Source organism: Paenibacillus lupini (assembly GCF_011761355.1).
GTDB classification, from domain to species: domain Bacteria; phylum Bacillota; class Bacilli; order Paenibacillales; family Paenibacillaceae; genus Pristimantibacillus; species Pristimantibacillus lupini.
Window position 1 is genome coordinate 1 of record NZ_JAASRW010000002.1, and the last position, 57,671, is coordinate 57,671.

Consider the following 57,671-nt stretch of genomic DNA (forward strand, 5'->3'; position numbering starts at 1 on the left):
AAGACCCCTTGAAGACGACGAGGTTGATAGGTTCGGGGTGGAAGCACAGCAATGTGTGGAGCTGACGAATACTAATCGGTCGAGGGCTTATCCTAAAAAATCTTGCGTGTTAATCGCAAGTGATATAAATTGCTTAAGTTTCATTCATTCGCATCCAGTTTTCAAGGCGCAAGCCAAGAAAAGTCTGTCGCATTAGCGGCAGGCCTTTTTGTTGTTTTAAGAGGCTTGAAGGAAAGTTAAAAGATATTAATAATCATTTCAACCCTCCGATAACTTAATAATAATACGAATTATATATTAAATAACGAGTATATTCATGGAAGAACATCATAGAATGAGAATTATATTAGAACAGATTAGAATATTCTAGTTAATTATGATGTTCAGGATAGTTATGGTATACTCGTGAGCCCAAGAACAACTTAGGCTATTTACATTCTGGAGGGATTTGCTTGATGAAACGAAAGTTAGGATTACTTGCTTTAACGATGCTGATGGCATCGATCTTCTGTCTGCCATTTCAGGCTTCAGCCGCATCATTAACCGTAGGCAGCAAAGGTAGTGAGGTTGGAGATTTACAGGAAAGACTCTACATGCTGGACTATTATAAAGGTTCAATTACAAAATACTTTAGCGCTTCGACGAAATCGGCTGTTGCAGCCTTTCAAAAGGGAGCAGGCCTGAAAGCTGATGGTGTTGCGGGTTCCGTTACGCTGCATGCACTGCATAAAGTTACGGTTGACCGCTCCGACTTATCTCGAATGGCGAGAGTCGTGAATGCAGAGGCGAAAGGCGAAAGCTATAAAGGGAAAATCGCCGTAGCTGCTGTTATTTTGAATCGGACCAAGGCTAATGGTTTCCCAGGTACAATTCGCGGCGTTATTTTTGCACCTAGCGCTTTCAGCGTAGTGAGTAACGGACAGTTCTGGGATATGCCAACAGTCAGTGCACTAGATGCATCAAAGGATGCTGCGAAGCGCATAGATCCAACGCGTGGAGCATTGTATTTTTACAACCCTAAACTTACAGATTCCAAGTGGATGAAGTCTCGTCCAGTAACAGTGAAGATCGGGAATCATGTCTTTACGAAGTAAATAGAAAGGGCCTGTCGTTACGATTATCGTAATGACAGGCCCTTTGTTTTATCCGAAGAAGGTTTTGTACAGCAGGTAGATATTCAGTCCAATAATGATAATTGCTACGAACCAGGCTAGCAGCTTAACCCAGAGTGGATTAACGAACTTGCCCATCTTCTTCTTATCGCTGGTGAATTGAATGAGCGGAATAACGGCAAAAGAGAGCTGGAATGACAAGATAATCTGGCTTAAGATCAGTAGATCCGTTGTACCACTTTCTCCGTATATGGCTGTTACAATAACGGCTGGAATAACGGCGATGAGCCGTGTAATCAAGCGGCGGAGCCAGGCGGCAATCCGAATGTTCAGGAATCCCTCCATGACGATCTGGCCGGCTAGAGTGCCCGTTAAGGTCGAGTTTTGACCGGATGCAAGTAGAGCAACTCCAAACAAGACCGAGCCAACAGCTGTTCCAAGCAAAGGTGTCAACAAATCATAAGCCTCGCTAATGTCAGCTACCTCAGTCATGCCCGCTTTGTTAAAGGTTGCAGCAGAGATGATCAGAATGGCAGCATTGATAAACAGGGCAAAGAACAAAGCAATTGTAGAATCCCATGTTGCATATTTTATCGCTTCACGTTTACCAAGCTCTGTTTGCTCGATGCGCCTAGTTTGAACGATAGAGGAATGCAGATACAGGTTATGCGGCATCACCGTTGCACCGAGAATACCGATCGCAATGTAAAGCATAGTTGGATCCATTATGATGTGATGACTAGGAATAAATCCGGCAAATAAGGCGGATGTGTCTGGCTTAGCGAAGAAAATCTCCGTAATAAAACACGCACCAATCGTGAAAATAAGAACGATAACCAAGGTCTCAATATAACGGAAGCCTTTGTTCTGAAGCAGCAGTACGATAAAGACATCAAGTACGGTTATAATAACGCCATATATGATCGGGATTCCGAATAATAAATTTAACGCAATGGCTGAGCCAATAACCTCGGCTAAGTCACAAGCTGCAATCGCAAGCTCACACAAGATCCAGAGTCCGAAAACGACTGGTTTACTGTAATGATCGCGGCAAGCCTGCGCCAAGTCCCGGCCTGTTACAATCCCAAGTCTGCCTGCCAATGCCTGTAGAAGGACCGCCATCAGATTGGAAATAAGGATAACAGACAGTAAGGTGTAGCCAAACATGGCGCCTCCTGCAATATCTGTGGCCCAGTTCCCTGGATCCATGTAGCCTACCGCAACCAAGTAACCCGGTCCTGCGAAGGCGAGAAATTTTTTGAGCCATGAGCCTTTCATTGGAATGCGAAGCGAGCCATGTACCTCGGGGAGAGAAGGTTGAGAGCCTTTTGTTCTCCAAGCATCATCTTGCGAGCCTGTAGCGGATGGTCCTACCATCGTGAATCACCTCTTGTCTTTTCCTTAGACTAATAATGTTGCCTTAGTGCAACTTATTTTGTAAAAAAAACCACATACATAGGTGTATGTAGGAATGTTCTGAATGTTGCTTTAAATTTATTGTACCAGTGCAACTTTTTTTGTCAATGACAACTTTTTCGTGAAGATCATAAAGATCATATATAGTGATGGATTAATGGGACTTGTGTGGTTGCAGTTATACTGCCCCATTATGTTAATCAATACTCTATGTAAGTGATGTATAAGCAAAAGACTGCTCCGCTTGGGAACAGCCTTAACTTGATTAGTCGTGTTTATGAGTAGGAAGCTCCTCATAGTGGCTATCAAATGATTCTTGAACATGATCGACGATTTCTTCAACAGCATCGCTGACCATATCCAGAGGTCCTGAGCTTTCGTGGTTCTTTGGCGTATTAATACCTGCAACGGTATTGGATGTTTCATTATACATCTCGTTATATTCATCATCGTGCTTCTTTTTACTCATTTTAGACAGCCTCCTTTTGCACGTCACTCTGCTACTGGTCTTGAGGTAGTTTACCCGATTTGAGGAAAAGCCAAACAGATGTCATTCGACGAATTTCTACGTACATGCACTTCTAGGCCGTGGCCTACATACAATGTAGAACCGACTTCATCGTGAACCAGTGGTATGTCATGCCCCTGGTAATCCAGCTTATGGGGGTGCAGGAATATGGGACTGTTTGCTGCAATTGCTTTGTTCATTAAGCAGCTTTCGCTGCTCGTATCGTACGTGAAAAATAATGCTTTTCCGCAGCCGCTTCATGAAGAGGAAGAGATGAAGCATCTGCAGTTGATGGCAGAGGGCAATGCGCATTCGCGCAATCTGTTGATTGAACATAATTTGAGGTTAGTCGCGCACATTGTAAAAAAATTCGACAACACCGGGGAAGACCTTGAGGATCTGATCTCGATTGGCACGATTGGGCTTATCAAAGCAATCGAGAGTTTTCAGACAGGTAAGGGGACGAAGCTCGCGACATTCGCCGCTCGTTGTATTGAGAATGAAATACTTATGCATTTGCGCTCTTTGAAGAAGACTAGGAAAGACGTTTCTTTGCATGACCCTATTGGTACGGACAAAGAAGGCAATGAAATTACATTGATCGACATCCTCGGCACAGAAGCCGACGACGTTGTTGACCGGGTGCAGCTGAAGATCGAGAAGAGCAAGATCTACCGCAACCTCGATATACTCGATGAGCGGGAGCAGGAAGTGATCCGCGGCAGGTTTGGCCTGGATCATGGTGGGGATGAGCGGACGCAGAGGGAGATTGCGAAGGAGCTTGGTATCAGCCGGAGTTATGTTTCGCGGATTGAGAAAAGGGCGTTGATGAAGCTTTATCATGAGTTTTATAAGGCGAAGAAGTGACCTTATGATACTGAAGCAAAAGGACGCCATCGAGATGATCTCACTCGATCCGTCCTTTTTTTGCTTGTTTTTGAGCTTCAGATGCCGACTAGGCTGGATGCGTATAAAAGTCCCCGCTAGGAAACGATCGATTTACAAAGCAGAGCTACTTATATCTATGGAAGAAATGGATCCGGAATTTTCACTAACAGTTGAGGGGTTGGTGGCCATTTTAATTATTGATATGGTGAATGAATCGAGGAAAGGCTACAACAATAAATATGTTCAGCGGCTAATTGGACAGCTTAGAGAAGCGAGGTAAGGATTAAAGCGTGCGTGTCATTGTTTCGTCCATGGGTAACTTTAGTTACCCATTAATTTATCGAAGAGATAAATAATTACGTGACCTAAAGGACTATATACGACTAAAGGAACTTCCTGACCAAGAGTATCAATACATGATTAAGCGTATGGAAGGCATTAACTCTTTTTGATATTAATTACTACGAGAAAATTACTTTACAGAACATTTTACACCTTCAGCATCACTTCGGAGTTAGTTATATTCAAACTGTACGGATGTTGAATAAATTTCATATCTTATCCGACATTCAGATGACCAAATTTAAATCGTATAGCACAAAAGAAGATCCACAGCATCTAATTTTATTAACTCAAGAGTCCATCCAACTCTTCACGTATACCGTCCTAATTCATGGAAAGTATAGTTGATAACATTCATAATAATCGATTGACTTCAAGAAAAGTTATGCATCTTGAAAATCTATTAAGTATCCCCCTCATAGATATAATACCTGAAAAGAAACAGGGGAAAGAGGATGAATAGTAAGTCTGTTGTTATTTCTGGTACAGATATTTTAGGGCATATTATTATTGGTGGTATCTTCAATGTGCTTGTGCCGAATGTTATAGAAGAGATTTACATAACTCCTCAGATTGAAAAAGAGTTTCCATCAATTGAATTTTTTATAACTCGTTTCTGTACCTCTGTCAATAAATTAGACACATAAAACCGAGAGAATTAGGCCGCAGTACGGTGCATACGTTCGTATTGATTAGGTGTGTGATACCCTATGGAAGAATGGATTCCTTCACGGCCATAATTGGGATTCGTACACGCTCGGCAAGCATTGGTACCAGCATCTGCCCTACGGTCAAGTCTGTACGGCGGAGACGCAGGCGTACTTAAACTTCGCGCAAGTAACGAGCCATATGAGCAGTTATAAACCGGACGATTGGCAAACCAAAAACGAGTGGGTGCGCACGTACCTCAATCCGTACCGTGAGTGGATCGGCGCGCAAATTAGAGCGGACGCCTGAGGTTGCGGGCCAGCCGGAGCTTGCGTTCATCGCGGCCATGATTGGGGCGGCTTTCACCGAAACCGATAACGAGCGGATCATTGCCATCGGCCTTGGCCAAATTCCGTCTACCTGCAGGCTTGCCGCCGACATTCAGCAGGCGGTAGACATTGCCCGCAGCGTCAAGGACCGGCTGAAGCTGGTAGATGAAATATGGCGCACATTCAACCATTACCCATCCCGTCCATACGAATAACAATGTCGCCTTAGTTGCCGTATCGCTCATCGGTTCCTTCCGGTAAAAACAAGCACACACGAGCGAATCATCGTTCATGTGTGCTTGTTTGGTTATATCGCGGCTATTCGGCCGCCACTTCCTCCCGGCTCTCCAGCCGGACATGAAAACCAACCTCGAACATCCGTTTCCAAGGCATTCGAAGGTCGCAGAGCTGAATCCGCTCCGGCTGCAAGTCCTTCAAATATTTGCTGGTAAATACGGTAAGCATGGATCTTACAAGCTCAACGACCTGATCGTACTGGCCGGAGATGTCGAAATAGGTACCTCCGATTGCCGGAAGATGGGCGGTATGAATCTGAGATCGAGCGATCGATTGATATCCCCAGTCTTCAACCAGGCGCTGAATGTAGAACTCCCGGCTGTACCGTCCTCGCGCCTCGCTGTCCGCCTGCGGCTGCCGCATATAATAACTTTCAATAATTCCATGGGCAATGACCGTTCCAAGGGTATTGCCGGATGTATTCCAGCCGGCATAGGCATGGATGGAACCGAGTAGCCCGAGGGTTGATAGGGATTGCATGAGCGAATGATCGCTCCCGTTCAATGTGGCTACGTCCGCCAGTGCAACGGCCTTGCCTTTGCCCAGATATCGCCGGAGTGCCGTCGTAAACTCACGGGGATTGATCTCGGAGAAATACGAACGATGCCGTTCACAAACCGGAGTCGAGCCGCCGGCGATGGCATTCTGTCCGTTTGCAGGCGAATGAACCATAAGAATGAGGTCGGCTTCGCTTGCGGAATCACCGATGAACCCGCCGGCTGCGGTGACGTGCGCTTTGACGCTTTCGCCGAGCGTACGGTCCTCGAGACTTGGAATGATGGAAGGGCCAAGCGTGGAGGAGTATCGGACATACAGCTCCGGCTCGAAATGATGGAGATCGCAGAAAACCCGGCTCATCAAGGTACAGCCTGCTTCGTCCGCTCCCGGATAGATATGGATGCGGTCATTCAAATTCAGGCTGTCGGCTAGCGCGATCAGGTTGTTTCGTTCGGAGGCGGTGAAGCCGAATTCGGCGTTGTCGTCGAGCGGGATAATGAGCATGTCAAGCACGTTCTCTTGAACGAGCATGATGGAGGCTTCATTGACTGCCGCATTCACGCTTCGGCGGTTCAAATGCTCTTCAAGCACAAGAGTTGGAATGGCTTTCTGTACATGATCCCAATCGGCTTGCTCGGAAGTCTGGAGTGGATGATGGGTTCTTTTGTCCTGTAACCAAGAATACTGATAGATTAGCTTTCCGTACTGCGCATAGTAGGAAGGCTCCTCGTCGTCGCTGTCGTAGGAAGGCGTGCGCATGATCAAGTTCGTGCCGAAGATTTTAAGGGAAGGACAGGCGGCTTTCAGTTCGCGGAGCAACTGCAGCTTGGCTAATGCCTCTTCTTGCGTAAAATGATGCAGCCGCGAGGGCACGATGCCGCCATAGACGAGCATGTCGATCGAGACGATCAGCGCCTCCGCGTCCTCCGCAGCGCCGAGCAGCCACTGCTCGATTGCGGTATGCTCAGCTGGTTGTTTCTTCTGACCGAGTATGCGGATGGAAGGGGAGTTAACGGTCATACCGGCAAGTCGTGCCAGCTCAAGCGGGTATTGTACATTGCAAGGTCTCTCATCTAAAGGTAAATAAGCAACCTGGAACATATGAATTTCCTCCAATACCGAATTGTGGAAGCCTATTTATTATAGCATCCAAATAAAAGAGAATATATCCAAAAACAATTAAATAAAAAAACAATTCTTCCATTAGCGGCGGGACGGTGTTATGATGGTTACAAATACCAGTAACTGTTACTTCCATAGCCAAAGGAGCGGATAGGATGAAACGATCGCTCATTAAGAAGCTGCAAAACGGATGTATCGTCTCGTGCCAGGCGTTAGAGCATGAGCCTCTGTTTGGATCCGACATTATGAGCGCTATGGCAGTTGCAGCCGAAAAAGGCGGTGCGGCGGCGATTCGGGCCAATACGCCGAAGGATGTAGCGTCGATTAAACAACGCTGCTCGCTGCCGGTCATCGGTTTATATAAGAAGAACTATCCGGACAGCCAAATCTACATTACGCCGACGATGAGAGAAGTCGAGGAGCTGGCCGCCGCCGGAGCCGATCTAATCGCACTGGATGCAACCGATCAGCATAGACCGGGCGGGCAAGACTTTTCTGCGCTTCTTGAGCAGATTCGGAGCACGTTTCCAGATATTCCGATTGTAGCCGATGTCTCGACCTATGAAGAAGGCGTTCGGGCGATGGAGCTTAAGGTCGACGTCGTGTCAACGACGATGTCCGGCTACACGCCTTACAGCACCCAGATGGAAGGGCCGGACATTGAGCTGGTAGAACGGCTGGCGGGATTGAGCGATGTGCCGGTTCTGGCTGAAGGCCGGATTTGGACCGTAGATGATATGATTCGGTGCTTCGAAGCCGGGGCTTACGGAGTTGTCGTCGGCACTGCGATTACGAGGCCGCAGGAGATTACGAGAAGATTCGTCAGAGCAATCCACAAACGTGTTAACAATTAAACTCATCCCCCCGCTTATTCCTTACTATGCTCTTAAATAGAGGAGTTTTCTTCCGAGATTATCCGGCTAGAGTGGAATATCCCTTGCGAGTACAGCGCCTATCATCTATTCTTTCATTAATAAACGGAAATGAACAAGGGAGAGAAATAATGAAAAAAGTGCGCAAATTTAATAATTCCACCAATACGCTGCTCTTGATATCAAGCGTGTATTCCTCGATGACCAAAGCGGAGAAAAAGGTCGCCGACGCGGTGCAGAACAATCCGGAAGAGGCCGTTCTTGCCACGGTTACGGATTTGGCGGAGACGGCCGGGGTTGGCGAAACGTCGGTCATTCGGTTCTGCCGAACGCTTGGCTTTCGCGGCTATCATGACTTCAAGCTATCCATCGCACAGGATCTGGTCAATATGCCGAGCTATACCAGCGGCGAAATCGATGATGAAGACGAACCGATGGAAATTGCCCGCAAAGTGACGCTCAACAATGAGAATGTTCTGAAGGGCACGCTTGATCTGCTGGACCTGGAACAGATTGATCAGGCGGTATCATCGATATTAGGCGCGAAGCAGATTTATATTTACGGCGTCGGATCTTCGGGCATTACCGCGCTGGATGCCCATTATCGGCTCATGCGTCTGGGCTTCAAGGTGGAAGCGCAGCGCGATGCCCACATCATTGCGATGTCAGCCGCGCTAGTAGATAAGGAAGACGTGGTCATTGGCATTTCGACCTCTGGCAGCACGAAGGATCTTGTCGATCCGATCAAGCAGGCGAAGAGTAATGGCGCTACCGTCATTTGTCTGACCAGTCATGCGAGGTCGCCGATTACGAACTATGCGGATACCGTGCTGCTCATTCCATCACGGGAAATGCCCTTTCAGGGAGGCGCACTGTCGACCAAAATGGCACAAATTCACATGCTGGACATCTTGTCGACCATTATCACATCGAAGAAGAAAAGCGAAACAAGCGATTCGATCACGAGAACAGCGAATGCGGTAGCGGATAAGCTCTACTAGAGCGGGACCGCTGCCTTGCCGCGAGGGGGATAAGGATGCTGGAGCTGTCGGTAGGCGTGGATATCGGCGGGACGAAAATTCATGCTGCCTTGGTAGACGGACAGGGACGTATCTATGTGGAGGAGAAATTGCCGACAGATTCCGCGAAGGGGGCGGACAGCGTGATGGAGCGGGTGCTGCAGAGTATTGAGCGCATGCTGGATTCGGCCCCTCGCGCGGCGCAATCCGCTGCGATCCAAGGAATCGGCATCGGCAGCGCAGGGCAGATTGATTTTTCCACCGGTACCGTTGCATTTGCGGTCGATACGTTGCCCGGGTGGACGGGAACCCGGATTAAGGCAAGAACAGCGGAGCGGTTTCCCGATTTACCTGTTATCGTGGATAACGACGTCAATTGTGCAGCTGTCGCCGAGCAGCGGATTGGAGCGGCAAGCGGGCTGCGCAATTTTATTTGCCTGGCGCTTGGAACCGGAATCGGCGGCGCTATTATCGCGGACGGCAAGCTGGTACGCGGCACATATGGCGGGGCAGGCGAATTGGGTCATGTGTCCGTCGATTTTAACGGCCCCCGATGCTCCTGCGGTAACCGCGGCTGTCTGGAGCTTTATGCTTCCGGCCCTGGAATTGCGAGAATCGCCAGAGAGGGCTCCTTCTCGTTCGCGGATTCGCGGCAAGTCATAGAAGCTTGGCTGGCGGGAGATTCTCAGGCGAACCAAGTCATGGATATCGTGATCAGGGCGTTAGCTTCGGGCATAAGCGGCTTTATCCATACGTTCAATCCGGAAGCGGTCATTATCGGCGGCGGCGTAGCGGAGGCAGGCGAGCGATTCCTTCATTCCATCCGGCAAGAAACGGAGCGGCGAACCTCTGCGGCGATGTGGAAGGCCGTGCAGCTGGAGCCGGCCGCCGCGGGCAACCATGCCGGTGTGATCGGTGCCGCCCTGCAGATGTGGCACTACTCTGTATTAGAATTACGGGGCGAGGGGGGAGCGGGATGATTCGTTTTGCCGTCATGTCCGACATCCATGTTCAAGATTGGGATCTGGAGTCCCAGGATCGTCTCATCTCGGCGCTTCTTGATTATGGAAGTCTGCCGCAGCCGCCGTCCGTGATTGTCATCAATGGGGATCTTACCGAGGGACATGATGAGGATTATTCGACCTTGCTCCGATTACTGGCAGCTCATGCGCCTTGTCCTGTCTATGTGACCATTGGCAACCACGAGTACTATCGCATGTGGTATCAACAATTGCCTTCGCGCAAGTGGTCGATGGATACGTTCCCGAATGGCTGGTCCTCAAGGCAAGCGCTGAAGCTGTTTCTGGACCGTTTCCAGCTGCATGCCCCCTATTATGATAAATGGCTTCACGGTTATCACTTTATTTTTCTCGGAGGGGAATGCTATCGGGATGACGCCGAAGGGATGACCGAGCATGCATGGCTGAGCGATGACCAGCTGGCGTTTCTGGGGCAGAAGCTTCTGGAGAACAGCGGTGAATCCGAAGCAGGGTCTCGCAAGCCAGTGTTCGTGTTCCTGCACCAGCCGCTTGAAGAGGTCATGCAGCGGGAGCGCCTGGAACGGCTGCTGTCCGCCCATCCGGAAGTCATTTTGTTTGCGGGGCACACGCATCATCAGCTGTTAAACCGCGGAACCTATCTGGCAGGACAAGGCGGCTTCGCAAGGTTGAACAGCTCCTCCATTCGCCGGCCTTGGAGCGAGCTGGATGTTCCTCTTTCAGGTTCGATCAGCGAAAGCCTATTGGTGGAAGTTAGAGATGGCGAGGTCCGAATGAAAGGCCGGCGTCATGATAAACGGGCGTGGCTGGCGCAAGCAAGCTTCATACAAAGTGCAGCGCCATAAGGTGGATAAGGCTGCCGTCCGTCTGAGAAAAGAGAATTATACCGTTAATTATTGTTCCGGTGAAGAAATTTACTTTATTAAGGAGGTGATCGGTCTCCATTGCCCGCTGTATCTTTCAACCTCAACTAGATCCCCATATGACTCCAGAAAATGACCGCACATATCTTCGCTTCCGCATTTATCGCCTGCCTGAAGATCGGAACCATTGTACAAATAAGGAGGTAGTACGGATTTGAACAAAAAACCGCTGCTCTCATGTTTGTTATCGATTATTTTTCTTTTCACTTCGCTTGGGACGGCTGCCGCGGCCGATCCATCTGCAGAAACCCCGCAATTACAGGTCGAAGGCAAGGATCCGCTTGCGGTTCAGCTGGTCGATCAGGATCGGACAACGGACTCGCTTGCGATTTTTACCCGGAACTATGGTAATGCAACGAAGCCTTTTGACACCGCTACTACGGAATATCTCGTTATTGGTGATATTGTAGCATCCGTCAATACGGTTGGGGCCAAAGGCACCTACATTCCGCCGAACGGTTATGTCATCTCCGCATCCGGTACGATGCAGGCCGCTTTGTCAGAGGTGACGGTCGGGCAAATTGTAACGACAACCTCGATCAATATCCCGGTGCTGCCGAATCAATATTTCTCCGTAGGTGGCGTAACGACCGCGATTACGGAGACGAACACGGTACGCGGAGCCGGCGCTGCCATCTTGTATACACCGGAATACGGCGCCTCGACCCAAACCAATCCGTGGGGTATGGAGCTCACCGTTGTGGACGGCATCGTCACACATGTGGCCGAGAATACCTACCCGAACGACAATGATTCGCCGATTCCAGCGGGCGGCGCGGTTCTTTCCATTCAGAGCGGGAATGCATCCTATGACTTGTTAGTCGGTAAGGTAAAAGCCGGCGATACGATCGAAATGGTGATCGGCAGCCCTCAATATCTGGCTTCCGCTGCGACCTTCGATGTCGTAAACCCGAAAACGTGTACGGATAATCCGGCCGGCTGCGACGTGGACGGCACACCCTTCCCTGGCTACAGGGGCGCCGACCAGTTAATTATCTATGACAGCACCTACGGCGATCGAACCGGCACGAACGGCTGGGGGAACGAGATCGCGATCAATGCCGGCGGCTTCGTCATCTCGAACGGCAGCAATGATACCGTGATTCCGCAGGGCGGTTATGTACTGTCCGGTCACGGGATTCAGCGCGAATGGCTGAATAACAATGCGCCGGTCGGGGCCAAAGTGGCGATTAACTGGGCGACGAAACGAGTGACTGTTATTTTTACGCCGGAGTCTTATCTGGATAAAGCGGCGATCAACATTGCGGTGGCCGAAGCGCAGATCACGCAGTCCAAACGGGAATTCCGTGATGTGCCGTATGCCCAGATCGAAGCGAAGCTGTCCGAAGATAAAGCGCTGTTCGAGGAAGCCAAGCAGGTGTTGGCGGAGAATGGGATCGATGCTGCGCTTGATCTGCTCCAATCCCTGAATGTCGAGTTGACGAACACGATGTATCTGAACTTTGAATCGAACAAAGTGGAAACGCGCGGCATTTGGCTCCGTCCGAAGGAAACGAGCGTCGAACAGGTGCGCAGCAATGTGGCGAAGCTCAAGGCGATCAACATTAACGCCATCTATCTCGAAACATGGTGGGACGGTTATACGACCTGGCCGATCCAAATGAGTGATGATAAAGGGAAGTTGACCGAGCTCAATCCGATGTATAACGGTTTTGACGTCCTTCAGGCTTATATCGACGAAGGGAAGAAAGCAGGCATTGAAATTCATGCCTGGGTCGAAAACTTCTTCGCGGGCGGACCATCGGTGGTCAACCATCCGGAATGGCGGCTGACGACGCGGGACGGAACGGATTATGAAGTAGGCGGAGGCGGCGTGCCATGGTATTGGCTGAATCCGGCGCTCCCGCAGACACGGGATTTTGTATCGAATGTCTATAAGGATCTGCTGACGAAATATGATGTGGCATCCCTGCATCTGGACTATGCCCGTTATCCGGGGTCAGGCGATTATTCGAATGACTTTGGCTACGACGACTATACACGCGGGGAATTCAAAAAGATATACGGTGAGGCAAATGATCCGATCAATCTTCATCCTGGCGATGGCCAGATGTGGAGTAATTGGCTTCAGTTCCGTGCGAACATCATTAACACATGGGTCGAGCGCGTCGTGCAGGAAGCGCATCATATCAAGCCGGACCTGCAAATTACGGCATCCGTATGGCCGAATTACGAGGATGCGCCGGACTCTCATGCGCAGCAGACCAAATACTGGCTCGATCATAATCTGATCGACGAATTGTTCCATATGTCGTATGCGTCAGGAACCTCCGTCGTCATCGATGATCTGAACAAGACGCTGGATATTGCCAAAGACCATGCGCTCGTTTCTTCCGGGATCGACAGCTTCCAGGGGAATCCGGTCTCGGCGGTGCTGGACCAAGCGAAAGAAACGGTGCAGAACGGCGCTGTCGGCAACGCCTTGTTCGAATTCGAAGGCCTCTTCAACTATGGCTATGACGAGCCGCTTAAGCTCGGCGTGTTCCGCAATGAAGCGGTGAAGCCGGATTACCGGTATACGCTGCCGTTCTCGACGCTGTTTACGGAGATGATCCGCAAGATCAACGAGATTTATGTGCCGTTCGGCGGGATTAGTAAGTCTGATGCGGACAAAATCGTGAAGGAGCTTGAATCATCGGCGCGCAAGCTCGAGAAGGATTCTGCGATGAGCAGAAGCGCAGCGAATACCGTGACTAACGCGATCAAGAAAATTGAGAAAGAGCTGGACAAGAGCGCTTTCGTCAATCCGGATGCTGCGGCACGCATGAAACGTGACCTTCATGTTGCCCAGACGATGGTGAACGTCTATCTTGCCAAGCAGCAGAAGGGGAATGGCAGCGAAGGAAACGGAATGGAAGGGCTGACGAGTGATGAAAATTAGCCTCAGTATGTGGAGCGTGCACAAATATTGGTACGCCGGGCAATGGAGCGTCATCGACTTTCTGGAATATGCGGCGACGACGAAAGCGCAAGGGGTCGAGCTGCTCAGCGTTTTCTGGCGCGACCGCGATCAGGAGCTTCCTCAGATTCTAGCCGCAGCAGAGCGGCTTGGCCTGGAGATTGCCTGCTTCTGCGCGTGCAACAATTTTGCCGTCGAAGGAACTATGGAACGCGCCAAGCAGCTGAAGGAAGTGACGGATGCGATCGACAGCGCCGTGGCACTCGGAACCCGTATCGTTCGGGTGTTCTCCGGCGACCTGCCATACGACGGCTCCATGGATGTCGCGACCGGGATGAAGTATGTCAAGGAAGGCCTCCGCGCCTCCGCAGCTTACGCTAAGACGAAAGGCGTCATCCTTTGTCTGGAGAACCATGGCGTATTCGCCGGCCGAAGCGACCAGGTGATGTCGGTCATTACGGAGATCGGTTCGCCCCATCTGAGAAGCACGTTTGACTGCGGGAATTTTCTACTCGTCGATCAGCCTCCGAATGAAGCGGTTCATGAGCTGATTGATGTGATCGGCCATGTTCACGTGAAGGATTTCAAGTATATCGAAGGGGAAACGACGGCTGTCGTCTACCAGTCGCTCGGCGGCAAACGCTATGTCGGTACGGTTGCAGGCGAAGGCGACGTTCAGCTGCCATATCTTCTCGCACAGATCGCCGATCACGGTTATCCGGGCTGGTTATCGGTCGAATTTGAGGGCAGCGAGGAACCGACCGAAGGGTCGATGCGTTCGGTGGACTATGTGAGCGGACTGCTGGATAGACTTTGAGAACCTGATAGAACCTGATAGAAACCGTCTCGTTCAGCAAGAAAAGAGCCGGACCGAGGCGATCGCCTCGGTCCGGCTCTTTACGATTGCTGCTATAACGGAGACATTACGGGCCATGCCCGCTCGATCCCTTCTTGATCGAGCAAGGACTGGAAGTCTGCCAGATGGACTGCGCTCGCGCGCACGTCGTGCGGCGTCGTTCCGGTTCGTTTGCAGTAGGCGGCCAGATACCCGGCCGCCTCGCCGATATTCCATTCGACGGGATGGAGCCGGTAGCAGCCGTTCGTAATATGGGTCGTGCCAATGTTCTTACAGGCGGGCAGCAGGTTTCTCACCCGGATGGGAATGAGGCTGCCCAGCGGAATTTGAAACGGAAGGCTCGATATGTCCAGAAACGTATTTCCGCCCGTGGTCGGGTGGAGGTCAATCCGGTAAGCGCCAATGCCGACCGAGTCGGCGAACAGCTCGGCAGCAGCGCCCTGCCTTGCTTCCGCACCGATATGCTGCTCCAGTACCGTGAACTCGGAGCGGATCCGACGCGACTCCCGTATATAGGGAGCCATGGCCAGTCCATCTTGTGTGCCAACGACATCACGCCGGAGCCGTAGGCCTGGATAACCGGCTTTGCCATCCGTCCTGGGCGCTTCCGTCTGCATCCAATAGAGAAGGGAAAGGCTGAGCTGCTTCGCCGCTTCCAAATGCCGCTCACGCTCCTCCTCGCTCACATCGATGATAGAGCCGAGCCAATAATCGTTCTGCGGCCAGTTAATGAGCGACGTGTCGCCGGAGAACGTGCCCGGGACAAAGTTATTGCGGTCCGTAATGCGGCGGTAATGAAAAAAGGGAAACCGGCCCGAGCCGTCCGGCAGCAGAGTGACTTGAACGGGCTGAAGCGAAATCGGCTGCGGATAGGTCCAGCTAAGCATCTTTTCCGGCCAAAACTCGGCTTGATAGGAACGCCAGAACGCATAATCTCGCGGCCGGTCAATGATGTGAGATTCGCCTTCTATGTGTTCGACCGTATAGCAATAGGTGAAAGCCTGCATATTCTGCGGCTCTGCGGGGCCGGCAAGCGCATGGGGCTCTTCCGTTTCTTCTCTCGATTCGGCTCCCGTCACGTATTCAACCCCGGCAAGCGGAAGGACGTCTCCGCATTCGGTTGCATCAATGAAGGTTGGCGCGGAGAGGTGAAGCTTATCGCCGGTTAACGTGTGGTTGACGGTGACGCCTCGAATCGAGTCGCCGTCTGTTTCCGCACCAGTGATGCGATAGTGGTTGAGAACGGTGATCCGCCCGCTATGGATATAGGGTGCCAGCATCTCTTCCAGCACGGCAAGACCGACGCGCGGATCAAAGCAAAGCCGGCTAACGTTGCCGTTGCCGGGATTCAGCCGGTCGTTTGCGGCAGCTTCCCGAGAGAGCGGAAAGTTGCGCCGGTAATAATCGCGTACGCGATTGCGGAACTGCCGGTAGCTTCGGGTGCAGCCGAACGATTCGATCCATCTGTGCTCATCGGGAGGGACAGCTTGGCTCGTCAGCTGACCGCCGATCCAGGCGGTTTCTTCCGTCATGAGTACCTGAAGTCCCATCTTGGCTGCGGCAAGGGCGGCCGTGCAGCCGCCGATACCGCCCCCGATGATGACGAGATCGCTTGTTAATTCTCGATTCATACGTATACCTCCAAGCGGATGGGTTAATCGAAGCGAACTTCACGGCCGGAAGAAGCGGACTCATAGATGCCGCACAGCATTTTCATCATCTCCACGCCATCCTGGACAGGGCTTAACGTTTCCTTGCGCCCAAGGCAGCTGTCGACGAAGTGGTCGATTTCGCTTTGGAAGCCGGCGTTAAAATCAAAGGATAAATTGTCCACTTGCGGCTGCAGGTTCACGATGGTGTTGTATTTCTCGCCGACGATCGCAAGCTTAGGCTCGATTTCGGCGCCGCCTTTGTCGCCGTAAATTTTGACCGTCAGCTCGTCTTCCTTGGCGTGAAGCGTGAAACTGACGTCTACGAGCAGGGATGCGCCGCCTTCGAAGCGAATTAGAGCATTGGCAGAATCTTCCACGTTATTATTCCTGGCATCGTAATCCGCCGCTTTATAGAAAGATAAATGTTGAATATGGCTTCTGTTGCCAAGCTGGTGATAGGTATTGCCGCTGATGGAAACCACCTTGGGCCTGCCCATCAAATACCAGCACAAGTCGATAATATGCACACCAAGATCGATGAGCGGACCGCCGCCGGAGCGCTCCTTGTCCGAGAACCAGCCGCCGGGATTGCCTAGACGGCGTAGACAGGTTGCTTTGGCAAAGTAGATGCTGCCGAGCTCGCCGTGATCGATAAATTGCTTCAAGATGGCAGTATTGGAGGCGTAACGGCGCACGAAGCCAACCTGGAGCAGCTTGCCGCTTCGCTCCACGGCCTCTTGAACGAGCAGTGCTTCAGCCAGCGTCTTGCATAGCGGTTTCTCGACAAGAACATGCTTGCCCGCATCAAGTGCGGCGATACTGATCGGAGCGTGGCTGTTATTCCAGGTGCAAATACTGATCGCATCGAGCTCGGCCTTGGCGAGCATTTGCTGGTAATCGGTGAAGATGTACTTCGCGCCGAACTGCTGCGCTTTATCCTGCGCACGGTTCTCGTTTAAATCACAAACAGCAGTGATGTCGACGTCTTTATTCCTGGCATACGACTGCAAGTGCATGTTTGAAATTGAGCCGGCCCCGACAATTCCGACCTTCAGCTTTCCCATTCTTTAGCCTCCTCCATAATTTGCGCAATTACCCATCCTTTACTAGCTATTCTTTGCACGCGTGGAATATTCCTTCAGATTTTTTCAAAAAAAAGAAATAAATTTCCTAAAATGTATTGACTCTCTCATTCGCTCCATTTAACATTAAGATAGGAAAAAGGTGGAAACTCAAATCTGCGAACCGCTTCTTACACACCGTGAATTCAGGCAGCCGGAGGTTCGTAAACGGCAGGAATGCCCGCATTCCTGCTCCTGATGCGATCATCGTAAAGGGGGCGAGTCCAGCGCATTTGGAAGCTTTTTGCACACTTCATGGAGGTTAGAGGTTACAAGGCCGGTTCATAATCTAGCGTAAAGAAGGGGAGCTCATAGATGGAGCGTACAATCCGTAAGTCTGCCACGATCCTTGCCGTTACGATGATGATGTCTTCGCTGCTTGCAGCTTGCAGCGGTTCGAACAATACCCCCGATAACACCAAACAGAATGCTGAGGCAACGCCGAGTGCCGCGTCGAATAACACGAAGGAAGAGGGCGAGGGCAGCAAGCAGGAGCCCGAGAAGAAAGAGCCGGTTGAGCTTAGCTTCTGGACGATCTCGCTCAGCCCGAACTTCGACGACTATATCAATGGACGCATTAAAGTGTTTGAAGATCAGAACCCCGGCATTACCGTCAAATGGACCGACCTGCCATACGGCGCCATGGAGAACAAGCTTCTTACCTCCATCGCAGGCGGGAAATCTCCGGACGTCGTCAATCTGAATACCGGCATGACGATGACGCTTGCCGGCAAGAACGCCCTCGTCGACCTTAACGCAGAAGCGACCGAAGAACAACGCTCCATCTACTTCGAAGACCTCTACAACTCGACCAAGCTTGGCAATAGCGCCTATGCTTTCCCATGGTATTATGGACTCTCCGTCTTTGCGTATAACAAGAAAATCTATGAGGATGCCGGACTTGATCCGAACAAGCCGCCAACTACGATGGAAGAGCTGAAGCAGCAAGCCATCACCATCAAAGAAAAGACCGGCAAATACGGCTTTGTCCCAAGCTATAATCCGCCTGCGGATTTCTACTTCCAGGGCGTGCCGATCATCAGCGAGGACAAAACCAAAATTATCGTCAATACGCCGGAAGCGCTCGCTTGGGCGAAATGGAGCAAGGAGCTCTACGATAAGGGCATCGTTCCGAAGGAAAGCATCAGTGCGGATGCCAACTACGCGACGGATAAATACCAGTCCGGCCAAATCGCGACGCTGATCACCGGCGCACAGTTCCTCAACCGTGTGAAGACGAATGCGAAGAATATCTATGACCAAACGCTCGTCGCCAAGATGCCTTCCCTCAAGCCAGGCGGCAAGTATCAAGCGGGCCTCATGAACGTCGTTGTTCCTACCATGAGCAAGAATCATCCGGAGGCCATCGCATTCGCGAACTTTATTACGAATGACGAGTCTCAGTTAGCGTTTGCGAAGATCGTCAACATCCTGCCTTCGACCAAGAAAGCGGCTGCGGATCCTTTCTTCACGGAAGCAGGGACCGATTCGGAGTCGATGGCCAAGGTCATCACCGCCCAAATGGCCTCGCAGGCACAAGACTTCTCGCTTGGCATCCGTAATGAGGGCGAAGTGCTGGACTTCCTGTGGAAGGGCTGGCAGGCGATGCTGACTGGGAAGGAAACGCCGGAGGAAATGCTGAAGAACGCAGAGGAGAACATGCAGAAGAAGCTCGATGAGATTAATGCGGAGAACTGATTTGCTAAGTTTCTTAAGGGAGCGGGCGCTAAGCCCGCTCTTACCTGACAGCTGAAGCGAAAGGAGGGTGGGGATGGCGGCATCCAAGGAACGGAAGCGGCGGTACCGGTTCGCGTATATGATGCTGACACCAGGCGTGATTCTGCTCATCGTATTTACCTTTTATCCGGTTATTTACGGCCTGCCCCTGGCATTCACGAACTATTCCGCCGTTGATACGACGGACTGGGTCGGATTCAAAAACTTCGATAAAGCATTCCACGACCCAGATTTCTGGATCTCTCTTAAAAATTCGCTCCTCTATGTCATCGTCGTCCCGGTCATTCAGATTCTATCGATTCTTATGGCCGTACTGGTGAATAACAAGCTTCGTTTCGTGCAGTTCTTCCGGGTCGCCTATTTCATTCCTGTCGTCACCTCGATGGTTGCGGCGGCGATCGCCTGGAAGTGGGTGTTCGAAGAGCAGGGAATCTTGAACTACTTTCTTGAAACCTTAGGCGTAATCGATGAGCCGATCTCCTTCATGGCCGAACCGAAGCTGGCGCTTTATGGCGTCATGTGCGTCACGATCTGGAAGGGCCTTGGCTACTACATGATGATTTATTTGGCGGGCTTGCAGTCGATCCCGTCCGAGCTTCAGGAGGCAGCCCGTATTGACGGTGCCGGCTGGCTGCAGGTAATCTGGCGCATTACGATCCCGCTGCTGATGCCTTTTGTCTTGTTATGTTCCTTAATGTCCGTCATGGGCGCCATTCGCGTATTTGACGAGATATTCGTCATGCATGGGCCGAAAGGGGACCCCGTATCGTCAACACTCGTCACCAGCGTTTATACCTACAAGCTGGCTTTCCAGGACTTTAACTTCGGTTATTCGGCTGCAGTCGGTCTAGTCGTATCACTGCTCATTATGGTCCTGACGATCCTGCTGTTCCGTTATACGCGAAAAGGAGGGCTGACCTATTATGAGTGAAGCCGCCTCCCTGGCATCGCCGGAGCGTGACCGCAGTCGAACGAGGAAGAGAAGGTTTGCGAAGAAGCTCATCGCGCCCCTCATCCTTTACCCGCTGCTTATCCTGACCGCGCTGATTTGTCTGGGGCCGTTCCTTTGGCTGCTCTCGACCGCGCTCAAAACAGGCGATAACGTATACGCTTTCCCGCCGCAGTTTATTCCGAACCCGATCACGTTCGATAATTTCATCGATGTCTTCAATATTATGCCGTTGTGGCATTATATCTGGAATACGGTCTATATGACCGTGCTGGGAGTCGGTCTTAACCTGCTCTTGTGTACGATTACGGCTTATCCGCTTGCGCGCATTTCGTTCCCGGGCCGCAGTTTTATCTTCTATGCGATTGTCAGCACGATGATTCTGCCGAATGCGGCTGGGATGATCGTCAACTTTATCATTATCAACAAGTTCGGCTTATACAACTCGATGCTCGGCGTCGTGCTTCCTTCTGCGATCAGTGTGTTTAATATTTTTCTGCTCCGGCAGGCGTTTATTACGATTCCGAACGATATGGAGCATTCCGCGCGTGTGGATGGCGCCGGTGAATTCCGGATTTTTCTCATCATCATGCTGCCGATGATCCGCCCGGCCGTGGCAACCGTTCTCATCTTCGACTTTATGGCCTTCTGGAACAGTCTGATCTGGCCGGTAATTGTATTCGACGATCAAAGCAAGTATCCGCTTGGCCCGGCCCTTCAATATCTTAATGGCACGCTGGCGTATAACTTCCCTTATATCGCGGCCGGTACGATTATATCGATTCTGCCGATTGTCATCATCTTCCTGTTCCTCCAAAAGCAATTTATTAACGGCATGGTCGGCGCGGTGAAGGGTTAGCGCACACAAAGAAACTGCCTGTTATCATTCGAATAATGACGACAGGCAGTTCTTGTATTTAAACGACTAGTCCAGCTTGATCCCAAAGTGCTGGCGTAACGCTTCCTTGTATGCTTCGTCCGATTGGGGCGTGAACACGTTGACCCCATCTTGGGCAAACAGACGGAATTCCTTCCCGGCCACCGTGTTCCGGCCCTCCCGGGTGCGGATGGCTACCATCTCTGCCTTCGTAAAGATTGAGTCCGGCGCATGCTCGCACCAATAGCTGGCCATGATGTAATCCTTCGACAGCTGCGGCTCCTCCGTGAATGAATAGAGCCGGCACCAATCTCCATGCTTCAGTTCGCACAGCATCCAGCCGTAGTAAGGGTCTTTGTCCAATCGGTAAGTTTCATCGCCCTGCCGGTGCGGAAGCCCCTCGACCATGGCGACTGGCCGACGGGGAACGATGCCGCCGACGCCAACGTCACATAAATAGGTTTGGTCCCCGGCTTCAACCTTCAGCACTTGATGGCGGCGTTTCGGAGGAGGGGACGGCTCGTCGCGCCAAAAGCGGGCGAACAGATCGGTTACAGGGTATCCCAGCTCGCGCAGCAGCCATCCGAACAGCGCGTTCAACTCGAAGCAATAACCTCCGCGCCGCCTGACGACAATTTTATCGAATAGGTGATCGATCTCAAGCGAGATCGGCACGCCGCGCACAATGTCCAAATTCTCATAAGGCACGGCGTGAAGATGACAGTCCTGCAGATCTGCGAGCGCTTGAGCGCTTCTGTCCAGCGGTCTGTCATAGCCGATTCGATCTAAATAGAGCTGAACCTTGCTTTTCACGTCCATATTTCCGTTCTCCTCCCTTAAGACTAGTTTAGATCTAGTTTAACTCAAGCTTGTCATGAGGGGTGACAGTTGTTGTCGAACGAGCCGGTGGAATTAAAAAAGATGACCTTGATGTAGAAGGTCATCTCTTGGCTGCTTAATTCCGCGGTGATGTATTTAAACTGTTCGCTTGGTGACGAACAGAGATGGGAATGGGATTTTTGCTGTCGAAGGTACGGCTGTGAGGATTGTGGCAGTAGCGGATATAGAGAGCGCTGGGTGGATGGTGAACTTCGTAGATTATCCTGCGCTGGTTATGGCATGAATATGCATGAAGTGGGACAAGCAGCTTTGTTACGTTAACGGGCAGAATATTTCAGCTTCTCCTGGATTAGCAGAGTATAGCTGCTTTCGCGAGGTTGATCATAAAAGCAATGAAAGACATAATCAATTGTACTACCCCAGCACCATTTAATCGGTCCATTACATTTCTCTTAGTACGGAGTTCATCAAGTTCTCTCATAACTGGCTCGCTGATCAGATCAAAACTATTGACGAGGCGTAGTTGAACTCATTTGGGATCGACGTGAAGTCGAAGTCGTGTCGAAGCACGTACACGTAAAGCTGCAGGCCGAAACATCGTAATGGCTATTGCGGATCGGGTCAAGCTATAAAAATCATGTCAAGTCCCTGGTTAATTTCCTTGAGACGTTTGGATACGAGTTGACAATATCCGATCATCTCATTCGGTCAGAAAGGGTCGTTTACAACATTAAGTCTCCGGTGAAAAAAGTAATAGACTGACTCCAATATTATAGCAGCGTTAGCGGCCCAAGATCTTATAAATAGGTATTGGGCTGCGGCATTAAACGTGCAGGTTAGTTAAAGAAGTATACAGTGGAAGAGATTGAGAGGAAGGGATTAGCTAATTCTTATTGATGTTATGATATGGGTGAATCTCAATGGGAAATTTTACGGCGTTAGAACGAGTTATGGGCGATGCTTTATTAAAAAATAACCTTCTTTTCTATGAACAGGTCTATACAAAAACCGAAGTCAGTTATTTTATTTTTGATATTGTTGTTTATGGGGAAACCTATAAAATTGTTGTAGAATGTGATGGTCCCTTTCATAATTCAGAACACCAACAAATAAAAGACAGTCTTCGCGATCTGTGGACGATCCAAAACGGAATTCAATCCGTTCTCCGATTCGAACAATTTGAAATATATCGAGATGTACAAAAGTGCATCGAAAAGATAAAAAAAGAGCTCCACGCGCTTGATGCTGCCCTTTGCCATGACAAATCAAGAGTCGAAAAAATAGCAAAGGAAAAGCGCGAGCTTATCTTAAGAAATCGAGAAAGATATTCGGAAAGTCCATATTCCAATAAACGTGTACAAATATGGAGAGCCGAGGATGCTGAGCGTAAAAGACAACGAAATTGGATGGAAACACATGCGGTTTCACGCAGTACTGGAAACCTCATAACTCTACCACCGAAGTTTCCTGAAAATAACTATCCAAATTATGAGGCAGCATACAAAAACACATCTATTACAAATGACCAGGTTAAACCTCGAAGTATAGAGCAGCAAATCCCGAATGGTGAACAATCCGTATTACTAGAAATGAAAAAATTAGCCCAACCACAAAAAAGACTGTTGATGAAATTCATCAAAAATAGCAATAAAGACGGGATCTGTACTTATCGTGGCAACTTAATCGATATCCAAGATTTTATCAAACAAGGATTTATTGTTCCAAATCGTATGAATCAAGTAACCTTCTTCGTGCTTCCTAACACACCCTATCTATTCAAAGCATTAAAAAACGGATAATCAAAATAGAAACAAATGATTATTGCCTCCAGTAAAGAGATCCGATTTCGAATTGTCCTCAAGGCGGTAGGCGCTAGAAATTCAAGCTGGCAAAACACAACAGGATTGAACTAACTGGGAACGATAGGCGAAGAAATAGCAGGAAGAAGTTGCCGGCACTAATCGGCAGCTTTTTTACGTTAATGAACAGTATTGCGTAAGTCGATGTCAAATATATGAATTTAAAAGTTTATTGGTGTTTTGGGGGAATCGCATGCAGAAGGATTGCAAATTGATTTTGGTCGAAGGGTTGTGCGGCACGGGGAAATCTACGTTGGCGGAGCGATTGCATCAGTACTTGGTTAACAACTTCTCGAATAATACAAATTAGATATTTTAAACTCCCGATATAAGATTAGGACTGGATGGTGAGCCATAATGAATCGAGTGTATGAATAAACAGGCCAATAATCATGAATGAACCGATGGCAACTATGTTTGTGTTCGCCGGAATAACGGCAGCGGAAAAAAGTACAATCCGTAATCTTATTATCGATCGACTTGGTGTAAGTGTAAATATAGACCCTGATGCCTTAACTCGAGGTATTGATAGTGAAAATCCCGAGCGTAGTAAAGTATCAGCGGGGAAAGACGCAATTAAACTTGTAAGAGAATGCATATTACATCGGCGAGATTTTACAGTTGAGACTACACTTGTCAGGTGGCAATGTCATTCGCCAAATGCGTGGAGCGAAATGGCTTCGAAGTCATTATGTTTTATGTAGGACTAGGTGATGTTCGTCTTAACATTGAACGTGTTGCAGCTCGGGTTCGAAATGCGGTCATCATATTGAATCAGCTGATATTTTTAAGGCGTCATCATACCTCATTGAAAAATTTACTTAAACACCTGAACCTCATTGATCATTTGATTGTTATAGATAATAGCAGCACCGAAGGCGAGATTATGCTGGAAGCTGATCGGGAAACCATAAAAAATTATGAGAAATTGTTACCTGAGTGGGTACAGAATATTGATTCTCACTTAAAGACTAGAAATAATGATCTTAATTAGCCGATTACTACTGTCTGCAGACAGCTAATCGGTTAATTTTTATTTGTAATTACATCGGATCGTGGTACCACAGGTTAGGATTAAAGTTTTACTCGAAAAGAAATTTGCCATGAGATGAACCCAGTTGGGCGTCCTCGCATAGATTTAATTTATAGTTATAGACTAGAAATTACATCGGATCGTGTTCACATTGTCAAAAAATTCGATAACACAGGTGAGGATTTAGAGGATCTGATCTCCATCGGAACGATTGGTTTGATTAAAGCGATCGAAAGCTTTCAAACAGGAAAAGGAACAAAATTGGCTACTTTTGCCGCTCGCTGTATTGAGAATGAAATACTTATGCATTTGCGCTCTTTGAAGAAGACTAGGAAAGACGTTTCTTTGCATGACCCTATTGGTACGGACAAAGAAGGTAATGAAATTACCTTGATCGATATTCTCGGCACTGAAGCCGACGACGTTGTTGACCGGGTGCAGCTGAAGATCGAGAAGAGCAAGATCTACCGCAACCTCGATATACTCGATGAGCGGGAGCAGGAAGTGATCCGCGGCAGGTTTGGCCTGGATCATGGTGGGGATGAGCGGACGCAGAGGGAGATTGCGAAGGAGCTTGGTATCAGCCGGAGTTATGTTTCGCGGATTGAGAAAAGGGCGTTGATGAAGCTTTATCATGAGTTTTATAAGGCGAAGAAGTGACCTTATGATACTGAAGCAAAAGGACGCCATCGAGATGATCTCACTCGATCCGTCCTTTTTTTGCTTGTTTTTGAGCTTCAGATGCCGATTTGAACCAGTCAATGGCTCAAAAAAATAAAAGAAAATACTTTATTCCACTTTGCATAAAAGTGAAAATCTGATACCATATAGAATATAGTCTATAGATTTAGTAAGGATTAAAGGGAGGCACTTTTTCATGGACAATTTGATGCTTGATTCCATAGATGCAACAACACATCTGGATCAACTCGAGGCTGAAGCGATTTATATTATTCGAGAAGTAGCGGCGGAATGTGAAAATCCCGTGATGTTGTACTCGATCGGTAAGGATAGCTCTGTGATGCTGCATTTGGCGCTGAAAGCATTTTATCCAGAGAAGCCGCCGTTTCCTTTCCTGCATATCGATACAACGTGGAAGTTCAAAGAGATGATTGAATTCCGCGACCGCAAGGCGAAAGAATTCGGAATCAAAATGCTTGTTCACTCCAATCAGGAAGGGATCGAGCAAGGGATCAACCCATTTGATCATGGTTCCGCATATACGGATATTATGAAAACCCAAGCCCTGAAGCAAGGCTTGGACAAATATGGATTTACAGCTGCTTTTGGCGGCGGAAGACGTGATGAGGAAAAATCACGTGCGAAGGAGCGGATTTTCTCGTTCCGTAATAAGAATCATGCCTGGGATCCGAAAAATCAGCGGCCGGAAATGTGGAAGCTTTTCAACACCAGAATTAATAAGGGTGAAAGCATGCGCGTATTCCCGATTTCCAACTGGACGGAGAAAGATATCTGGCAATACATTCGCAGAGAGAACATTGATATTGTGCCCCTCTACTTTGCGAAAGAACGGCCTGTCGTCAACCGTGATGGGCAGATGATTATGATAGATGATGAGCGTATGAAGCTCGAGCCAGGTGAGAAGATTGAAATGGCAAAGATGCGGTTCCGCACATTAGGCTGCTATCCGCTGACTGGCGGTGCCCCGTCAGAGGCGGATACGCTGGATGCTATCATTGAAGAAACGCTTGGTGCGGTATCCTCCGAACGGACAACAAGGGTAATCGACCAGGAAGAAGCAGGAAGTATGGAAAGACGCAAACGGGAGGGCTATTTCTAAGATGAAGAGTCTGCTTAAGTTTATTACTTGTGGAAGTGTGGATGACGGAAAATCCACCTTGATTGGACATATGCTTTATGAGGCTAAGCTCTTGTTCGCCGACCAGGAGAGAGCGCTCGAGCTGGACAGCAGGCTGGGCAGCCGTGGCGGCAAAATTGACTACTCCTTGCTTCTTGACGGGCTGATGGCGGAACGTGAGCAGGGGATTACGATTGACGTGGCATATCGGTATTTTACGACGGATAACCGTTCGTTCATTGTAGCGGATACGCCAGGGCATGAAGAATATACACGCAACATGGCCGTAGGCGCATCCTTTGCTGATCTTGCCGTTATTCTGGTGGACGCTACCAAAGGGATTATTACTCAAACGAAGCGTCATACCCGAATTTGCGCCCTTATGGGGATTAAGCATCTGGTTTTGGCAGTAAACAAAATGGATTTGGTGGATTTTGATTCGGATAAATTTGATGAAATTAAAGAGGAATTCTCTCGCATTACCACTGAATTCCGGTTTGAGAGCATTCAGGTAATCCCTGTTTCTGCAACAGAAGGGGATAACATTACGAAGAAATCGCCTAATACGCCTTGGTACAAGGGGCTTGCTTTGCTGCCGTATTTGGAGAGTGTTGATGTTCATGCAAGCGATGAAGTGAAGCCATTCATGATGCCCATTCAGCGGGTATGCCGACCGGACCATACCTTCCGCGGATTCCAAGGCCAGATTGAAGCCGGCAGCATCGCAGTTGGCGATGAACTGATAACTCTGCCTAGCCATGAGAAGGCGAAGGTTAAACGAATCTTAGTCACAGATCAAGACAGGAATTCAGCTCATGCGGGACAACCTGTCACTATTCAATTAGATCGTGAAGTCGACGTTTCACGCGGTTGTGTGTTTACGAAGGACAATCAGCTTCAAGAAGCCGACAGCTTTAGCGCCACGATTCTATGGATGGATGATTCTGTCCTGACGCCGGGCAAAGATGTTCTGGTGAAAGTAGGTACGAAGATTCTTCCTGGTACTGTGACGGCAATTAATTACAAAATTGATGTGAATACAGGCAATACGGTTACAGCCGATCATGTGGTTAAGAATGAATTGGCTAAATGTGAAATTTCATTATCGGATGGTATTGTGTTTGATAAGTTTGAAAAAAATAAAAGCATCGGTGGATTTATTCTCATCGATCGTGTAACTAATATGACATCAGCTTGCGGCGTCATTGATGAAGCTCTTCAAAGCTCTTACAGTGTTGACCGAATGGATACGGAAATCACCAGAGATGTTCGTGCCCAGCAAAAAGGGCAGCAGCCATTAACGATTTGGCTTACTGGTTCCGTTGTGGGCAATACGGCTATTGCGAAAGAAGTCGAGAAAAAGTTGGTAGCGAGAGGCTATCATACGATGCTGATCGATAACAACTCAGGTGAATCTGTGCGGCAACTCGCGGCTTATGCCACATTGCTAAACGATGCGGGACTTATTGTACTGGTACCGGCCGGTTCTACGAACGACAACGACCAGGCCATTGCGCAAGAAATCATTGGTCAAGCCTTTTTGCCAATCGAGGCTGCTATCAACAGCTCTTCGATCGAGGAAGCGGCAAAAGATATCGTAAAGCGTGTTGTGAAGGCTCTCATTCCAGATAGTTATACCATATAAAAATAAAAGCGCCGAAAAGTCCTAAGGACTATATCGACACTCTTAGAGCACTGTTAACGCAGTGCTCTTTTTTTATTTCAAAGATATAATCCCATTCCTTACTAACTTAGCAAAGAATGGACGATGACTTTATCCAACCTCTGGATTCTCGTTTTTACATAACATCGCTACAATTGAGACCAAAGGCTTTTGCCACATTTTACAAAAGTATCTATGATAATGGTATTGCGCAAGGAATAAGTTAGTTACATGTTGTTGTAGGGTGGCAACGTTGTAAACTTCTGCTCTGACCGATCGGTGACCTACATGAATGCATTTTTTTAGTCATGGCCGGACCGTCGTTATGGGAGACGTCCTGCACGCACGAGGTCGGCCTTCAAGGGAGGCGGCCGTAGTGAATACGTTCTGGGCCATTCGAACAGGAATTCGGGATTTCTTTGAGAACATATATGGAATTTGTAGAGCTTGGATGTTGAAATATCCGTTTTTTAAAAAGGCGTATATGATTTATTCTTGGTTGTCGTTAAGCTTGTTAGTTATAAGCTTGTTCTTCGTTGAAGAAACGCGTACCATGTTGGTTCAATATTTATGGTCGTTTTATGTGCTGCTGCAATTTTGGTTTCTGTGCCGAAGCAAAACCTTGCCGTGGAAGCAAAGCGTTTGGTTCGTCCTGGCTGGCATATTTATTGTCGTACCGTTCACAACGCTTACGGTCAATACTCTCCACGCGCTTTTCGGCGGAAATACGTCAGACACTTGGTCCATGGCCTTTATCACGCCATTATTCGAAGAATTGTGGAAGCTTCTCCCGCTTTTCTTCTTCCTGTTGTTCGCGCGTCGAGCTTCCGCCTTAAGTTTAAGTGACTACACGCTCATCGGTGCCGCGACCGGCGTTGGTTTTCAACTGATGGAGGAGCTTTCTCGTAGGTGGCTGAATACCGGCGTTCTTGCTGATAAGTTTGGCTATAGCTTTACGATGTTAGGCGGCGAAACGATTCATTGGGACTTTTTCTCCCTGTTTCCCGGACGTTTCGAAGAGAGTCTGTTTCCGTCTCAAATGAGCGTCAGTCATCCCGTACATACCGCTATGATCGCACTTGCGTGCGGAATGGCCTATCGGCTGCGGTCAAAACTGACAAATTGGGTTTTTCTATTCCCGGTTATCATTTTGCTTTGGGCGATCCTGGATCACGCGGCTTATAACGGCCAATACAAGCTGCCAGATTGGGTTTTTCAGGTTAGTGACTGGACCGGCAATGGTTATAAAACGCAGTCGACATTTCTGCTGATGCTAGCCGCTTCACTCATTCTAGATTACTGGTCATTGAATAAAGTGCGTCAACACCTTCCGAGGCTGCCGAACGAGCCGTTACTCAATCCGTTCTCTGAGCTTTGGAACATGATATCCGCCCTTTTCCTGGGTCGAGGGAAATTCGGTTATTGGCTTGGCTTCTACAGGGGACGGCGGGAGCTTGGATTTCATTTGCTTTATGGTAATGAGGAAGCCGCCGGCAGACAGGAGCATGTCCGGGAGAGGATGAAGGCTTATTATCAGGTGCTTACTGGACTTGCTGTAGTTGTGCTTGTTGTATCTCTGTTCGCAGGTATGGATGCCTACTACTCGGGTGGCGATGAAACGGCTTGCTTCGCCTGTATGTTCGATTCCTTGCAAAATTGGTGGGATCGGCTGGCATGGTACGAGCAAGGTGCGATTCTATTAGGAGCACTTGCACTAGCTTTGCTGTTTGTCGAGTTTTGGCCGGCTGTTGGCATTGCGTTAACTGCGTCGGGAATCGCCGGCAGCGGCCATGAGATTGCTGGCTATATCCGCGATCCCAAAAAGCTGTTGACGCCTGAAAATGCGATCTCAGTGGCTATCGGTGTTATATTAAGCCGAATCCCATTCGGCCGAGCACTCGGATGGCTGGGGAAGAAAGGGCGACGTTACACCCGTAAGCTCCTCGACAAGCTAGGCTCACGGAAGCCGGATGTTGATGTGCCGGGTAAACCTCCCAAGCACGATGGGAATGGTCCCGACAATCATCCGGATGAGCCGCAGAAGCCGGATGAAGATACGCCAAATAAGGACCATGTCGATGAGGGGACGGGTACAACGGAACCAACACTTCCTGAAGGCGGAAGTCCTAGGGGCAGGTATGAAACCCCTGATCCTAATGAACCGATTCCAATAACTCTGCAAAATAATGCGGCAGATTTATTGGCAAACAAAGGTTACGATATTGAAATGCTGCCGGCTACAAAGGGAGGAAATGGTTACGGTATTAAACCAACATCGAATCCCGATTTTCTAATAGACGGAAAGGCCTTTGACTGCTATTCTCCAGCGACACCTAAAGTGAGAAATATATGGCAAACGGTTGTGAATAAGACTGAGCAACAGGCAAGTCGAATTGTATTGAACTTAGATTCGTACGAAGGCTCAATGGATGAGTTGTATTCACAATTTAATAATTATGAGATTCCAACGTTAGACGAGTTAATGATTATTAAAGACGGACAAATTATGAGATTGAAACCATAGTCATAGGGGTGGAAAGTATGTTTTGTTCTTTTTACTTTGGAGGCAGCTCTGAATTTAGTGAATTTAAGAAAACGATTATAAGACTGCTGCAAGGCGGCGAGATTGTTGACACGGATGATAATCTCACAGTATCTTGTGATGGATTTACGCTTTCCATAAAAGAAGGTGGGCATGGTGTGAGGTTTGCCAGTGAAGATCATCGTATTGAATTGAAATTTAATGTTTATATTGACGTTATTGTTTCCTATACGAATTGGGCACAAGAGTTAATGGCTTTTATTGGTGAATTGCTTCGCTCTAGGGATGGGGATTGTATTCTCGAGTTGAATGATAAACCGATCCTATTGCGAAAAGATCATGTTGTAACTGTAGATGAAAAGAAATTGAGTGGAGCAAAAGGGTTTCCTTTTCATGAATTAGGTATTGAATATCAAATAGGAGATATTGCTTGAGTGAACTATTAATTCACCTTGACTCCATACAAAAGTTAAAAACCCTTGGGTATCAAGGGTTTTTTTTGTTTGAACAAGATAACTTCTAGCCCCAAAAACTAATCGTGAGAATTCCTATTAAAATGACAACCGAGCACAATATCCGTAAAGTGCCCTGCTTCTCTTTAAGGACGACAATACCTAGAAACGTGGCAAATACGGTTCCAATTTCACGCATTGGGGAGATATGGGCAACGGGTGCGTACTTCATTGCGAATAGGAACAATAAATACGATCCTGGATTGAGAATTGCTCCGAGTAAAATGATCCTACTGTTTAATTTCCATTCCATACGTAGTTGTTTGGAGGCTATAACGGTTGGTGTCAATGCCGCGACGAAACCGATATTAGTCACCTCAAGTAAAGAGATCGCTGAAATATGTTCAAGGTTGAGCTTATCTACGAAGACATAGCAGGTTGTGCATAAGCCAACACAAAGCGCCATAAAGAAAGGTTTAACGGACCCTATGGAAGCTGAACGTGATCTTACTCTGGTGAAAATGCCGCTGAGTGAAACGAAACCAATGACCATACAAAGCAGTCCAATCCATCCATATACCGATAAGGATTCACGAAGGAACAGGACACCAATAATGGGAACGAATAAAGTACTGGTACCTCTCATAATGGGATAGATTTGCGACAAATCACCCATGTTGTAGGTACGTGCTAACAAGAGAGAATAAACGGCCTGCAAGCATGCAGATAACAGCAGAAGGCTGTAGGACGATAAGGATAAAGGATGAAGCCATAATTCTCTTATTAAATATGGAAGAAGAACGATGGTGGTTACCATAAGGATGGACCATAAGAAGACGCTTTTGTTATGACTGCTTTTTGTGAATAAACTCCAAATGGCATGTGCTAAGCCAGAAGCGATGACTAGCAGCGTAGCGACGATGATCAAACCATTACCTCCAAGTTAAGTACCAGGGATGTGTTCAGGCTGCTCGGTAATGACTGTGCCGTCAGCAAGTCGCAGCCACGTCTCGAAGCTACGCTCGTCTTCTCGGAGTCGGATCATTCTTGCGCCTCGTTGAAAACCCTCTTTTCCATATGTGTTATAGCCGCTGGCTCTGCCGTAACATAGACGAATCCCATGCAGGTCGCCCCAATAATCGTTAATATGATCATGGCCAACGAAGGTTCCTACGATATCGCCCATCTCAAGCATAGCTGCAAATAGTCCTGAGTTCACTTGGCTGCTGGAGACACTAGCCTCATAAAAGTGCCCATAACAGGTTTTGGTGTCCCACACCTCTTGATATTCTGGGAAGGGAATATGGAAGAAAGCGAGAGATGGCAAAGGCTGTTCAGTTGAAGTATCTCGAATCTGCAGAGATTCTTTCTTGTACCATTCAATCTGATCGCTGCGAACCCAATCATATCCTTCAATAAGGGAAACGGGTGAATAAGCACCTGAATCAAAAAAGTAAAGGTTGAATTTGCTTTGCCCTGCAGCATTTTGAATGGACAGCCGGTAATTCCCTTCTCCGCTAATCTCTACCGGGCCCCTCTGGGTAACCGTATGGGGATATTCCAGAACGGCATGGATGAGCTCTTCTCTCGTAATGAACGATTCCGTGTCATGATTGCCGAACACGATAGCCCATGGAATCCCGCGAGTCTCTACGGAGTGGACTGCTTCTCGCAATGCACCTAATGGGTCCTCGCACATGAGATCACCTGGGGCTACCTCACCGGTATAGATTACATCACCCGTGAAAACCACAAGATCCGGCTGTTCAGCATCGAGGATTTCCTCCATGAGACGGCGTGTCATCTGATCTAGCTCGCCGTTATCTTTCCAATGTAAATCCGTGAATTGCGCAATCGTAAAGGTGTGATTCTCGCGAAAGACGAGTGAATGTGGCAAGATAAGCCCTCCATGTTTGTATTTAATGATGTTGTAACTATTCTTTAATTATGTTGAATTGTGTTGTATTCATGTTGTTTTATGAAAATTGTAGCGCCGCTAAATCAGACTGTCAACCAGAAATTCTGATAATGTCCGCTGCAAGAGGAATCAGCTGATGAGTTGACATCCTGTAACCCTGCTTCTAAAATGATGAAAACAACACAAAACAACATTAATAGGATGAAATCAGTCAAGTAGGAGGCCCCTGATGTCATTAACATTTGAAGATCGCAGGATGACGATTCTGAATCATTTGGAAATGGAAGGAAAAGTGCAGGTGCATCACCTGTCTGAGCTGCTCAGCGTTTCAACGGAAACGGTGCGGCGGGATTTGGATCGACTGGAGAAGGAGGGCAAGCTTCGCAAGGTGTACGGGGGCGCGGTCAAAATGCGCATGGAGCTTGTCGAGCCGCCTTTTCTGAAGCGGACCCAGATGATGAAGACAGAGAAAATGTCCATTGGTAAGCTGGCGGCTTCCTTAATTAAAGACGGTGAAACGATTATGGTGGATACCGGAACGACGACAATTGAGATTTTGCCTTATTTAAAGGATCGAACGAACATTACCTTGATCACGCACTCGGTCCCGGTACTTAATTTAGCAATGGAAACGTTTCGTGGGAAAATTATTTTTGCAGGCGGGGAAGTAAATCAAGAGTACCAAGCGACAACAGGCTCCCTGACCGATCAGATACTGGATCAATTTAAAGTGAACAAAGCGTTTATTTCGGTGGGCGGCATTTCACTTGTAGATGGCATTACGGACTACCATTTAGCTGAAGCGACCATCTCGCGGAAAATGATGCAGCGGGCGGAAGAGTCTATTGTGGTTGCGGATCACTCCAAATTTGGGATGTCCACGTTTTCCAGAGTATCGAGGCTGGAGGAGATTTCAATGCTGATCACGGATGCAGGTTGCTCCAAGGAATGGGTAGATACGATGGAAGCGCTTGGTATCGAGGTGCGAATTAGCGAGTAGGATTTGAAGTAGTATCATGAGTTTTATAAGGCGAAGAAGTAGCTCATAAAAATGATAAGAATGGCAAAAGACAATCCTCTTCGGCAATGGGAAGAGGGTTGTCTTTTGTATTGCGCTATAAAAACCACCTGAGGTATGTACGGACAAACCTACCTACCTACAATTACTGAGGTATATTGTCAATTCTTGAGCAGGTTGTTTCTCTCCTATCTTGGATGTAAAATTTCGTTGAAATCAAAAAGTTGTAGCTTTAAATCAATTTTAAAAGGTGCTCATTGTCTGCTTGTAGATCTAGATCGGTCAATACATTAATTTCTTAAAAAGGTAAAGAAATGCTTTTGTATGTAAAAAGATGAACATTGATTTTTTGTTTGATGTTATTTTGAGTCTCGATATGGTTTGACATTAAATAAATGCGAAAAAATCTATACTTTTTAAGTAAAAAAAAACATCGATTAAAAATAACAATTACTTTAAGGTGAGCACAGGTTCAAATCAAAGTTAGATGTAACCAAAAGAGGAGGCAACAAAATGATTAGGAAGTCATTAGCAATTTTGTTAGCGGTTACATTGTTGGTGTTCATAGTACCACGCCAACAAGTATTCGCTGCGCAGCAGGATGATACGACCTTTGAAAATCCGTTAATATGGGCGGATGTTCCGGATCCTGATGTCATTCGAGTAGGTGATACCTATTACATGACGAGTACAACGATGCATATGAATCCTGGTGTTCCTATCATGAAATCTAATGATTTGGTCCATTGGGAAATCGTCAATTATGTGTATGACATCCTAGCAGATGAAGATGAGCAAACTCTTCGAAATGGAAAAAATGATTACAGTAAAGGCTCATGGGCAAGCAGCATTCGTTATCATGAAGGCAAATATTACATTGCGTTTGCTTCATACAACACAGGTAAAACTTACATCTATCAAACATCGGATTGAAGCTATTCGATACCGAAGCACTTGCGAAAATTCCCGGCTATTCGAACCCGCTCATCAGCCATAAGCTTGGAGCTGATCCGTTCGCTATGGTGTATGACGGTAGAGTCTACATCTATATGTCTAGTGATGAATTCGAGTATGACGGCAATGGAAATGTAAAGGACAATTCGTTCAGCAATTTAAATCGAGTATTCGTCATTTCCTCCGATGATATGGTTAACTGGACCGATCATGGCGCAATTCCAGTAGCTGGACCAAATGGCATTGCTAACTGGGCAACCTTCTCTTGGGCGCCTGCAGCTGCGCATAAGAAGATTAACGGAGTGGATAAGTTTTTCCTTTATTTTGCAAACGGTGCAGGGGGCATAGGAGTGCTCACGGCAGACAGCCCAATTGGTCCATGGACCGATCCGCTTGGCAAGCCGCTTGTATCGGGCAACACGCCTGGCGTACCTGGTGTCGTATGGCTGTTTGATCCGGCAGTATTGGTAGATGATGATGGAGCTGGCTACTTGTACTTCGGGGGAGGAATTCCAGGAGATCCAAATCCTTCAGCTGAACAAATCGCCCATCCGAACACGGCCAGAGTCATAAAGCTAGGTGATGATATGGTCAGCACGGTTGGCTCGGCAGAAAAGATCGACGCACCCTACATGTTCGAGGATTCCGGCATTCATAAATTTAACGGCAAATATTATTATACCTATTGCTCGAATTTTGCAGGTACACATCCGGAAGGAACGCCACCTGCAGGTGAAATCGCGTATATGGTAAGCGACAATCCAATGGGGCCATTTACTTACGTTGGACCCATTCTAAAAAATCCGGGTGTATTTTTCGGAGTAGGCGGCAATAACCATCATTCCATCTTTGAATTTAATAACGAATGGTACATCACTTACCATGCTCAAACCGTCAGCAAAGCGATGATTGGGGATGGGAAAGGATACCGTTCTACGCATATCAACAAAGTGGAGTTCTATGAGAATGGTCATATCAAAGATATTAAAGCGGATATGAAAGGGGTATCCCAGCTTGCTAATCTGAATCCTTATACAAGAACGGAAGCGGAAACGATTGCCTGGAATGCAGGCATCGCTACGGAGAAGTCAGAGGCACCAGGAAACCCTGTTGAAGAGATTAATCTGGATGTTACGAATGTGAATAAGGGAGACTGGCTAGCGGTAGCAAACGCTGACTTTGGGACAGATGGAGCAGCGACCTTCGAAGCGAATGTTGCTTCCACCAGTGGGGGCAAAATCGAAATTCGAGTAGACAGTCCAATCGGCGACGTCATTGGCACGCTGGATGTCCAGTCTACTGGTGGAGCACAGCAATGGAAGCTCTTGAAGACCGAAGTCACGAATGTGACAGGCGTTCATAATATCTTCTTTATGTTCAGTGGTGAAGAGGACAATCTATTTCAAATCGATTATTGGAAGTTTACTTCAAAGAATCCAACGTCACCAGTAATTCCAATAGAATCCATCAGCCTTGCAGATGCTCCAGCCTCAATGAAGTTGAACGGTCAAGTAACGGTAAATGCTGCACTCGCTCCGGCAAATGCAACAAGCCCTGTCTACAAATGGGAAGCAAGTGGTGCGATCAGCATCGCTGGAGCTGACAATCAAGCAGCCGTTACGATTAAGGGTGTATCTGCAGGTTCTGGCAAGCTGAAGTTGACAGTTACAGCTGGCGGTGTGCAGAAGCAGGTGGAAGGAAATATTACCGTAACGAAGGATAGTGACAGTAGCAATAATGGAAATCCAGGTACGACTACAACAGAACCGTCGAATCCTGATGAGCCATCAACAGTTTCTGTATTTTCCGATCTGAAAGGCTATTCTTGGGCGGAAGAAGCTATAAACGCTTTGGCGAAAATAGGTGTCATTAATGGAACATCTAGTACAACATTTGAACCAAGCCGCAGTGTGACGAGAGCTGAATTCGTAACGCTGCTGGTCAGAGCGATGGGGCTGAAAGCCGATGTAACAGACAATTTTGTCGATGTACCGGCTAATGCGTATTATTATGAAGCATTAGGTGTAGTCAAGCAGCTTGGTATCGCGCTGGGGTCTGGAGACAATGCATTCCACCCGAATGCTACCATTTCCAGACAAGATATGATGGTGCTTGTAGCACGGGTACTTGAAATGACGAATAATGAGCAGTTGGATGGTAATGCAGCTGACCTGAGCGGTTTCACCGATAAGGACAAGATTGCTGATTATGCAGCAGAAGCACTAGCGGCGTTAGTGAAGGAAGGTATTGTAACGGGAAGCGGGAACGGGAGGCTTAATCCGCAAGGTACGGCAACTAGAGCCGAAGCGGCCGTTATGATTTACCGTATACTGAATGTGTATGGCCTAACACAATAATTTTTCTTATATCCCCGAGCTGGAAACATTAGCTGGGGATTGTTTTTTTGTTTTTAAACCATCTAAGAATAGATCAATAATCAATGAGGATAGGTCATTGTTTTGAATAATTAGATATTCTATACTAACTTCAATAAGAACAATGAAAGCGCTACCAAATGTGAATAGAAGGAGTATTAAATCATTTTTCACAGAGGGGAGCGTCTATTATTTTGAGCCTTAAGCATTGATTTCTGAATATTAATAATTATAAATTAATTTAAATAATCAGGTGGTGTAAAACGATGCGAATTCCTTACAACAAGAGTAGAACTTCATTTATAAAATTTCTATACATACTGCCATTTATGATCTTACTTGGTATCTTTGCCTACTACCCTCTTTATGGATGGGTATATGCATTCTTTGACTATACGCCTCCCATTCCTCTATCTCAGTCGCCCTTTGTAGGTCTAAAGTGGTTTCGTTCTTTGGTCGAAAACCAAGTGAAAATAGATCAACTTCTTCAAATTATAAAAAACACGTTTGGCATGAGCGGCTTAAATCTACTTTTCTCCTGGCTTCCCATGGTCTTTGCCATATTCTTGACAGAGATTAAAGCGGTCCGATTCCGGAAGTTTATACAGACGGTAACGACCCTTCCAAACTTTATCAGCTGGGTATTGGTTTATTCTTTGGCGTTTTCCATGTTCTCTAGTGAAGGGATCATTAATGGCCTCCTGAAGATGTTTGGATTTATCGATTCTCCGATTTTATTTCTTCAAAACTCCGACCACGTTTGGATTACGATGTGGATGTGGTCGACTTGGAAAGCATTAGGCTGGTCCGCCATTTTGTATATTGCGGCAATTATGGGGATAGATGATTCTCTTTATGAAGCCGCCCATGTTGACGGTGCGACGCGAATGCAGATTATTTGGTATGTGGTATTGCCAAGCATGCTGCCAACGTATTTTGTTTTATTGATGCTGCAAATTGCGAGCTTCCTGAATAATGGTCTGGAACAATATTTCGTGTTTCAGAATGCTTTTAACAAAGATACGATACAGGCTTTGGACTTATATGTATACAACCTGGCAATGGGCGGCGGCAGCTATTCCGTTTCGGTCGCAATCAGTATGCTGAAGAGCTTGATTAGCGTGGTGCTTCTCTTTTCTGTGAACAAATTATCCAAATTGCTAAGAGGAGAGAGCATCGTATGAGTAAAGTGAAAGTACAGACTAGCACCACAGACAAAATGATTTCTGTCTTGATCTATACGGTGTTTTCCCTGTTTGCTCTTATATGTGTGTATCCCTTTTATTCCATTATCATTAACACCATTAGTGCGAACGATATTAGTGCTAGAGGCGATGTTGTATTTTTCCCTAAGCATATTCATTTCCAGAACTATCTGGATGTATTTAAAATACCTGGATTATGGGACGCTGCTGTCATATCTCTAAGCAGAACGTTAATAGGTACAACTTTGACAGTCGGCGCATCCGCTTTTCTGGGCTTTATGTTTACCCAGGAGGATATGTGGGGGAGAAGATTCTGGTATCGATTTACGGTCGTTACGATGTTCTTTAATGCCGGGGTTATTCCATGGTATTTGACGATGAGATCTTTGCATCTAACCAATAACTTTTTGGCTTATATCCTGCCTACAATCGTAGCTCCCTTTTTCATCATTCTTGTAAAGACCTTTGTAGAATCGACACCAAAGGAATTGCAGCAGGCGGCAAGCATTGACGGCGCCGGCATTATGACTCTCTTTTTCAGAATCATGCTGCCTATAAGCAAGCCTATACTAGCAACCGTTGCTATATTCTCGGCCGTAGATCAGTGGAATTCCTTTCAGGACACGCTGCTTCTGGTTACGGACAGCAAGCTTTATAGCTTGCAGTTTATTCTCTTTAACTATATCAATCAGGCAAGCTCCTTATCTACCATGGTCAACCTGCAAAATGCCGGTTCAACAGCCATGGCAAGCTTGGCCACAAAGCAGACCACGACTTCTATTCGCATGACCGTTACCATTATTGTTGTGGCGCCAATTTTACTGATTTATCCAATATTCCAAAGATTCTTCGTAAAGGGAGTTATGATCGGTGCAGTGAAAGGTTAACTTGCGCCATTATAATACATGAAATGATTCGGGGGGATGTAAATGAAGAGCAGCAATAAAAAATGGACGTTGTTATCGGCTGCAGGTATCTTCTTGTTGTCGACAACATTAGCTGGGTGTCAGAACGCTTCCAATCCATCGCCAAGTACGTCATCAGAGCCTAGTAATGGGACGGGCACATCGCAGTCCGGCAAAGGGATCGATCACAGCAAGCCGCTGACCGTTACCGTTTACGATAATGCGGCCAATTACCAAGGAGAGCAGACGGGCTGGTACGGAAAGCTTATCAAGGATAAGTTTAATATCACGCTTAACATTCTCGCTCCACAGGTTGCTGGAGATCAGCTGTATAAGACAAGAACAGCAGCAGGGAATTTGGGTGACCTCCTGATTGTTGATAACAGTCAGCTGGAAGAGTTAATTCCCGCAGGTCTAGTGATGGATATCACGGATAAGGTAAACAACACGAAATATCTGTCCAAATACGTAGATAATCATTTTAAACCTTTCAACGCGGCTTTCGATAAGGTGAACCCGGATGGGAAAATTTACGCCATGCCGACTTTTGAAGCCGATACTTCTCCAACAACATTTTCGGAAGAAATTCCTTATTCCAGCCCCATTATGCCATGGGATTATTACAAAGGAGTAGGAGCTCCCAAGCTCAATAACTTGACCGATCTTCTGAATGTATTGAAAGAAATGCAGAAGAAATACCCTGCTACGCCAGATGGCAAAAAAATCGTTCCGATTACCTTATGGAAGGATTGGGATGGCGGGAGTATGGAAAATGCAAGATGGTTAAGTAACTGGTACGGCTATGAGCAGCCAGACGGAACATCGACCATTCAATTGAATGCAAAAGGGGACATCGTTCCGCTTATAGATGATAACAGTATGTACAAGAAGATATTACAATTCTATTTTACAGCCAATCAGATGGGTCTTGTTGATCCCGACTCTGCCTCGCAGGATTGGAACAAGGTCTCAGAAAAGCTGACCAACAAGCAGGTTCTTCTCTTGTGGTACTCCTGGCAGAGAGGTTTCTATAACTCTATCGAAAGAGGCAAAAACGGTGATGGTAATGTGGCAGTTCCGATTGCCGACACTCATATTATTCAGAGCAGCGATGCTTATTATGGGAATGGTAGAGTATTCGCCATTGGTTCAAAAGCAAAGGAACCGGAGAGAATTATGGAATTGCTTGATTGGATGGCTTCGCCTGAAGGCTTGCGCTATTATACAAACGGCTTTGAAGGCTTTAATTACGAGAAGACTGCAGATGGCAAGTTGAAGCTTACCGAAATAGGGCAAACCGCCTTCCAAAAAAACACTCCGGTTCCTGATCAGTACGGAGGCGGCGGATACCAGGACGGACAAAGCAAGATTAACAGTATGATTATGAGTGATTTTGTCGTCGATCCGGATACAGGGGAATTTTATAACAGCACTTATTGGAGCTCAACTATCGAGGCAAACAAAACGGCACTCACTACAGACTGGCAGAATACCTATAACGCAGAAAATGCAACCGAGTATTACATGAAAAACAATATGATTGATATCGTGCCAAATATCAATACAAGTCTTGGAAGTGATTCGTCAGATATTAAGAACAAACGCAGCCAGATTTCGGATTATGTAAAAAATACATCCTGGAAGATGGTATTCGCTAAGAGCCAAGCTGAATTCGATCAGTTATGGACAAAGATGAAGAGCGATGTAGTAGGACTTGGTTGGAATGATGTTGTTGCTGTTGATACAGAAAAAGCTCAAAAAATCGTAAAAATGCGTGCCGATGCAACAGCTGGCAAGTAATGATTCGATTGAAGGGAGAATGAACATGCTTAGAGTTGTAAAAGTGGAAAATGGGATGGTACAAGGGCTGCCGGCGGCAGATCCCCGAATTACGAGTTTTAAAGGAATTCCTTTTGCCGCTCCGCCAATAGGAGAGAATCGCTGGCGTGCCCCTCAGCCGGCCAATGATTGGGATGGCGTACGAAAAGCCTACGAATATTCGCCTATTCCGTTACAAGTCAGACAGGAACTCGATGATAATAATATCTATACACGGGAATGGGCGGTAGAGCCGGACATTGCCATGAATGAGGATTGTCTCTACTTAAACGTATGGACTCCGGCTAAAAGTACGGATGAACAGCTGCCGGTATTCGTCTGGTATTTTGGCGGTGGCTTGCAGGTTGGCCATCCATCTGAAATGGAGTTCGATGGCGAACGTATTGCCCGAAGAGGTATCGTGGTTGTTACCATCAATTATCGGCTGAATGCATTTGGATTTCTATGCCACCCTGAAATTACGGCAGAAGCGTCGGATGCCCCCGCTAACTTCGGCCACCTCGATCAGCAGGCCGCTACAAGATGGGTCAAACGTAATATTGCTGCTTTCGGCGGAGATCCGCAAAATATGACGATTGGCGGACAATCTGCTGGAGGCGGCAGTGTGATGAGCCAGCTGACCTCACCTCAGAACAGTGAACTTTTTCAAAGAGCGATTGTTCAAAGCGGATTGTTCACCCAGCTATACCCGAACCCAGGAATGCCAAGGTTTCTCCGTACGTTGGAGGAAGCCGAAAAGGAAGGCATACAGTTCTTTTCCTTTCTTGGAGTAGCCTCACTTGAAGAAGCACGAAGCCTTGATGCCGACTATTTACGTGACAAGATCGTGGAATATAAAGCCTTTTGGGGGACAGTCGTAGATCATAAATTCAGCGTAGGGAATTCGTTTGATCTATTCCTTCAAAACAAGCGTTTGCAGGTACCGGTCATGCTTGGCCATACATCATCTGAATTTTTCAGTGTTCCGCTAGCGGTATCCTTAGTAGAGTTTCAAGAGATGGCCGTCAATCTGTTCGGTGACAACGCCAAGACGTTCTTGGAGCTATGCGATTATTCAACAGGCAACCTTGAAGAAGCTATTAAAAAAGCTTCGGTAAGCGGAATCGAATATGCCATCCGGATTGCAGGGCAGGCAAACTCTGACACCGGGGCGAATACACGTCTTTATTATTACAATTTCGATGCAGAGATTCCAGGATGGGATAATCCGGGAACGTTTCATTCGGTAGATCTTTGGTTCTTCTTTGAGACTCTTGCCAAATGCTGGCGGCCTTTTGTCGGCAAGCATTACGATCTGGCCCGTCAGATGTGCAATTATTGGGCGAACTTCATCCGTGAAGGAGATCCGAACGGCAAAGATTCTACGGGAGAGGATTTGCCGCGTTGGGAGCCTTATACGCCTGATGCACCTTACGGCATGAAGTTCGCGGATCAAGCTGAGTTTGCCAGGGAACAGCCTAATGATAGGATGAAATTCCTCGTAGGACAATTTTTTAAGGAGAATCAATTGATTTCGACGGAATGACCGGTATGTCCTGAGCCTCTTCGAAAGAGTCGATATGCATTTGGAATTTTCGCGGCGAATAACCGGTTACTTGTTTGAATTGCCGGCAGAAATGTTCTACATTTTGATAGCCGCACCGATAAGCAACTTCGGTAATGGTTTGAGAGCCATGAAATAAATATTCTTTGGCTAGACGAATTCGGCTGCTGATGACATCCTCTATGCAGGAAATACCAAAGGTCTTTTTGTAAATGGTCTGCAGATAGCCCGGGCTGATTCGGAGGGAATCCGCCATTTTCGGCACCGTCCAGTGATCGCCCGGGTTGCTCTGAATAGCCGCTCGTAGTCTTAATAAATCGTAATATTGTGTCGTAAAGCCATCATGGCAATAGGACTCTAATAGCTTATTGAACAACGTATGGAGTAGATAATCTATGGAGGATTTCTTGTAATCTTTATTAAAATTATGCTCAATAACTAGCAGCTCGAACAGCTTGTGGCAATAGTCCGGATCATCCAAAGAAAATGGAATGCCAAATGGAAGCGATGTTTTTGAAACGAACGGCTCGTCCGATTCAAAGCGGATCCAGTTGTTTACATATTTATCAGCGCAGGCTTGATAATAGATTTTTTGTTGTGCTTGGTAGAGGATTGCGCTGTGGGGCGGGTATTTTTTGAGTTCACCATTAACCCAGAATTGAGCGGGGGTCTTAGTGATGACCAGAAGCCAGCAGTGATGGCCTTGAGGAATATCAAATATAAAATTGCTTGCGTGCGTAGCATCGCATTCCACATAGTGAATATGATTCATCTCATTTTGTCTCTCCTTTTACATGCTGTATATTCCCATTATTCCGTTCATAATGACAGGGGGCTCCCTCAAATATACAAAAAAGGAATTAGTAATTTAAGTAAAAAACAGCCTATAACTTGTACGGTAATTAAACCGTTTTTAACAGGTTGTTGTCAATGAGCTGGAGATGCTACTTTATTTTATAATAGAAAGATTTAGAGAGGGGAAAGGCAAATATGTTTCTCGAATCAGCTCCACCTGGCTATGACCAGTATAGGGAGGACATTCCTCATGGTCATATAGGGACAGTCGAATATGAATCGGGCACGGTTGGCAGCAAACGCAGCTGTATGATTTACACACCTCCTGGGTATACAAAGGAGCTAAAGTATAATGTCTTGTATCTCTTGCACGGGATTGGCGGAGATGAGACGGAATGGTATAAACATGGTGCTCCGCAAGTGATTCTAGATAATTTATTTGCTGATAATAAGCTCTCACCTATGATCGTGGTTCTCCCGAATGGGCGTGCGATGAAAAATGATCGGGCGGAGGGAGATATATTTGCCCCTGATAAAATAAAAGCATTCGAAACGTTTGAATCTGATTTGCTCCATGACCTAATTCCTTTTGTAGAGTCGCATTACCCTGTCTTTACTGGCTCTGAGAACCGCGCATTAGCCGGCCTATCCATGGGAGGCGGGCAATCTTTAAATATGGGGTTTAATAATCCTGATTATTTTGAATGGGTAGGGGCATTTTCTGCCGCGCCAAATACAAGAGATCCCGAGCAATTGCTGCCTTATCCGGAGAAATCGACAGCGCAGCTGCGTCTGCTGTGGTTGTCTTGTGGTGTGCTTGATGAGCTGAAGCATGTCAGCGACAGAACTCACGCCTTTCTGAAGCAGGAGAATATTTCACATCTCTGGTATGAGGAAAGCGGAGGACATGACTGGCCGGTCTGGAAAAATGATTTGTACCATTTCTCCCAGCTAATCTTCAGATAATACGATAGAACAAGTAATCGGGGCAGCTACCTTGTAGCGGTTGCCCCGATTGTTATGTTAGTTGATCTTCACCAGCTGCCACTGCTGATTCAGGTTGCCCCGATACAAATTCTGTTGAATCAAAGCATTGTTAGCTGTGGAAGAATTGGCAACTTCAACCGCTTTATTGCTGTTCACGTTGATCATGCTCCAATACCCGTTGCTCAGCTTGATGAGCCGGAACTGCTGCGGGGTATTATTGTAATCCGACATAAGCTGAATGGCTTCTCCATTGTTTTTTGTGCCGTTGCGTACATCCATGACTTTGCTGTCGGGCGAGCTGACGCTCTGGAGCTTGTAGTAATTGTTATAGGTGCCCTGATCCGAGATAACCCACTGCTGAGCGGTTGCGCCATTGTCTGTGTATTGCTGTAGCTGCAGAGCGTTTGTGTTTGCCCCGCCAGGCACTTCTAACGCTTTGCCGGAAGCCCGGTTAATAATTTTGTAGGTCGATCCGGACTGTATGCCATTCCAGATTCCGTTCCATGGATGCAGCTGTGCCCGCTCATAATACCATTCGAATATAAATCGGGCCATGCCGTCCCTCGCCGTATTGCCGTCATACTTCAATCCGGCCGTAGGATCTGCAAAGGAGCTTCTTGTACCTGGCTCCAGCAGGAAGCCGTTCATATGAACGGCGATGCTGACATTACCCGCCGCAGTAAAGATTGCTTTCGTATTCTTGCCAAAGCCTTCATTGGAACCGTTGAACAGATCCCAATAGGAAGAGTCTCCTGTTAATGTCTTGAACCAAGTCGTCTCCGTAATATTGATTGGATAACTGTTGGCACATGGCTTGATGGTATCATCCCAGATCTGCTGCAGAGCTGCATAATTATCATGGGCACCATAACCGGGATACCAGTGAACGGCATAACCGTAATTGTTGAGCGGATCAGTCAGCGGGTAAGAAGCGCATAGTTGATAATATTGATCCCATCCAAGTCCTGACGCCCAGATTACATTATCTGCTCCGTTATTGCGGATCGTTGAGATGATCGAGTTCTGGAACGTCTTAAGAGAATTCCAGTAGGCAACGAAGTCGCTTTGGGCAGGGTTGCCGCCCCAAGAACCGTTGGCATTAGCTTGGACCGGTTCATTGATGAGCTCGAACATGACATTGTCCGCACTCTTGATGGCCGTCTGGGAGGACAGATAACCCCAGATTTGATTGAATTTGTCTAGATTAGCCTGTGTAGTCGCTTGGTTATTCAGAATGGTGAAGTCAAGTCCAAGCGTGACATATACTCCCTTGGTCTTGGCGTAGTTAATGAACGGAATGATAACATCCTGAGTGACGGACTGTAAGCCTGCAAAATTGTAGGTACCGGCCGCCACATCGCCCATGTCCTCACGATCAATGAACAGGCGGACCTGGTTCATATACCAGCCATGATTGTTGCCATATTTATTTGATGTGCTGGTAAAGGTATCAGTAATGTCCTTCAGGTATGCCAGAACTGCCGCATGTCTGTTCCCGCCATACTGATCTAGGTAGTAGCTGCTGTCCTGATACGTCCAGTATGAACCGGAAGGCTGATGCCAACCGCTCAGCAGTACAGGCTGACCGCTGCTGTTCACAAGCTGATTGCCGCTTACATGAAGCTTGGACATGTTCATTCCTGACCATGCTTTCGCCGGATTACTGTTCATCAGGGATGGCGTTAATATAAGGGCCACCAGTGTGAACAGCTTCAGAATCCAGCTTGACTTGCTCTTTCTCATTAATACCCAACTCCTTTGATATTCGGTTGTATGTGAAATCTAGGAAGTACAGGGATACCCCGCAAATATACAGCGGTCGGCGCGGCGTCAGCTAAGTAGGAGGCAGCTCTAAGAAGGGGGATTCATGTGGGGATGCAATTGAATACGCTTGCAAGAACGAGTTTACTACTTGGGAACAGGTGATGAACACCTGTCTAATTATGGGGCTTAACCCGCTTAACGATATAACAGCGGCAGGCAGCCCGAACGGTTGTACAGTCATTTTTCTGCTCAACAAGTAAACAACGGGTAAGGAAATAAAGAGATGTGTAAAGAGATGTGTATTGTTTAACCCTACTGCTGGTCAGATAATTAAACATATCATCTCGAAAGCGGTTGCATAGATTTCGTAAGCTGACTTCTTAATAAAGTGCAGGTGGTAATGATGTACAAAGCGATAGTAGTGGATGACGAACCCTATATGCTGGAAGCCTGGGAAACGCTGATTGACTGGCAGGCGTTCGGCTATCAATTATGCGGGACGGCAAAAGATGGTGAAGAGGCGCTTGCTTTAATTAAAACAAACGAGCCGGATCTGGTTATGACCGACATTCAGATGCCCGTACTGGATGGGATTGAACTCGTACGTGTGATGAAAGAGGAGCTTAGACTGGAAGCCCGGACCGTTATCGTAAGCGGTTATTCGGAATTTACCTATGCGCAGCAAGCGCTGCGATACCAGGTTGATCATTATGTACTCAAGCCTTTAATGCTGAAGGAAATTCACAGCATCCTCACGGAACTGAAGGAGGAGCTGGATAAAGCGCGTTTAGCCAAGGAAGAAGTTAACAGAGAGAGAGCTGCGGTGGAAGCAGCCACAATTTTAAGACTAGCCAAATGCGGCGGAGCTGCTGCTGTTACTGCTGCTGAACGGCTGCTCGGATTAGAGGGGGATTCACAGGTAACCCTGCTAATGGCTGAATCTGCTAATCAGACGAATCGTAGCGGTGATCATTCTGAAGAAGAGGCTCTGTCCATTGCAGTCCGACTCCAACAATATGTTAGTCATGTATTCCAAGACGACAGCATTCGGATGTGGCTGTTCGAAGATGGTCCGGAGCGTGCGGGACTACTGATCGTGAATGAACAGCTGGAGCAGGAGAAATGGGAGACAGCTCTATCACTTGTTGCAGCTGCGCAGCCAGTCTTGCTGGAAGAGCTGACGGTTTATAGCAGCGCGAGTTCTTGCAAGCTGTCAGAATTGCATGAGCTGTACAGCCAAATGTTAGCATCTCGCCGCAATACACAATTTTTCGTGAAATCCGGTCTTCAAGTATGTCGCAAACATGAACAGGATAACTGCAAATTGGTGGACATAACAAGCATTGCTCAAGAGCTGCTTAGTCATATAGAAGCTGGTGATGCTGACCGCATACAGTCGACCGTTGATCGAATGCATGCAAGTTATGAAGGTACGCCATTCATGTACGGCTGGCTGCAAGGAGCTCTTGAGTATCTTTGTGGTGAACTGCTGCGCAGGTATGAGGAGGAGAAAGATGAGTCCTGCTGGCTGCTGAATTGGTGCAAGGAAACGACAGGTACAAAGTACTGGACAAGCGAGCGGCTTAAGGCGAAGTGTATGGAGGTATCGGTGCATGTAAGGCACCGGAATGAACCAGCTCGTGCAGTGGAAAGAATCATTGCTGAAGCAATTACCTACTTGAAAAACCATTACCAGGAAAAGATGCAAATATTAGATGTGGCTGATCTGTTCCATCTGAATCCGGTTTATTTCGGGCAGCAGTTCAAACGTACGACAGGTTCCAGCTTTCATGATTTTATTCACAATCTTCGCATTGACGAAGCGAAAAAGTTGATCAGGAGAACGGATTTGAGGCTTTCCGACATTGCCAGAATGCTCGGCTATCACAGTACGGAATATTTTACCGTCAAATTTAAAGCGCTTACAGGGAAGCTGCCTTCCGCTTACAAAAATGCTTGTCAGAGGTGACCGATATGGACGGCAGAAAGCCTGGGATTATTGGTATTAATGATATCCCGCTGAAATACAAGTTCCTTCTTATTTATCTATTATGTGTGCTGCTTCCCATCGTAACGATTAACCTCTTCTTTTATCAACGGAATTCAGAAGATATTAAGATACGTGAGCAGGACAATTTGCGCAAATCGATAGAACGGGCGTCCGGTGAGCTGCTTGGCATGATTGACGAGAGCGTCGCGCTCAGTCGATCCATTGGCAGCGATGATTCGCTTTATGAGGTACTGGACCGGACTTATGATTCCCCCAGTGATTATTATGAGGTGTACAACGGATTACTGCGGGACCGGCTGACCCGTTATATGTCTGAGAATATTGTGGAGGCTCGTATTTATACAGGTAATCCTACGATTCAGACTGGTGCAAACTATTATGTGATGGACCATTCGGCTGATGAGGATTCCTGGATCAAGCCGCTTCAGCAATCTAATGGCAACATTATAGTAGCGGCCTATTACGAGAGTGCGGGATTTAGTCCTGGCAAACGAATCAGCGTTATTAGCAAGATGAATACGTACACTTCATTTTCAAAGTACCCCAAATATTTACGTATTGACTTAAATGTAGATAAAATTAATCACATTCTTGATCGTGAGCTGGACAGTCTACAGCTTCGTCTGATGGATGGCCGGAACCGGGTAGTTGCTGTTAGTAGTGGACTACAAAGTCCTGATTTGTCTAACCGGGAAGAGCTGCTAATTCAAGAGCCTGTGGCAAGCAGTGACTATACCATTGAACATACGCTGGGAGATGTCAGTTATGCAAAGGGATGGAAGCTCACAGGCATTGCAGATACGCGGCGGATAGACAAGCTGCTGGAGGATGCGCACCGCTCAATCATTTGGCTTGCTGTGATTAGCACGGTACTGCCGTCTTTACTTATATTTATAATTTTCCGTTCCTATCATTATCGGGTGAAGAAGTTATCCAGACATATGCAGAAAGTAAGGAACGAGAAATTCGAGCTCATTGACATTAAGGAAGGCCGAGATGAAATTGGAGGTTTAATTCATACCTTTAATGTCATGACTGGCAAAATTACAACGCTGATTAATGATGTATATAAACTGGAGATTCGCCAGAAGAGTATGGAACTTGAGCAGGTACGGACAGAGCTGTCGATGCTGCAAAGCCAGATGAACCCTCATTTCCTGTTCAATACCTTAAATGCACTGCTGATCGTCTGCATGAAGAAAGGCTATTGCGAGGTAACAGAAATAATCAGTAATCTGTCGCTGTTAATGCGTCAGCTTCTGCGGAGCGCGGATGGTCTTGTGACGCTGGAGGAGGAACTTCAATTCACTACGATGTACCTGCAAATCGAGAAGTTCCGTTTTGGCGATCAGTTCGACTATCATTTTGAGATTGATCCGGAATCACTCTCCATGAAAATCCCAAGAATGAGCATTCAGCCGCTTGTCGAGAATGCTTGTAAGCATGGTTTACAGTTAAGAAAAGGGAACAGACGGATTCATGTTACCTCTAAGGTTAGCGACCGTGCTCTTGAAATCAAGGTAATCGATAATGGAGTCGGAATGGATGAGAGAAAGCTGCAGCAGCTGATGGATAGAGTAAGAAACGATCAGGATATGGAGGGCCATGTCGGTATCCGCAATGTATACCGTAGATTAGAGCTGTTCTACCACGAGCATGTCCGTTTTCTGATCAGCAGTAATCCTGATAACGGAACGGAAGCTGGATTCCACATTCCTTTATCCAAACTTGAGCCTGTAAAGGAATAGAAGGAGGCAAATACATGTATAAAGTACTGCTGGTAGATGACGAACCCATTGCAATTGAAGGCCTTGAGATGCTAATTAATTGGGCAGAGTATGGTTTTCATATTGAAGCCGCTTGTAATAATGGGGAGGATGCGATGAACCATATCCGGAATTACAAGCCGGATCTCGTCGTAACAGATATTCAAATGCCGGTCCTAAATGGACTGGAGCTGATTGAGCAGACTCGCACCATGGGCAATCATTCAACGATGTTCGTTATTACAAGCGGATACAACAATTTCGACTATGCGAAGAGAGCGATTCGTCTTGGTGTTTCGCATTATTTGACAAAGCCTATTAATAGTAAGGAAGCTAATGCGGTACTGCTGCAATTGCAGGAGACGCTTGAGGAGCGGGAACGTCAACACCTAATTAAGGCCAGTGCAGACCGATGCGCAACTAAACGTGCATTATCACGGCTTCTGTTCAACAGAGTGGAGAAAGAGAGATTTGAGGCTAAAGAGCTGCTGCAGAGGGTTGCAGGACAGGTGGATGAATGGATCTGCATGCAGCTTATTGCGGATGCTGAAAGTCTAGGTAATGCGCGTGAGGCAGCCCACCAGTTTTCTGTTCAGCAGGATTTGTGCTACTTGATTGATGGGGATAAGGATGAGCTGGGCCTGATAATCGGACTTCAGACATACGGCGAATCCGCTGACAGGCAAGGGCGCATATACGAGTATGCGGACCGGCTGCTGCAAACCGTGAAGAACAGGGTCCATGGAAAAGTCGGAATAGCGGTCGGCAGCAGCGCCAGCAGCCTGGATGAATTGTTCATGTCCTGGGAGAGCGCTGAGGAAGCCGGCCGTTTTTTATTTTTCAGCGAGACAGAGATTGTTCTCTGTGAAGATATCCAGGTAAGCCGATTCTCCAATGATTCCAGTTTTCTGAAAGCAGCGGATTCAATTATTGAAATGCTGGAGAGTGGCGATGAGGGAGATTTGGAATTATCGATTCATGAGGCCTATTGTAATTTCAAGTCTAACCGAACAATTCCTGAACTAGTCAGTATCTTTTGTACCCAGGTTATGATGCGCTGTGCGGCTGTGTATAAGGAGCTTGGAGGTAATCCAGATGAACTGCTTGTTGGGTTCGGACAGAGGTTAAGTGCTTCAGGAAACGGGAATTTGTATGAAATGGCCGTTGCCTTGACCAGCTTTTGCCTGAAGAGCCAGAAGGCGATTCGGCTGTTACAAGAGAAGAATACGGGCGGAACAGCGGTGAAGGTAGCAGAATTTCTTAATCAGAATTACAGGGATCCATTGACGATCAAAGATATTGCAGAACGCTTTTATATGAATCCGGTCTATCTGGGACAGCTGTTTGCGAAGAAATATGGCAAAGGAATTGTTGATTACATTCATGATCTGCGCATGGAGGAAGCTAAGCAGCAATTAGTCGAAACGGATCAGGCCTTGTATATAATCGGAGAAAAGCTTGGCTACAGCAGCTATCAATATTTTATGAAGCAGTTTGAGAAGCGGGTGCTCATGAAGCCGGCAGATTATAGGAGCCACTATAAAACCACTTAATTATGGGGGTTAAAAATCTAAAGTATGCGTATGTTGCAAGCGTATTCATTTCTTCATAATAAAGAAGCAAGGACATAAGGAATTTAAAGGAGGAGCAATAAAATGGGGGTAATGAAAAGAAAGACGCTGTTAACCACGATGTCGCTTACACTTGCACTTAGCTTGACACTTGCGGGCTGCAGCGGCAGTAATAACAACAATGGCAAAGAATCTCCGACAGCTTCAAGCAATGCATCTGGTTCCGCAAACACGGCAACGGATAAGAAAGAACAAATTACGATTTCGGCCTTTTTGGGTGCACCAAGTCAGGCGCCTACAGCAGACAATCGGATCTACAAGAAGATTCAGGACGAGCTTGGAGTCAAGCTCAATATGGAAATCCTGGTCGGTGACTTACAGCAGAAGCTGGGCGTTATGATTGCTGGCGGCGAATATCCGGACCTGATTACGGCCGATACGAAGCTGGTTGCAGCAAAGGCGGTTATTCCGCTGGAGGATTTGATTGAGCAATATGCACCTAATCTGAAAGCACATTATGCTGATGTATGGAACAAGATGAAGGACTCCAGCGACGGTCATATTTATTGGCTGCCAAACTACGGTGTTCAGCAAGGCGAAGTTCATTCCAACTCCTATTCCGGTCCGGCCTTCTGGATTCAGAAAGATATATTGAAGGAAGCAGGCTACCCAACTCCGAAGACACTTGACGAATATCTTACTCTCATTCGCGATTATGCGGCCAAGCATCCGACAACAAGCGATGGTCAACCTACTATTGGCTTCACAACTCTTGCATTCGACTGGCGGACCTTCGGGCTGCTGAATGCACCTGAGCATCTGACAGGACATCCGAATGACGGTGGTGTTGTGGTCGATAACGGTGTAGCTTCCGTTTTCGCCGATAAGGATACTGCGAAGCGCTACTATAAAGAACTGAACGGCCTTTATAACGAAGGTCTGATGGATAAAGAGGCATTTGTTCAGAACTACGATCAATACCTGGCCAAAATCTCGACCGGCCGCGTACTTGGCATGTTTGACCAGCACTGGAACTTCCAGGCGGGTGAAGATACGCTTGTTTCTCAGAACAAGATCGGTCAAACGTATGTTGGTTTCCCGCTTGTTTATGATGCTAGCACCAAAGATTATTATTGGGATCGTGCTTTGCCTAACTTGAATAACGGTTTTGGCATCAGCAAGGATGCCAAAGATCCGGTTGCAATTATTAAGTTCCTTGATGCCCTTATGAGCGAGGAATGGCAAAAAACGTTGTCATGGGGTGAAGAAGGCGTTGACTATATGGTAGGCGATGATGGAAAGTTCTACCGTACCGAAGAACAACGTAAGCAGCAACAGGATCCTACTTGGAAGCTGGCAAACAAAGCAGAAGCTTTCTACGCGGCATCACCGAAGATGGAAGGCAGCTTCAGTGACGGTAATGCAACAGATGCTGGCAGCCAGCCACAGGAATTCTATGATTCGCTTAAACCGGAAGATAAAGAACTGCTGGACGCTTACAAGTTCAAAACCTGGACAGATTTCTTCTCTTCACCGCCAGAAAACCGGGTTGACTACCCAGCATGGCAGGTCGATCTGATTGACGGCTCGGACGCATCTGTTGCCAACAAGAAGATGACAGATTCATCGCTTAAGTTTTTGCCGAAAGCCATTATGGCGAAGCCTGAGAAGTTCGACGCAGTATGGCAAGAGTATGTCAACGACTATAAGAAAATTAACGTTAAGGCGTACGAAGACCGTATTAACGAGCAACTGCAATGGCGGACTCAGAACTGGACGAGCAAATAAACAGAAAATAGGATGACGTGCCGGAAGTAGAAGCAAGAAGGCTGCTTCCGGCAGTCACTCTATATGAAGGATTGGAACAAGGAGGAGAGAAAGATGGCGAGTACCCCGGAGATAATGACATCAAAGCCGTCTGCGAAAGCCGGCACCAAGTTATCGGTAATGAAACGGATGCGTGGCCAGAAGCAGCTCATGCTGATGTCGCTGCCTATAATGATTTACGTAGTTATTTTCTCTTATTACCCCATTTGGGGCTGGACTATGGCTTTTCAAAATTACAGTCCAGCAAAAAAATTCTCCGAGCAGCAATGGGTAGGTTTCAAGCAATTTATATTTTTGTTCAGTGATGAAACATTCCTGCGGGTTCTCCGCAACACGATTGGTATGAGCGTTATTAATATGGTGTTTGGTTTCGTAACAGCGATTGTATTTGCCATATTGCTTAATGAAATCAAGAACAAGCTGTATAAACGCACCATACAGACCATTTCTTATCTGCCTCACTTCTTATCATGGATCATTGTAACTGGCATTGTTGCCAATACGCTGTCGGTAGATGGCGGGATCGTGAATGATGTACTAATGAAGCTTGGCTTTATTAATGAACCAATTATGTGGCTGAGTAAGCCTCATTATTTCTGGGGAATCGTAGCTGGATCCCATGTATGGAAAGAAGTTGGTTGGAATGCCATTATCTATCTTGCGGCTATTACGTCCATCGATCCTTCCCTGTATGAAGCAGCGGAAATCGACGGGGCTAACCGATATAAGAAAATGATGCATATTACGCTTCCGGGTATCAAATCCATCGTTATTATTTTGCTAATTATGAACCTCGGTTGGATTCTTGAAGCGGGCTTTGAGGTCCAGTACCTGTTAGGTAACGGGGTTGTTATAGACTGGTCGCAGACGATTGATATTTTCGTACTGAAGTATGGTTTGCAGCTCGGAAACTACTCGCTTGCGACAGCAGCAGGCATCTTCAAAACAGCCGTCAGTATTACTCTTATTTTTGCAGCTAATAAAATCGCCCAGCGTTTCGGCGAAGACAGACTGATATAGGAGGGCAATCTGAAATGAAAACAAAGCAGCTTCGAGCAGAACCGATTGTCTTCCATTCGTTTAATACCATTGTCATGATCTTGCTGGCTGTTGTTACCTTATATCCGTTTCTGAATACACTCGCTGTATCCTTTAATGCCGGTAATGATACGATTCGTGGAGGCATTTACTTATGGCCGCGCGTTTGGACACAGCAGAACTACACGGCCGTATTTGCAGGCGGAGCGATCTACCATGCTTTCTGGATCTCAGTAGCAAGAACAGTTATCGCCACGGTGCTCAGCTTATTCCTCACCTCTATGCTGGCCTACACGGTAAGCAGGAAGGAGTACGTGTTCCGCAAGCCGATTACGATCATTATCGTGCTTACGATGTACTTTAATGCAGGACTGATCCCTTCTTACTTCCTAATCAAGGATCTGCATCTCTTAAACAGCTTCTACGTCTATATTATTCCAGGACTGATCAGCGCCTTTAACATGATTGTCATCCGGACTTATATTCAGACTTTGCCGGAGGGACTAATTGAATCGGCGAAGATAGACGGTGCAGGCGATTTCCGTACCTTCATCTCTATTATTTTCCCGCTTTGCCAGCCTGTACTGGCGACAGTCGCACTGTTCGTAGCAGTTGGGCAATGGAATTCTTGGTTTGATACATTCCTGTACGCCTCCTCGAAGGAGAATCTCAGCACTTTGCAATACGAGTTAATGAAGTTGTTATCTTCTTCCATGTTCTCTAACAGCAATGCCGCTGTATCCAGCAGCGGAAGCGCGATGAACGCCGTACAAAACATGGTGACACCTGTGTCGATCCGGGCTGCGATTACGATCGTCTCTGCCTTGCCGATTCTCGTGGTATATCCGTTTATGCAAAAGTATTTCGTTCATGGCATGCAGCTTGGAAGCGTGAAGGAATAGTTTTAACTCGAAATGGCCGTGCGGGTATTACAACCTGCACGGCTTTTTGACTTGAACGCAGCCTGAAATTGCTGTACATTTCAAAGTATTAAAAAGTAAACAACGGGTAACGACATAAAGAGATGTGTATTGTATTATCAGGTGTCAACCAAGATAATGAATATCATACAGCTCGTCGCAGATGCGTCCGAGTGAAAAGGGGTAATCCTGTTGCGGATACCAAGGCCAAGGCCAAACAAGGCTAAGCTTATGCTTACAGCATTTATGTTTCTATCAACCTTAGCTGCATGTGACGAAGAAAACGCTGCCAACCCGCCGAAGGAGAAGGTCAGCAATCCCCCAGTAATAAGCGGTGACCCATCCTTCAGCCGATACGACCCTCCGATTGAGCTTTCCTTTGTAAGAGAAACAGGGGAAGGACTGGATAGCCTAATCAACAGCCTGCCCGGGGAAACCCTGGAGGATAATCGCTGGACCAGGCTGGATGAAGAGGCTCTTGGAATCAAGATCAAGTACGACTGGACAGCCAAAGGAGATTTATACCGTCAGAAGCTTGGCGCCTCTATTGCTTCAGGCAATATTCCGGATGTAGTGGCAGTGGATGCTCAGCAGCTCCGGGAGCTAAGCAATGCAGGACTGATCGAGGATTTGACGGATGTCTATGAACAATACGCTTCTTCCCTTACGAAGAGAGTACTCAGTGAGGAAGGTGATGGTCCATTTGAAACGGCAACGATTGACGGCAAGCTGATGGGCATTCCACAGACAAGTTCCTCCATTGAAGATGCCGACTTGTTATGGATTAGAACAGACTGGCTGAATAGACTAGGGCTGAAACCGCCAACAACGATGCAGGAACTATTGACCATTTCGAAAGCGTTTACAGAGGATGACCCTGATCACAACGGGAAAGACGATACCTTCGGAATTGCGGCAACCAAATATTTGGGAGACCCTGTTATGGGGCTTGTGGATCTTATGGCCGGGTATGATGCATTTCCAAATATATGGATTAAGAATCAGCAGGGCAAACTTGTGTATGGAGGGATCCAGCCTGAGGTCAAAACAGCCTTGAAGGTCATTCAAGATATGTACCGGCAAGGTCAGATTGATCCTGAATTTGCTCTAAAGGACGGAGAGAAAGCTAACAAGCTAATAGCATCAGGGAAGATTGGCATGATCTACGGTGAGCAATGGGCTTCCTTCCTGGTGCAAACTAGCCGTGATAGTAATCCGAACGCAGACTGGCAGGCTTACCCGATCGTGTCTGCTACTGGAGACGCAGCCAAAGTTCCACTTAAATTCAACACGAACACTTACTTCGTGGTCAAGAAAGGTTATGAGCATCCGGAGGCCATCGTCAAGCTGTTTAATCTGCATCTAGAGAAAAACTGGGGACAAACAGCTGAGTATGAAAAGTATTACAACACGACCTATGCAGTATGGCAGCTATCACCGGTTACGCCGTCACCAACCCGCAAAAATCTGGAAGCGTTCCGTCAGATTGAGGCTGCCAACAGGAGCGGGAATAGTAATTTGATGAAGGATGAAGCCAAGTATATTAAAAAGAGAATGGATACTTATTTGTCTGGTAAGGATTCCGGTGAATCAGGCTGGGGCTGGCTGAAAACTTACGGTCCTACGGGAGCTTTCTCTATTATCGATCAATATGAAAAAAATGATCAGCTGCTGTACGAGAGTTTTGTAGGCGCTCCAACAGATACAATGATTGATAAACAGCAGATTCTAAGTGATTTGCGGAATGAAACCTACTTTAATATCATCTTGGGCAGACCTATCAACGAATTCGACCGTTTTGTAGATAACTGGTATAAAATGGGCGGAGACAAAATTACAGATGAGGTTAATCAGTGGTATGCGAAGCGCGAAAGCGGGAAACAGTGAATGCCGGCCAAGAGTGTCCTATATATTCGTAAAATAGATCAACGGAGGTATTCTTT

The 57,671-nt window shown here is 47.1% G+C and carries 46 protein-coding genes and 1 rRNA gene (1 of these 47 running past the window's edge); 37 read left to right on the top strand and 10 right to left on the bottom strand.

Features of this window, described 5'->3' with window-relative positions; genetic code table 11:
- Both FHS17_RS05860 and FHS17_RS05865 read left to right on the top strand, forming a co-directional pair.
- Nucleotides 1-95: ribosomal RNA gene (locus FHS17_RS05860) — 23S ribosomal RNA — on the top strand; the annotation flags it as partial.
- A 360-nt stretch (nt 96-455) separates the two neighbouring features.
- Nucleotides 456-1,094, top strand: a complete 639-nt coding sequence (locus FHS17_RS05865) for a cell wall hydrolase (protein WP_167276533.1) — start codon at nt 456-458, stop codon at nt 1,092-1,094.
- A 48-nt stretch (nt 1,095-1,142) separates the two neighbouring features.
- On the opposite strand, the gene FHS17_RS05870 is transcribed toward FHS17_RS05865, so the two are convergent.
- Both FHS17_RS05870 and FHS17_RS05875 read right to left on the bottom strand, forming a co-directional pair.
- On the bottom strand, nt 1,143-2,489 hold the full coding sequence (locus FHS17_RS05870) for an Nramp family divalent metal transporter (protein ID WP_167276538.1): 1,347 nt from the start codon (nt 2,487-2,489) through the stop codon (nt 1,143-1,145).
- Nucleotides 2,490-2,793: 304 nt separating this feature from the next.
- On the bottom strand, nt 2,794-2,997 hold the full coding sequence (locus FHS17_RS05875; RefSeq protein WP_167276541.1) for a hypothetical protein: 204 nt from the start codon (nt 2,995-2,997) through the stop codon (nt 2,794-2,796).
- Nucleotides 2,998-3,204: 207 nt separating this feature from the next.
- On the opposite strand from FHS17_RS05875, the gene sigK (FHS17_RS05880) reads away from it, so the two are divergent.
- The 3 genes from sigK (FHS17_RS05880) (at nt 3,205) to FHS17_RS05890 (ending at nt 5,458) form a co-directional block, all read left to right on the top strand.
- Nucleotides 3,205-3,903: an RNA polymerase sporulation sigma factor SigK gene (gene sigK, locus FHS17_RS05880; protein WP_015845870.1), complete on the top strand. Its 699-nt coding sequence runs from the start codon at nt 3,205-3,207 to the stop codon at nt 3,901-3,903.
- A gap of 818 nt (nt 3,904-4,721) precedes the next feature.
- A complete protein-coding gene (locus tag FHS17_RS05885) occupies nt 4,722-4,913 on the top strand; it encodes a hypothetical protein (protein WP_167276545.1) in 192 nt (63 codons plus the stop codon).
- Nucleotides 4,914-5,185: 272 nt separating this feature from the next.
- Nucleotides 5,186-5,458, top strand: a complete 273-nt coding sequence (locus tag FHS17_RS05890; RefSeq protein WP_167276550.1) for a hypothetical protein — start codon at nt 5,186-5,188, stop codon at nt 5,456-5,458.
- Between the two features lie 103 nt (nt 5,459-5,561).
- Here the strand turns inward: FHS17_RS05890 and FHS17_RS05895 are convergent, their stop codons facing one another.
- Nucleotides 5,562-7,139, bottom strand: coding sequence for a DUF4127 family protein (locus FHS17_RS05895; RefSeq protein WP_167276554.1), 1,578 nt, complete (start codon nt 7,137-7,139; stop codon nt 5,562-5,564).
- 176 nt (nt 7,140-7,315) lie between these two features.
- On the opposite strand from FHS17_RS05895, the gene FHS17_RS05900 reads away from it, so the two are divergent.
- The 6 genes from FHS17_RS05900 to FHS17_RS05925 all read left to right on the top strand — a co-directional run bounded on the left by FHS17_RS05900 (nt 7,316) and on the right by FHS17_RS05925 (nt 14,709).
- Nucleotides 7,316-8,014 (top strand): N-acetylmannosamine-6-phosphate 2-epimerase, encoded by a 699-nt coding sequence (locus FHS17_RS05900; protein WP_167276558.1) that lies wholly within the window; start codon nt 7,316-7,318, stop codon nt 8,012-8,014.
- A 149-nt stretch (nt 8,015-8,163) separates the two neighbouring features.
- Nucleotides 8,164-9,033 (top strand): MurR/RpiR family transcriptional regulator, encoded by an 870-nt coding sequence (locus tag FHS17_RS05905; RefSeq protein WP_167276562.1) that lies wholly within the window; start codon nt 8,164-8,166, stop codon nt 9,031-9,033.
- A gap of 35 nt (nt 9,034-9,068) precedes the next feature.
- Nucleotides 9,069-10,031 carry an ROK family protein gene (locus FHS17_RS05910; protein ID WP_243865216.1) on the top strand — a complete coding sequence of 321 codons (963 nt, stop codon included), beginning with the start codon at nt 9,069-9,071 and terminating at the stop codon, nt 10,029-10,031.
- Nucleotides 10,028-10,894 carry a metallophosphoesterase family protein gene (locus FHS17_RS05915; RefSeq protein WP_167276566.1) on the top strand — a complete coding sequence of 289 codons (867 nt, stop codon included), beginning with the start codon at nt 10,028-10,030 and terminating at the stop codon, nt 10,892-10,894. The genes FHS17_RS05910 and FHS17_RS05915 overlap by 4 nt, the downstream gene beginning before the upstream one ends.
- Before the next feature lie 232 nt (nt 10,895-11,126).
- Nucleotides 11,127-13,874: a glycoside hydrolase family 10-like protein gene (locus FHS17_RS05920; protein WP_167276571.1), complete on the top strand. Its 2,748-nt coding sequence runs from the start codon at nt 11,127-11,129 to the stop codon at nt 13,872-13,874.
- Entirely contained in the window at nt 13,864-14,709 is an 846-nt protein-coding gene (locus FHS17_RS05925; protein WP_167278154.1) for a sugar phosphate isomerase/epimerase family protein, read from the top strand. Before FHS17_RS05920 ends, FHS17_RS05925 begins: the two co-directional genes overlap by 11 nt.
- 92 nt (nt 14,710-14,801) lie before the next feature.
- Here the strand turns inward: FHS17_RS05925 and FHS17_RS05930 are convergent, their stop codons facing one another.
- Together FHS17_RS05930 and FHS17_RS05935 are read right to left on the bottom strand one after the other, a co-directional pair.
- A complete protein-coding gene (locus FHS17_RS05930) occupies nt 14,802-16,379 on the bottom strand; it encodes an FAD-dependent oxidoreductase (protein WP_167276575.1) in 1,578 nt (525 codons plus the stop codon).
- Between the two features lie 23 nt (nt 16,380-16,402).
- On the bottom strand, nt 16,403-17,464 hold the full coding sequence (locus FHS17_RS05935) for a Gfo/Idh/MocA family protein (RefSeq protein ID WP_167276578.1): 1,062 nt from the start codon (nt 17,462-17,464) through the stop codon (nt 16,403-16,405).
- A gap of 372 nt (nt 17,465-17,836) precedes the next feature.
- Between FHS17_RS05935 and FHS17_RS05940 the strand changes: the two genes are divergently transcribed.
- The 3 genes from FHS17_RS05940 (at nt 17,837) to FHS17_RS05950 (ending at nt 21,066) form a co-directional block, all read left to right on the top strand.
- Complete coding sequence (locus FHS17_RS05940) at nt 17,837-19,219, top strand: ABC transporter substrate-binding protein (RefSeq protein WP_167276582.1); 1,383 nt, start codon at nt 17,837-17,839, stop codon at nt 19,217-19,219.
- A 73-nt stretch (nt 19,220-19,292) separates the two neighbouring features.
- The gene (locus FHS17_RS05945; RefSeq protein ID WP_167276586.1) at nt 19,293-20,189 is read left to right on the top strand and encodes a carbohydrate ABC transporter permease; all 897 of its coding nucleotides are present in this window, start codon (nt 19,293-19,295) and stop codon (nt 20,187-20,189) included.
- Entirely contained in the window at nt 20,182-21,066 is an 885-nt protein-coding gene (locus tag FHS17_RS05950; protein ID WP_167276590.1) for a carbohydrate ABC transporter permease, read from the top strand. Before FHS17_RS05945 ends, FHS17_RS05950 begins: the two co-directional genes overlap by 8 nt.
- 66 nt (nt 21,067-21,132) lie before the next feature.
- On the opposite strand, the gene FHS17_RS05955 is transcribed toward FHS17_RS05950, so the two are convergent.
- The gene (locus tag FHS17_RS05955) at nt 21,133-21,903 is read right to left on the bottom strand and encodes an arylamine N-acetyltransferase family protein (protein WP_167276594.1); all 771 of its coding nucleotides are present in this window, start codon (nt 21,901-21,903) and stop codon (nt 21,133-21,135) included.
- A gap of 941 nt (nt 21,904-22,844) precedes the next feature.
- Here FHS17_RS05955 and FHS17_RS05960 point away from each other — a divergent pair.
- From FHS17_RS05960 to FHS17_RS05990, 7 genes are all read left to right on the top strand, one after another.
- Nucleotides 22,845-23,723, top strand: a complete 879-nt coding sequence (locus FHS17_RS05960) for an endonuclease domain-containing protein (protein ID WP_167276598.1) — start codon at nt 22,845-22,847, stop codon at nt 23,721-23,723.
- Between the two features lie 706 nt (nt 23,724-24,429).
- Nucleotides 24,430-24,777, top strand: a complete 348-nt coding sequence (locus FHS17_RS30430; RefSeq protein WP_243865217.1) for a hypothetical protein — start codon at nt 24,430-24,432, stop codon at nt 24,775-24,777.
- Nucleotides 24,778-24,891: 114 nt separating this feature from the next.
- Nucleotides 24,892-25,476 (top strand): RNA polymerase sporulation sigma factor SigK, encoded by a 585-nt coding sequence (sigK, locus tag FHS17_RS05970; protein WP_167276601.1) that lies wholly within the window; start codon nt 24,892-24,894, stop codon nt 25,474-25,476.
- 217 nt (nt 25,477-25,693) lie between these two features.
- A complete protein-coding gene (cysD, locus tag FHS17_RS05975) occupies nt 25,694-26,617 on the top strand; it encodes a sulfate adenylyltransferase subunit CysD (RefSeq protein ID WP_243865218.1) in 924 nt (307 codons plus the stop codon).
- Nucleotide 26,618: 1 nt separating this feature from the next.
- Nucleotides 26,619-28,280, top strand: a complete 1,662-nt coding sequence (locus tag FHS17_RS05980) for a GTP-binding protein (RefSeq protein WP_167276604.1) — start codon at nt 26,619-26,621, stop codon at nt 28,278-28,280.
- Nucleotides 28,281-28,674: 394 nt separating this feature from the next.
- Nucleotides 28,675-30,822 (top strand): CdiA C-terminal domain-containing protein, encoded by a 2,148-nt coding sequence (locus FHS17_RS05985; protein WP_341805781.1) that lies wholly within the window; start codon nt 28,675-28,677, stop codon nt 30,820-30,822.
- A 17-nt stretch (nt 30,823-30,839) separates the two neighbouring features.
- Nucleotides 30,840-31,274 (top strand): hypothetical protein, encoded by a 435-nt coding sequence (locus FHS17_RS05990; RefSeq protein WP_167276612.1) that lies wholly within the window; start codon nt 30,840-30,842, stop codon nt 31,272-31,274.
- Between the two features lie 85 nt (nt 31,275-31,359).
- Here the strand turns inward: FHS17_RS05990 and FHS17_RS05995 are convergent, their stop codons facing one another.
- Nucleotides 31,360-32,220 carry a DMT family transporter gene (locus tag FHS17_RS05995; RefSeq protein ID WP_167276616.1) on the bottom strand — a complete coding sequence of 287 codons (861 nt, stop codon included), beginning with the start codon at nt 32,218-32,220 and terminating at the stop codon, nt 31,360-31,362.
- A 15-nt stretch (nt 32,221-32,235) separates the two neighbouring features.
- On the bottom strand, nt 32,236-33,189 hold the full coding sequence (locus FHS17_RS06000; RefSeq protein WP_167276620.1) for a metallophosphoesterase family protein: 954 nt from the start codon (nt 33,187-33,189) through the stop codon (nt 32,236-32,238).
- Between the two features lie 250 nt (nt 33,190-33,439).
- Here FHS17_RS06000 and FHS17_RS06005 point away from each other — a divergent pair, with 250 nt between their 5' ends.
- The 7 genes from FHS17_RS06005 to FHS17_RS06035 all read left to right on the top strand — a co-directional run bounded on the left by FHS17_RS06005 (nt 33,440) and on the right by FHS17_RS06035 (nt 43,031).
- A complete protein-coding gene (locus tag FHS17_RS06005) occupies nt 33,440-34,210 on the top strand; it encodes a DeoR/GlpR family DNA-binding transcription regulator (protein ID WP_167276623.1) in 771 nt (256 codons plus the stop codon).
- Nucleotides 34,211-34,741: 531 nt separating this feature from the next.
- Nucleotides 34,742-35,161, top strand: a complete 420-nt coding sequence (locus FHS17_RS06010; protein ID WP_167276626.1) for a family 43 glycosylhydrolase — start codon at nt 34,742-34,744, stop codon at nt 35,159-35,161.
- 86 nt (nt 35,162-35,247) lie between these two features.
- Nucleotides 35,248-37,539 (top strand): S-layer homology domain-containing protein, encoded by a 2,292-nt coding sequence (locus FHS17_RS30825; RefSeq protein WP_462931736.1) that lies wholly within the window; start codon nt 35,248-35,250, stop codon nt 37,537-37,539.
- Between the two features lie 470 nt (nt 37,540-38,009).
- Nucleotides 38,010-38,741: an ABC transporter permease subunit gene (locus tag FHS17_RS06020; protein ID WP_243865219.1), complete on the top strand. Its 732-nt coding sequence runs from the start codon at nt 38,010-38,012 to the stop codon at nt 38,739-38,741.
- Nucleotides 38,738-39,649 (top strand): carbohydrate ABC transporter permease, encoded by a 912-nt coding sequence (locus FHS17_RS06025; protein WP_167276632.1) that lies wholly within the window; start codon nt 38,738-38,740, stop codon nt 39,647-39,649. The genes FHS17_RS06020 and FHS17_RS06025 overlap by 4 nt, the downstream gene beginning before the upstream one ends.
- 42 nt (nt 39,650-39,691) lie before the next feature.
- Nucleotides 39,692-41,467, top strand: a complete 1,776-nt coding sequence (locus FHS17_RS06030) for a type 2 periplasmic-binding domain-containing protein (RefSeq protein WP_167276634.1) — start codon at nt 39,692-39,694, stop codon at nt 41,465-41,467.
- A gap of 25 nt (nt 41,468-41,492) precedes the next feature.
- Nucleotides 41,493-43,031 carry a carboxylesterase/lipase family protein gene (locus FHS17_RS06035; protein ID WP_167276636.1) on the top strand — a complete coding sequence of 513 codons (1,539 nt, stop codon included), beginning with the start codon at nt 41,493-41,495 and terminating at the stop codon, nt 43,029-43,031.
- Here FHS17_RS06035 and FHS17_RS06040 read toward each other — a convergent pair.
- Nucleotides 43,000-43,821 carry a helix-turn-helix transcriptional regulator gene (locus FHS17_RS06040; protein WP_167276638.1) on the bottom strand — a complete coding sequence of 274 codons (822 nt, stop codon included), beginning with the start codon at nt 43,819-43,821 and terminating at the stop codon, nt 43,000-43,002. The two genes, FHS17_RS06035 and FHS17_RS06040, sit on opposite strands and share 32 nt — an antisense overlap.
- Before the next feature lie 218 nt (nt 43,822-44,039).
- On the opposite strand from FHS17_RS06040, the gene FHS17_RS06045 reads away from it, so the two are divergent.
- Nucleotides 44,040-44,810 carry an alpha/beta hydrolase gene (locus FHS17_RS06045; protein WP_167276640.1) on the top strand — a complete coding sequence of 257 codons (771 nt, stop codon included), beginning with the start codon at nt 44,040-44,042 and terminating at the stop codon, nt 44,808-44,810.
- Nucleotides 44,811-44,867: 57 nt separating this feature from the next.
- On the opposite strand, the gene FHS17_RS06050 is transcribed toward FHS17_RS06045, so the two are convergent.
- A complete protein-coding gene (locus tag FHS17_RS06050) occupies nt 44,868-46,574 on the bottom strand; it encodes an RICIN domain-containing protein (protein ID WP_167276642.1) in 1,707 nt (568 codons plus the stop codon).
- A gap of 421 nt (nt 46,575-46,995) precedes the next feature.
- On the opposite strand from FHS17_RS06050, the gene FHS17_RS06055 reads away from it, so the two are divergent.
- From FHS17_RS06055 to FHS17_RS06090, 8 genes are all read left to right on the top strand, one after another.
- Entirely contained in the window at nt 46,996-48,564 is a 1,569-nt protein-coding gene (locus tag FHS17_RS06055) for a response regulator transcription factor (RefSeq protein WP_167276644.1), read from the top strand.
- Nucleotides 48,565-48,569: 5 nt separating this feature from the next.
- Complete coding sequence (locus FHS17_RS06060; RefSeq protein WP_167276646.1) at nt 48,570-50,354, top strand: sensor histidine kinase; 1,785 nt, start codon at nt 48,570-48,572, stop codon at nt 50,352-50,354.
- Between the two features lie 14 nt (nt 50,355-50,368).
- Nucleotides 50,369-51,925 carry a response regulator transcription factor gene (locus FHS17_RS06065; RefSeq protein WP_167276650.1) on the top strand — a complete coding sequence of 519 codons (1,557 nt, stop codon included), beginning with the start codon at nt 50,369-50,371 and terminating at the stop codon, nt 51,923-51,925.
- A gap of 102 nt (nt 51,926-52,027) precedes the next feature.
- A complete protein-coding gene (locus FHS17_RS06070; protein WP_208420249.1) occupies nt 52,028-53,731 on the top strand; it encodes an ABC transporter substrate-binding protein in 1,704 nt (567 codons plus the stop codon).
- Between the two features lie 93 nt (nt 53,732-53,824).
- Complete coding sequence (locus tag FHS17_RS06075; RefSeq protein ID WP_167276654.1) at nt 53,825-54,790, top strand: ABC transporter permease; 966 nt, start codon at nt 53,825-53,827, stop codon at nt 54,788-54,790.
- Between the two features lie 14 nt (nt 54,791-54,804).
- Nucleotides 54,805-55,710: a carbohydrate ABC transporter permease gene (locus FHS17_RS06080; RefSeq protein WP_167276658.1), complete on the top strand. Its 906-nt coding sequence runs from the start codon at nt 54,805-54,807 to the stop codon at nt 55,708-55,710.
- A 249-nt stretch (nt 55,711-55,959) separates the two neighbouring features.
- The gene (locus tag FHS17_RS06085) at nt 55,960-57,615 is read left to right on the top strand and encodes an extracellular solute-binding protein (RefSeq protein WP_167278157.1); all 1,656 of its coding nucleotides are present in this window, start codon (nt 55,960-55,962) and stop codon (nt 57,613-57,615) included.
- Between the two features lie 55 nt (nt 57,616-57,670).
- Nucleotide 57,671, top strand: a 1-nt sliver of a protein-coding gene (locus tag FHS17_RS06090; protein WP_167276661.1) for a sensor histidine kinase. The gene runs 1,748 nt beyond the window's last position; only 1 of the gene's 1,749 nt is visible here; the start codon is cut by the window's right edge — 1 of its three bases falls inside, at nt 57,671; its stop codon lies off the right edge, out of view.

Bases quoted from the DNA above. Each gene is read 5' to 3' on its own strand.
- FHS17_RS05865 (WP_167276533.1), top strand. From the start codon at position 456: ATGAAACGAAAGTTAGGATTACTTGCTTTAACGATGCTGATGGCATCG.
- FHS17_RS05870 (WP_167276538.1), bottom strand. From the start codon at position 2,489: ATGGTAGGACCATCCGCTACAGGCTCGCAAGATGATGCTTGGAGAACA.
- FHS17_RS05875 (WP_167276541.1), bottom strand. From the start codon at position 2,997: ATGAGTAAAAAGAAGCACGATGATGAATATAACGAGATGTATAATGAA.
- sigK (WP_015845870.1), top strand. From the start codon at position 3,205: ATGGGACTGTTTGCTGCAATTGCTTTGTTCATTAAGCAGCTTTCGCTG.
- FHS17_RS05885 (WP_167276545.1), top strand. From the start codon at position 4,722: ATGAATAGTAAGTCTGTTGTTATTTCTGGTACAGATATTTTAGGGCAT.
- FHS17_RS05895 (WP_167276554.1), bottom strand. From the start codon at position 7,139: ATGTTCCAGGTTGCTTATTTACCTTTAGATGAGAGACCTTGCAATGTA.
- FHS17_RS05900 (WP_167276558.1), top strand. From the start codon at position 7,316: ATGAAACGATCGCTCATTAAGAAGCTGCAAAACGGATGTATCGTCTCG.
- FHS17_RS05905 (WP_167276562.1), top strand. From the start codon at position 8,164: ATGAAAAAAGTGCGCAAATTTAATAATTCCACCAATACGCTGCTCTTG.
- FHS17_RS05910 (WP_243865216.1), top strand. From the start codon at position 9,069: ATGCTGGAGCTGTCGGTAGGCGTGGATATCGGCGGGACGAAAATTCAT.
- FHS17_RS05915 (WP_167276566.1), top strand. From the start codon at position 10,028: ATGATTCGTTTTGCCGTCATGTCCGACATCCATGTTCAAGATTGGGAT.
- FHS17_RS05925 (WP_167278154.1), top strand. From the start codon at position 13,864: ATGAAAATTAGCCTCAGTATGTGGAGCGTGCACAAATATTGGTACGCC.
- FHS17_RS05930 (WP_167276575.1), bottom strand. From the start codon at position 16,379: ATGAATCGAGAATTAACAAGCGATCTCGTCATCATCGGGGGCGGTATC.
- FHS17_RS05935 (WP_167276578.1), bottom strand. From the start codon at position 17,464: ATGGGAAAGCTGAAGGTCGGAATTGTCGGGGCCGGCTCAATTTCAAAC.
- FHS17_RS05940 (WP_167276582.1), top strand. From the start codon at position 17,837: ATGGAGCGTACAATCCGTAAGTCTGCCACGATCCTTGCCGTTACGATG.
- FHS17_RS05945 (WP_167276586.1), top strand. From the start codon at position 19,293: ATGGCGGCATCCAAGGAACGGAAGCGGCGGTACCGGTTCGCGTATATG.
- FHS17_RS05950 (WP_167276590.1), top strand. From the start codon at position 20,182: ATGAGTGAAGCCGCCTCCCTGGCATCGCCGGAGCGTGACCGCAGTCGA.
- FHS17_RS05955 (WP_167276594.1), bottom strand. From the start codon at position 21,903: ATGGACGTGAAAAGCAAGGTTCAGCTCTATTTAGATCGAATCGGCTAT.
- FHS17_RS05960 (WP_167276598.1), top strand. From the start codon at position 22,845: ATGGGAAATTTTACGGCGTTAGAACGAGTTATGGGCGATGCTTTATTA.
- FHS17_RS30430 (WP_243865217.1), top strand. From the start codon at position 24,430: ATGTCATTCGCCAAATGCGTGGAGCGAAATGGCTTCGAAGTCATTATG.
- sigK (WP_167276601.1), top strand. From the start codon at position 24,892: ATGAACCCAGTTGGGCGTCCTCGCATAGATTTAATTTATAGTTATAGA.
- cysD (WP_243865218.1), top strand. From the start codon at position 25,694: ATGGACAATTTGATGCTTGATTCCATAGATGCAACAACACATCTGGAT.
- FHS17_RS05980 (WP_167276604.1), top strand. From the start codon at position 26,619: ATGAAGAGTCTGCTTAAGTTTATTACTTGTGGAAGTGTGGATGACGGA.
- FHS17_RS05990 (WP_167276612.1), top strand. From the start codon at position 30,840: ATGTTTTGTTCTTTTTACTTTGGAGGCAGCTCTGAATTTAGTGAATTT.
- FHS17_RS06005 (WP_167276623.1), top strand. From the start codon at position 33,440: ATGTCATTAACATTTGAAGATCGCAGGATGACGATTCTGAATCATTTG.
- FHS17_RS06010 (WP_167276626.1), top strand. From the start codon at position 34,742: ATGATTAGGAAGTCATTAGCAATTTTGTTAGCGGTTACATTGTTGGTG.
- FHS17_RS30825 (WP_462931736.1), top strand. From the start codon at position 35,248: ATGGTGTATGACGGTAGAGTCTACATCTATATGTCTAGTGATGAATTC.
- FHS17_RS06025 (WP_167276632.1), top strand. From the start codon at position 38,738: ATGAGTAAAGTGAAAGTACAGACTAGCACCACAGACAAAATGATTTCT.
- FHS17_RS06030 (WP_167276634.1), top strand. From the start codon at position 39,692: ATGAAGAGCAGCAATAAAAAATGGACGTTGTTATCGGCTGCAGGTATC.
- FHS17_RS06035 (WP_167276636.1), top strand. From the start codon at position 41,493: ATGCTTAGAGTTGTAAAAGTGGAAAATGGGATGGTACAAGGGCTGCCG.
- FHS17_RS06040 (WP_167276638.1), bottom strand. From the start codon at position 43,821: ATGAATCATATTCACTATGTGGAATGCGATGCTACGCACGCAAGCAAT.
- FHS17_RS06045 (WP_167276640.1), top strand. From the start codon at position 44,040: ATGTTTCTCGAATCAGCTCCACCTGGCTATGACCAGTATAGGGAGGAC.
- FHS17_RS06050 (WP_167276642.1), bottom strand. From the start codon at position 46,574: ATGAGAAAGAGCAAGTCAAGCTGGATTCTGAAGCTGTTCACACTGGTG.
- FHS17_RS06055 (WP_167276644.1), top strand. From the start codon at position 46,996: ATGATGTACAAAGCGATAGTAGTGGATGACGAACCCTATATGCTGGAA.
- FHS17_RS06060 (WP_167276646.1), top strand. From the start codon at position 48,570: ATGGACGGCAGAAAGCCTGGGATTATTGGTATTAATGATATCCCGCTG.
- FHS17_RS06065 (WP_167276650.1), top strand. From the start codon at position 50,369: ATGTATAAAGTACTGCTGGTAGATGACGAACCCATTGCAATTGAAGGC.
- FHS17_RS06070 (WP_208420249.1), top strand. From the start codon at position 52,028: ATGGGGGTAATGAAAAGAAAGACGCTGTTAACCACGATGTCGCTTACA.
- FHS17_RS06075 (WP_167276654.1), top strand. From the start codon at position 53,825: ATGGCGAGTACCCCGGAGATAATGACATCAAAGCCGTCTGCGAAAGCC.
- FHS17_RS06080 (WP_167276658.1), top strand. From the start codon at position 54,805: ATGAAAACAAAGCAGCTTCGAGCAGAACCGATTGTCTTCCATTCGTTT.
- FHS17_RS06085 (WP_167278157.1), top strand. From the start codon at position 55,960: ATGCTTACAGCATTTATGTTTCTATCAACCTTAGCTGCATGTGACGAA.